This window comes from Protofrankia sp. CiP1_Cm_nod2, assembly GCF_920664355.1.
Lineage (GTDB): Bacteria > Actinomycetota > Actinomycetes > Frankiales > Frankiaceae > Protofrankia.
Window position 1 is genome coordinate 1 of sequence record NZ_CAKKTL010000004.1, and the last position, 41,461, is coordinate 41,461.

The window sequence follows — 41,461 nt, forward strand, 5'->3', positions numbered from 1 at the left end:
TGTCGGCGGCAGCGGGCCGCGCGGCGTCCGCCGGAGCCGGCACGAGCGCCACCGCGGCCGGGGCAGCCTCGGCTGCGGCAGCCGCGGCCGACGGCGCCGGAGCTGGTGCGGGAGCCGACGTCGGGACAGAAGCCGGGACCGGCCTCGGCACGGAGGCCGGGGCCAGGGGCGGGGGTGGGGGCGGAGCCGCGGCGATCTCTGTCCGGCGCGGCTGCTCCGGCAGAGCCGGCGGCGGCGGGGCGGACGGGGCGAAGGCGGCTGGTGCTGGTGCTGGTGCTGGTGCAAGGTAGCCGTTGATCGCCGGGGGACGCTGTCCGCCGCGTTCGATCTCGGCCAGCGACGAGAGGATCTCGTTGGCGCGGATGTGCGCCTGCCCGATCGCCAGGCTCTGGTCCTTCACGCTCTCGACCGCCCGCGCGAGCCAGGCCCCGCCGGCCTCGTCCACGCCGGGCTGCCGCTGGTGCAGGATCTCCACCAGCCCTTCGGCGACCTGCAGCTGGCTTTCCAGATACCGGGAGTGCAGCGCCACATGCTGCGCGACCACGTCGTCGAGGCCGCTGCCGTCCCCGGCATCATCGACACGGCCGCTGCCCACCGCGTCGGCGCTGTGGGAGTGGGCCGCCGCCGGTGGTGCGGCGATAGCGACGGCCGGCGGCCACGCTGCCGCCGGCTGTGGGGCCGCCGACGTGGTCGGCGCTGGCGCGGCCGTCGAGGATGCGGCCGTCGATGATGCGGCGGCATGGCCGGCGGAGAGGACCGACGGGCCGGGTACCGACGGGCCGCCCGGCGCCGCCGCGTCCGCCGGCACCTGGTGGCCGTCCTGACGAGCGGCCCGGTGGGCGTCCGCGACATCCGCGTCGATCCCGTTACCAGCCCCGAGGCCGAGGCCGAGCCCGAAACCGTTGTCGCCGCCTGTCCCGTTGCCGCCTGTCCCGCTGGCGCCGCTGGCGCCGCTGGCGCCGCTGGCGGCCAGAGTGACGACCGACGCCCGGAAACCGTCGTCGAGCGCGGCCCGATAGGCGGCGCGGCGGGACTCCGGCACGTAGTCGGCTCCGTTCAGGGTCACGGCCATGCCCCGGGACTTCGGCGCCACCCACGCGGGGGCGTCGTACCGGTTGATCCCGCTGATCGGCGCGCCGAGAACCGCGAGCTGGACGGCGGCCTGCTTCAACGCGACGTCGCTGTCGCCGAGCGGGCCGGCGTCGGTGGGAACGGCGACGATGCCGGACTCCTCGAGGGTCCGCCTGGCCAGCGCGGTCAGCACCTGCTTGGGGCCGAACTCGACGAACACGTTGCAGCCGTCCGCACGGATAGCCGCCAGGGCCTGGACGAACTCGACCGGCTGGAGCAGCTGCTCGGTCAGCGCGCGCCGGTTCGCCTCGGTGTCCGGCCCGTACCGGACGCCCGCGGTGTTGGCGTAGACCGGCTGCCGCGGCTCGCCGATCCGCGCCGTCGAGACGGCGTGCCCGAACGCCTCGACGGCATGCGCCACATGGGAGGTGTGGAAGGCCGCGGAGACGGGCAGCGGCCGGGCGCCCAGCTGCCGCTGCTTGCATTCCTGGACGACCTCGCCGACCGCCTGGGTCTCCCCGCCGACGACCACCTGGTCCGGCGCGTTGTGATTGCAGATCACCACGCCGGGGAAGGCGCGGAGGATGTCGTCGACCTGCTCCCGGGTGGCCTGGACGGCGGCCATGGTGCCCGGGTCGTGGTCGGGGTCCTCGGCGGGCGGGGCCATCGCCTCGCCGCGGGCGCGGGCGAGGCGGAAGAAGTCCGCGTCGTCGAGGGCGCCCGCGGCCCACAGCGCGGTGAGCTCCCCGAAGCTGTGCCCGAGGAATCCCGCGCAGCGCAGGCCCAGCTCGGCGAGGTAGCGGAACTGGCCGGCCGAGAGCGCCCCGATCGCGGGCTGGGCGTACTCGGTCCGGCGCAGGGTGCTCTCCTGCTTCTGGCGTAGTTCCGCGTCGAAGACGGGCGGCGGGTAGATGATCGCGCCCAGCCGGCGGTCGGCTCCGGCGAACGCCTCGTTCGCGTCGTCGACGGCCCCGGCCACGGCCGGGATGTTGAGCACCGCCTCCAGGCCCATGTCCAGGTACTGGCTGCCCTGCCCGGCGAACAGCGCGCCCACCTTCAGGCCGGCCAGCGCCCGGGCGCGGAAGAACACCCCCGCCGGATGCGTCCACTGCGCCGCGTCCGGGGCGGCGGCGAGCTGCTCGACCGCCAGGGCGAGCAGGCGCTGGGCGGTCTCGTCGTCCACGGCGACGAAGCCGACCCGGGCGTGCTCCGCCGGGATCGGCGTGCTGTCGCCCGGCTCGGCGCCGGAGCGCAGCAGCTCCAGCAGGCTGGCGGTGTCGGCCGCGTGCCAGAGGTGGGCGCGGGCGGTGCGGTGCAGTGTCGTGGTGGCGCGGCGCTCGCCGGTGTGCTCCTCGGAGGCCGTGTGTTCCTCAAGAACGACGTGGAAGTTCGTCCCGCCGAAGCCCATCGCCGAGGCGGCGGCCCGGCGGACCGGCCGGGCCGGGTCGCGGATCCACGGCCGGGTCCGGGTGTTGACGTACAACGGCCCGCCGGTGAAGTCGATCGCGCTGTTGGGATGCTCCACGTTGATCGTCGGCGGCAGCGTCCGGTGGTGCAGGGCGAGCGCGAGCTTTATCAGGCTCGCCGTGCCCGCGGCGCCCTTGGTGTGGCCGATCTGCGACTTCACGCTGCCGACCGCGGCGAAGTGCCGCTCGCCGCCCGCCTCGGCCAGCGCCTCGGTCAGCGCGGACAGCTCGGTCCTGTCCCCCACCGCGGTGCCGGTGGCGTGTGCCTCGAACAGCTCGACGGACGCGGGCGAGCAGTCGGCGTCGGCGTAGGCGCGGGCCAGCGCCAGCCGCTGCCCTTCGGCACGGGGCGCGTAGATGCTCTTGGACCGGCCGTCGCTGGACGAGCCGATGCCGCGGATGACCGCGTAGACACGGTTGCCGTCCCGCTCGGCGTCGGCGAGCCGCTTCAGCGCGATCATGCCGATGCCCTCGCCGATGAGGGTGCCGTCGGCGGCGTCGTCGAACGGCCGGATCCGCCCGCTCTTCGACAGGGCCTGGGTCTTGCTGAAGCACATGTACCCGAAGATCGAGTTCTCGGTGTCGGCGCCACCGGCGATCATCATCTCGGCCCGGCCGTCGACCAGCTCGGCCACGGCCATCCGCAGGGCTGACAGCGACGCCGCGCAGGCCGCGTCCACCGTGCAGTTCATCCCGCCCAGCCCCAGGCGGTTGGCGACCCGGCCGGAGACCACGTTGGCCAGCAGGCCGGGGAAGGAGTTCTCCTCCCACGGCGCGAACGCCTGGACGTACTTGGCGGCGATGGCCTCGGCGTCGGACGCGCTGAGCCCGCAGCTACGGACCACTTCCTTCAGGACGGGGGTCGACAGCCGGGCGGCCAGCGGATGCATCAGCGGGACCGGCCCGGTGACCCCCAGGACCACCCCGGTGCGGGTGGCGTCGTACCAGTCGGAGCCGGTCGCGCCCGCGTCGCGCAGCAGGTCCCGGGCCACGATCAGGCTCAGGGTCTGCATGACGCTGGTGACCTCGAGCTGGTTCGGCGGGATGCCGAACTCCAGCGGGTCGAAGTCGACGTCGGGGATGAAGCCGCCGCGGCGCGAGTAGGTCATGTCCGGGACGGTCGGATCGGGGTCGTAGTAGTCGTCCAGGTTCCACCGGTCCGCCGGGACGTCCTGTGTGCAGTCCGTCGCGTCGACGATGTTCTGCCAGTACTCCCGGTAGTTGTAAGCGTTCGGGAAGAGACCGGCCATACCGACTATCGCGATCGGATTGTCGGCCAGGCGCCGTTGCGCCAGCGTGTCGCCGCTCACCGTTTTCCTCTCCTGAGCTTTCCTTGAGCCTTGTCGCAGCGGATGGTCCCGGCCTTTTCCGTGGCCCGGGCCCGCGTTTTCGGGTGCGGTGCCCGCGAGGCTCCGCGTTTCCGCGCCCCGCTTTCCCGGATACTGCTTTCCCGGAAACTTCTCTCCCGGGTTCCCGTTCCTGGGCCGGCCGCCGGCGGGCGCCTCGGATCCGGCATGTTCCGCCGGCTCGCCCGGTGCCCGCGGGCACACGAAAGAGCCGGGACGGGGAGCCAGCGGCGCTGGTTCCCCACTCGGCCGTGCCGTGCGGCGGCCCGGTGAAGCCGGGCCGGTGGGACCTTCTGGATCGGCGTGCGGACATCCGCGGCCGGCTGCCGGCCGGCGCGAGAAAAACCATGACCGTGCCTGTCCGGCCGTCCTGCCACGCCGGCCGTCCTGGCATTTCAGGTGATCTGGTGTTCCGAGTGATCTGGCATATCGGCTGGTCTGTTGTCTCGGCTGGTCCGATGTTCGGGCTGGTCCGATGTTCGGGCTGGTCTAGTACGACAGTGGTCCGGCACCGACGCCGGCGAACGGGGAGGCCGTGGACAGCGGCACCATTCCGGTGGCCAGGCCGACGAGGTCCGCCATGGCTTCGGCGAAGTGCTGGTGACCGATGGGGCTGGGGTGCAGGCCGTCGGCCGACCACATGGCCGGGTCCGCCCATTCCCGGCTGTCGACGACGTCCAGGCAGAGCGCGCCGGTACGTGCGGAGATCTCCCGCAGGTACTCGTTCGCCTCGGCGAAACGGCCCCGCAGGAGCTCCTGGAAGGACGCCGGCAACGGGAGGTTGCCGGGAATGTCCGCGTAGGTCGCGGTGAACATCACCGTGTCCGGGCCGGACAGCGTCGCGAAGATCGCCTCGAGATTCCGCCGGAAGCGGGCCGCGTCGTAGTCCCGGATCAGGTCATTGACCCCGGCCACGAACCCGATCAGCGGGGCCTTGTTCACCAGCGCGACCCGAAGCTGCCGGTCGATCACATCCTGGGTGGTCGCGTCGAAGGTCCCCAGGTTGAGGCAGCCGCTGCCCGCGATCCCGAACATCTCGGCGAACCGGGGCACCCAGCCGCGGTACGCCCCGTCCGGTGCGGGGTCGCCCCGGCCCTCGACGAAACTGTCACCGACGACCGTCATCCGCGCTTTCGCCATCATGTTCCCCGCTTCGTCCCGAGCTGCCCGCGAAAAGATTCCACAAGTTGGATGCCAGCCCACCCGTCCGTGCGGTCGTCACGCATTGTTCACACCCCTGTCATGTTATCCGGCAGGTCTTGGCACGGGCATTCGCCAGCAAGTTTCCTCTCAATTGTGCGAAGCATCCGAAAGAACGGTCAACGCCAATCCCGGATACCTATTGCCTGATCAGGGCGGGCTATCGACGCTATCCACGGGAAAACAGGATGCCCGCTCCAGAATTCTCGACAAATTTCGGCAGAGTTCACTGTCCCGTGGGGCCCGCCATACATCACCGGCCCGCTGCCACTGTCGCGGGAGGCCGCCGGGCGTGCCCGGACATCGTCACGCACTCTTCGGGAAACTTGTGCGACCGATACATTTTACAGCATTACACAGGTTTTGCACCAGTTCGTCCACAGTGCCGGCGGAACCCGTTCAGCCCGCCGCGATGCTGCAGGCATAGTCGAAGTGGAACTTGGCCAGCAGCACGTCGGCGTCGTCGTAGAGCAGCGCCCTGCCGTCCAGGTCGAACTGCTCCGCGGCCGTGCTGGCCAGGATTCGCCGCGCCTCTCGCTCGTCCACGGTGGCGATCGCGCGGACCCGGCCGACGGCCGGCTTCCGGAAAATCGACCGCGCGTCCCGGACCACCGTGTACTCGACCCGGGCCAGGCGCGGCGCCAGCGCGCCGGCCAGCGCGGCGGCACCGGCGATATCCGCGGCCAGGAAGAGCGCGCCGGCGTGCACCGTCCCCAGATGATTGGTGAGGTTCCTGTCCGCCGGAATCTCGACCACCGCGCGGTCCGGCCCAACCTCGGTGATATCGGCCCCGACGAAACGACCGAAGGGCACGAGCGAGTTCGTGATCTCACGAATCCGTTCGTAGTCGACGACTCCGCCGGTGGCCTCGCTGAATATCGCATACCCGGCCTGGGCGGGCGGAACCCGCGTGTCACTGGTCACGTCTACCATCCCAACACTGTTTTCCTACCGGACCGTGAACAGGTGTCGAACCGGTCACCGGAGGCGGCGGAAAAAGAGGTGAAGCGCCATGCGGGCAGGAGCGCGCGGGGCGGGGGAAAACGGGCACGAAGACGGTCCGCACCGCGGCGGCGCCCAGCGGAGCCCATCAGCGGAGTTCGCCAGCGGAGTTCGCCAGCGGAGTTCGCCGGTGCGCCTCACCGGTGAGCGCGCAGCACCCGGCGGGCGATGGACCAGCGCAGCACCTCGGACGGGCCCTCGTAGATCCGGAAACCCCGCGCCTCGACAAGAAAGCGGGCGACCAGTTCGTCCTCGCACACACCGAGCCCGCCGTAGAGCTGCACCACGCGGTCGAGCACCCGCCAGACCGCCTCCGACACGAAGGTCTTGGTGATCGCGGACGCGTGGCGCGCGGCGCCGCTGAGCGCGCCACGCTCGTCGATCACGGCGGCTGTCGAGTGGACGAGCGCCCGGGCGGCCGCGATGTCGATCTCGTTGTCGGCGACGTGCGCCTGGGCCATCCCGTGGCCGGCGACCGCTGTCCCGAACGCCTCGCGCCCGACGATCCGCGCGGCCGCCATCTCGTGCGCCCGGACGGCCACCCCCAGCCAGCTCATCGAGAACATGATGCGGGAGGGGGCCAGCCGTGCCTGGATCTGCTCGAAGCCCTTCCCGGCCTCGCCGAGCACGGCGTCGTCGGGCACGAAGCAGTCGTCGAACGTCACCTCGCAGTGGCCGCCCGGGGCGCTGTGGTCCAGCGTCGGCATGCGGCGGCCGACGGTGAGCCCCGGGTTGTCCTGGTCCACCACGAAGATGGTCGAGCCACCGGTGGTCGCGGCCATGCAGATGCTGAACGCCGCCCCGTCGGCTCCGGTGACGAAGTGCTTCGCACCGTTGATCTTCCAGCCGCCGGGGGCCTTCTCGGCGGTCGTGCGCAGCATCGCGAGATCCGACCCCGCCCCCGGGGACGGTTCGGACACCGCGAGGGACGAGCGGACCTCACCGCGCGCCAGCGGCTCCAGGTACCGCCGCGCCTGCTCGGCGGTGGCGAGGTGGGCGAGCAGGTGGATGTTGCCGTCGTCCGGGGCGGACGCGTTCACCGCGATCGGGCCGATCAGGCTCGCGCCGGCGGCCTCCAGCACGTGCGCCAGGGCACGGGTGTCGAGGCCGAGCCCGCCGTAGGCCACCGGCGACAGCGGGCCGAAGACCCCCGCCTGGCGTGCCGCCTCCTGCAGCCGCACCCGCAGCGCGTCGTCCATCGGACGCCCGTCGACGATGATCTCCCGCTCGACCGGGAAGACATGTTCCTGGACGAACGCCCTCGTGCGTTCGGCGATCCGCTGCGGGCTGGCGCCCGCGCTGCCCGCGCTGGACGCGCTGGACGCGGTGAGTGCGGTGAGTGCGGTGGGTACGGCGTTCACGGCTGGGCACGCTCCTGGTCTGTGTCGGCGCCGCCGCCGCGCGGGGGCGGCGGGCGGCGCGTCCGTTCCTCCTGCCGCGCCGCCTGGTTCACCGGCTCCCCGCTCCCCTGGCTCCCCGGTACACCAGGGCACCTGATGACCGAGGAGCGGTACAGGCGAGAAGCGATATCGTCCTATACCAGCAGGTATTGTCTGATACAGGCTTATACGGGCAGATGTGGGCGAGAAACGGTCAGGCGGCCGTGAGCAGCCGCTTGTCCCGCGGTGTCCCGACCGCTTCGTAGAGCTTCTCCAGGTGCTCCGGAGCGAAGAACTCCTCACCGTGGATGCCCCCGCCTATCATCGCGTAGAACTTCTTCGTGTATTCCGGGCTCTGGCTCGTGGCGCGCAGCACCGAGTCGAAGAAGGGGGGCAGCGGGAGGAGTTCGGAGATCATGCAGGTGAACTCGAAGGTGCTCTTGCTCCGCTCGTCGCGGAGCCTGGCGTACTCCGCCACCGCGTCGTCGATCGGGCGCTCGCCGGCCAGTCCTTCGTGCAGATGGTTCGCCAGGAGCTCGGCGTACACGAGGGCGTCGGTGATTCCCCAGCCGGTGAACGGGTCCTTGTGGTATCCGGCGTCCCCCACCAGCGCCCAGCCCGGCCCGTTGGAGCGGCGGTAGTAGTTGTCCGGGTAACGCATCACCCGGAAGTTCTCCTCCCGCTTCCCCTTCGCCCGCAGTTCCTCACCGAGCTCGGGGACGACCTCGTCGTACACCGCGTGGAAGTTGTTCTCCACGTCGGTGCGGAACGCGCTGAAGTGCTCCCGCCGGCGCAGCAGGGACAGCAGGTTCAGGCCGTCGTTGGTCGGCCACGTTCCTATCTGCTGCTCGTTGAAGCCGGTCCGGTGGTGGAAACTCCAGTCCAGGCCGCTGAAATACGAGTAGTAGACGAAGCAGCTCGCCGGGACCACCCGGTAGAAGTCGGCCCCGACCTTGTCCGCGACCGTCGAGTTCCGGCCGTCCGCGCCGACGACGAACGAGCCGCGGAACTCCTGCTCCGGCCCGTCGCCGAACTGGCCCCGGATACCGGCCGCACGGCCGTCCTCGAAGATCACGTCCTGGACGGTGAAGCCCTCGAGGATCTCCACTCCGGCCGCGCGCGCCGCGTCGACGAGAATGCCGTCCAGGACGGTGCGCCGCGGGGAGTAGACCTCGGTGATGCCCTCGATCGGGTCGGCGAAGCCCTCGATGTGGATGCCGGTGTAGGACATGATCAGGTTTCTTATCGGCGGGACGCCCGACGCCACGAGGCGGTCGAGCAGGCCCCAGTCCCGCAGCCGGGCAAGGCCGGTCTGGTGAACATAGTGCGTCGAGACGGTGTCACTCGGGAAGGTAGACCGATCGACGACAAGGACCCGGTGGCCTCGCCTGGCGAGCAGCAGCGCCAGTGGTGAACCGGCGCAGCGCGCACCGACAACGATGACGTCGTACATGAGAATGTGCTCCTGTCGTGAACCCGGCGAAGCCCGCGGTGGTATTACACACGGCAGTGGTACGGGTCGATTTTCCACAGCTGCCGGAACGAGAGTCAACAACTACCGCCGAGATACATCGCCCAATTGGGCGGCACAATTGACCCACAACCCGGGAAGGGCCCGGAAGAACACCGGAAAGATATCCGGAGAATTCTCCACAGGTTCACCGGGCGTTGGGAGGAGGGAACCGAAGGAAGAGGAAGGAGAAGGAAGGAGGAGGTTAGCCGTACACCGCGGCGATGTCCGCGGCGAAGTCGGCCTCGATGACGTTACGGCGCAGCTTCATCGAGGGCGTCAGCTGCCCGGCGGCCACGGTGAAATCGGTCACGAGCACCCGGAACGCCCGGATCGACTCGGCGCGCGAGACCAGGCTGTTCGCGTCGTCCACGGCGGTCTGGATCTCCGCGAGCAGCTCGGGGTCATGGCTGAAGGACCCGTCGCCGGCGGCGAGCCCCCGGCTGGCCTGCCAGCCGGCGAGCGCGGCGGGGTCGATCGTCACCAGCGCGCTGACGAAGGGCCGCCCGTCACCCACCACGATGCAGTTGCTCACCAGCGGATGCAGCCGGACCCGGTCCTCCAGCGGGGCGGGTGCGACGTTCTTGCCACCGCTGGTGACCAGGATCTCCTTGCGGCGGCCCGTGATGTGGAGGAAGCCGTCGTCGTCCAGCCGGGCGAGGTCGCCGGTGTGCAGCCACGGGCCCTCACCGCCCTGTGTCGCGTCCCGGTCGGTGGGCTGCGGACTTCCCTGCCAGTACCCCGGCGAGACGTTGAGGCCGCGGATGAGCAGCTCGCCGTCGTCCGCGATCGCCACCGTGGTGCCCGGGATCGGGCGCCCGGTGCTGCCCAGCCGGTTGGTGGCCGGGACGTTCACCGTCACCGCCGTCGCGGCCTCGGTCAGCCCGTAGCAGTTGAGGATCCGTACCCCGATGCCGCCGTAGAAGGCCGCGGTCGAGTCGTCGAGCGACGCGCCGCCGCAGATCACGTCCTGGAAGCGGCCGCCGAAGGAGGCCCGTACCCGGCTGTAGACCTGCTCGTCGAACGCGGCGTGCGCGGCGCGCAGGCCGTCGTCGACCGGCAGCCCGCGCGCGCTGGCGAGCCCGAACTCGATCGCGGCCCGCTCCGCCTCGGCGTCGACCACCCCGGCCCCGCCGGCCGCGGGCACCCGCACCCGCTTGCGGATCTTCTCCAGCGCGTACGGCACAAGCGCGAGGAAGCTCGGCCGGAACACCGGGAACTGCCCGATCAGCTCCGGGATGCCCGCCACCAGCCCGGTCCGGGTGCCCCCGTACAGGCAGGCGATGAGGATGGTCCGGCCGAAGACGTGCGACAGCGGCAGGCCCAGCAGGGTCGCGGCCTGCTCCCCGGCGGCGGTGCGGAAGAGGTCACCGGTGTGTTCGACGGTGTTGGCGGAGGACGCGTACAGGTTGCGGTGGGTGAGCATGCACCCCTTGGGCATGCCGGTGGTACCGCTGGTGTAGACGATCGTCGCGAGGTCGTCGGCGCGTACCTTGGCGCGGCGCTCGTCGAACTCGGCGTCTTCGGGCCCGTCCTGGTCCGCGTCGCGCCAGGCCCAGACCGCCGCCAGCGGCCAGGAGCCGACGCGCAGGGCCGCCCCGCCGATCCGGTCGAGCTGGGCCCGCTGTTCCTCGGTCTCGGTGAAGCACCAGTTCGCCGCGGAGTCGACGAGCAGGTGGCGCACCTGCTGCTCGGACGCCGTCGGGTAGATCGGGACCGTGACCGCGCCGATGCTGAGCACCGCGAAGTCCACCACGGCCCACTCGTAGCTGGTCCGTCCCAGCACGGCCACCCGGTCGCCGTGCGCGACCCCGTGCGCCAGCAGCACCTTGGCGACGGCCCGGACGTGGCCGGCGAACTGCCGGTAGCTGACGTCCCGCCAGCCGGCGGCGTCCTGCCAGCTCAGCACCGGGCGGTCCGGGGCCAGCCGGACACCCTCGTCCAGGATGAGGGACAGCCCCCGATCCGCGGGAAGAACGACACCGTCCCCGGACCTGTACTGCTGCATGTGAACCACCTACTCGCGGCGACGATTTCCGATGTCGGGAAACAGGAGCTCGGCGGCGGCGTCGGGGCCGGTCGAATATGAATACCAAAAGAATTCCCGACGAACAGCCACCACGAAGGCCACCACGAAGAATTCATCCGTTCGCAACACTCCCGTGGACTGGCCGGTGGGATGACGGATTCGGGCACCCGGGACCGGGCGCCGGTGGGCGTCTCATAGTGTGTGAACCTGTCGGGATGGTGTCAACGTGGGTTCGGCGGGCCCAATCGCCCGATCGGCGGGGACGATCGAGAATAACGACGACCGGCAACGGCCGACGACGGCGGATTCTCCCGGCCGACCGCTTCGCCAGCACTCGCCAGGACACCCTGCCAGGACGCCGCTGTGACGTTTACCACCCGACGGTCTCGAGTCGTCCGCGCGTATCCGGATATTACACTGGCGGCACGGATTCACATACGTACGGTCACCCACGAAGAATGCCGGGCCGTACGACGGCCTCCGGATCCCACCGCGGATTCCGCATGCCACACATCATGAGATGACCACCGGCAGAGGGATGTTTCCATGAGACCGGACGAAACGCCCACTTCGACGTCGCGCCGCGCCAGTCCCGCGATCCGGCTCGCGCTCGTCTGCGTGGCGACCTTCCTGGTCTACCTGGACGCCAGCATCACCCCGGTCGCCGTGCCGGCGATCCGCGCCGATCTCCATGCCGACGTCACCGCCGCCCAGTGGCTCCTGGACGCCTACACCCTGGGCTTTGCCTGCCTGCTGCTGACCGCGGGATCACTCGGCGACCGTTTCGGCCGCAAGGCCGCCCTGCTGACCGGCGCCGGCGGTTTCACGGCCTGCTCGGTGGCCTGCGCGCTCGCCCCGGGCGCGGGAGTGCTGATCGCCGCGCGCGGCGGCCAGGGCGTGTTCGCGGCGGCGGTCGTACCGCTGTCACTCGCGGTCACCACCGAGCTGTTCGCAGATCCGAGGCGACGGACCCGTGCCATCGGCGTGTGGGGTGGCGTCGCCGGTACGGCGGTGGCACTCGGACCGATCATCGGCGGGCTGCTCGTCCAGACGGCCGGCTGGGAGAGCATGTTCTGGATCAACCTGCCGATCGGCGCGGTGGCGCTCGCCGGCCTGTCCTGGGCCCTGCCCCCGTCCCCTCCCCGCCGGCCGTCCCGAAACGGCCGGGCCGCCGGCGAGGGCCGCGACGGCATGCCCGACGCGCCCGACGCGCCCGACGCGCCACCGGCCGATGGCCTCCGGGGGAGCCGGGAAGCCGCCGGCCGGCCGGACGTCGTGGGGCAGGCGCTGTTCGTGCTCGGTAGCGGGCCGCTGACGTTCGCGATGATCGAAAGCGGCCGTTTCGGCTGGTCCTCGCCGGTCATCCTCGGGCTCCTGCTCGGCAGCGCCGTCGTCCTGGCGCTCTTCGTGCGCTGGGAGATCCGCTGCCCGCACCCGATGCTCCCGCCGCGCCTGCTGCGCGTTCCCGCGGTCGCTGTGGCCTGCGTCGTGAACTTCCTCGGCCTGTTCGGCATGTACGCGGTGCTGTTCCTGCTGACCGTGTACCTCCAGGAGACCCGGCACCTGTCACCGGTGGGAACCGGGGTGCGTTTCCTCGCGCTCACCGGGTTTCTCGGCGTGGCCTCGATGGGCGCGGCCGCCGTGGTGGCCCGGCTCGGGACCCGCACGACCATGCTCCTGGGCCTGCTCCTCGTGGCGGCCGGGCTCGGCGGGCTCACCCTCGTCGAGGACGCCGGCGGCTATTTCACCTACGGATGGGCCCTGGTGCTGCTCGGTGCCGGCATACCGCTGTCCAGCGGTGTGGTCGCGATCCAGGCGATGATGAGCGCGGTACCAGCCGATCTCGCCGGTACCGCGTCCGGCGCGATGAACACGTTCCGGCAGTTCGGGGCCGTCTTCGGAGTGGCACTCGCGGGCGTCCTCTCCCCGCAGCGGGGCGAGGCCGTCACCTCGATGAACGTCACCTTCATCGTCGCCGCGACCGGCGCCCTGGCCGGTGCCGTCGTGACGGCGGTCGTGCTACGCGCGCGGAACGACCACGCCGGCCGGCCCGTACCCACGGTGGAGCCGCAGCAGCCAAGCGTCGCGTGACCTCGACCGACCCGCCGTCACCGGCCTGCCGTCGGGGATTTCCGTTCCAGCTGTAAGCCACACCTCCTCGGCTCGTACGCCTACCAGGCGCACACTCAGGACATGACGATGATCAAAAGTTCCCGCATCGCTGTACGCCTGCCTGAAGAGCAGGATGCGCTGATCCGCGTGGCAGCCGAGGTCGAAGGCTCGACCGTCACCGAGTTCACCGTGAACGCGGCCGTAGCCAGGGCCAAGGACGTCCTGGCAGAGCAGCGCCTGTTCACGCTGGGGAGCGAGGCATGGACGGAGTTCCTCACCATTCTGGATCGTCCGGTTACTCGTAAACCGCGCCTGGAACGCCTGCTCACCGAGGAGCCGATCTTTGAATGAGTGGCTGCTCCGCTCCCAGGCCGATCGCCGCGGCTGATGACCTGTCGACCTTTGACAGCGGCGAGTCCGCACTGGACGACTGGTCGCGCCGACGGGCGTTAGGTAACCGGACAGCGGGAGCCTCCCGCTGTTTTGTCACGTGCCGTGACGCACGTGTCGTCGGCTACTACGCCCTGGCTACCGGGGCCGTACAGCGGCTGGATACCAGCCGACGCATCGGCCAGGGCATGCCCGATCCCGTCCCGGTCATTCTGCTGGGGCGTCTCGCCGTCGGCGTCAAGGAACAGGGCCGGGGTCTGGGCGCCCATCTGTTACGCGACGCGATCACCCGTACCATCGCGGCAGCGGAGATCGTCGGCGTGCGAGCCCTGCTCGTACACGCGCTGCACGACCAGGCTCGGGAGTCCTACCTGCATTTTGGGTTCGAACCGTCTCCCACCCACCCGCTCCATCTGTTCCTTCTGATGAAGGATGCCCGGGCTCTGACCAGAGGCGACACATCCGGGTAGTGCCGGCCGGATCGGTGGCCGGCACTACCCGGCACAGCCAGGAATGTCCGTCGACCGAACAGCCGTCCACGCCGCTTTCCGGACAGTTCCGTTCTCGGAAATGAAAAGCCGGGAAAATGGAAAAACCGTTCATCCACCGTGGGGTAACAGAACGTTCACCGGCGGTCCACCGTTCCGCGGTCCTGTTCCAGTGGATGTCGGCGTATCGTCCGGTGACGAGCGTCCCGGGTGCGGGACGAGCCGAGGCCGCATGCGGATGACATGCAGAATATCGCGGCCGGCAACGCGGCAGCTGGAGCCGCCGGGAGACAAGAGCGTGGCGAGAGACAAAGGAGGCGAGTCCGTGCAGGTGAACGGAACGCGGGAGGAGTCCGCCGCACAGAGCCGCATCCGGGAACTACAGCAGTTGTTGGAATACGGCCTGCAGGCCGGGATCGGGGTCGGCCACTCGCTGGGTATCACCGTCGAGTCGGTGGACGAGGGCCGGACGGTCTACACGCTGGCGCCCTCACCGGCCACGGCCAACGCGATGTACACCGTGCATGGCGGAGTTCTGGCGACCCTCATGGACACCGCCATGGGGAGCGCGGTCTTCACCAGTCTCCCCGACGGGGTTCTTTACACCACGCTCGAGCTGAAGGTCAATTTCATCCGGTCGGTGAAACTGGACGCGGACCGGCTCACCTGTGAGGGCCTGGCCATCCACGTCGGCAGACGGACCGCGCTCGCGGAAGCGCGTGTCACCGACCCTACCGGCAAGCTGATTGCCCACGGGACGAGCACCTGCCTGCTACAGCCCGTGGACACGACCCGGAGCGCGTAGCCGGCCGTCCTGCCCGTACCCGGCACGGCCGGCCCCGTGGCCACGGCCACTCCGCCACAGCCGTGGCCACGGAAGGGCCGTCTGAGACAGCGGGGCGGTGCCGGATATCGCGTGGGTGGTCTCCGGTCCGTGTGGAATACCCACCGTCACAGCTGCATCAGGTGCTCCAGGGTCTGTTCCGGCGAGCTGTGCAGGATCGTCCGCCAGCCACGGGCCCGCGCGGCGACGCAGTTGACCGGCGTGTCGTCGATGAGCAGGCACTGTCGGGGCGTCGCGCCGAAGGCGTCCTCGGCCAGCTGGTAGATCTCCGGGTCGGGCTTGCGGATCCCGGTCTCGTGGGAGTTGATGGTCACCTCGAACACGCCCGCGTCGGGCATCAGCGCCGCGCGATGCGGCTCCCACTCGGCCACGCTGTTCGTCAGCAGCCCCACCCGCAGCCCCCGGCGCCGGCAGTCGGCCAGACAGCCGAGCAGTGCGCTGTTCATCCGCCGTCCCTCGTACCAGTGGTCGCCGAAGCGGGTCAGGTCGACTCGTGGCGTCCACCGCGGGGCGAGCGCCGCGGTGACCCGCAGTCCCCAGTCGTGCTGCGTCATCAGCCCGCGTTCCAGCGGCTCGAGCATCCGCATGCCGCGCTCGCCGGCGACCGTCTCGATGGCCGACCGCAGGGCCGCGGCCGGCACCCCCGCCGCGGCCACGAACCGGTCGAACGCCTCCGGGATGGGGGAGGTCAGCACGCCGCCGAAGTCACACCACACCACCGAGACCTCCGCCGACGACGGGCGCCGGCCGATGTCCCGGGTGCCGTCAGCCACATCCGCCCCCCGGGACATCGGCCGGTGGGACGGCGGCCGGTGGGACGGCGGCCGGTGGGACGGGCCGGCCCGGGCAGGATCGGCCGCGGGCGGCCCCGGGAGCCGCGTGGGCGATTCCGGGGGTCATCCGGGAAAGCCCCCGGGAATCCACGTGTCGAACTGGGCGGCTGGCGCGGCAATGTGCACCGGGCCGGTGAAGACCTGGCGGGCGTCGGCCTGCCGGGCCGCCAGCCACCGCGGGTCGGCGGAGATGAAATGGGTCAGGACGAGCTGCCCGGCGTCCGCCTCGGCCGCGGCGGTACCGGCGTCGGTGGCGCACAGATGACCGTGCGGCCCGTTGTCGGCGATCTCCAGGGTGGCTTCGGCCAGCAGCAGGTCCACGTCGCGGGCCAGGGGGATCAGCGCGTCTGTCCAGCCGGTGTCGCCGGTGTAGGCGAGGCTGCCCGCCGGGCTGTCCAGCCGGACACCGCAGTTGGGGATGGCGTGACGCAGCGCGTGCATACTGATCGTGCAGTCACCCACCGTGAAACTCTCGCCCGGGACGTACTCCCGTACGTCGAAGGCGAGGTCGAACGCCCTGTCCAGCAACGGGATGGTCGCCACCGGAAAGAGCTCCGCGAGCTTCCGCAGGGTCGCGCGCCCGCCGGCCGGGACATAGAGCGGAATCGGCGTGAGCCGGGTGGTGCCGGCCGCCTCCAAGATCTCCGGCAGGGTGGGGAAGGACGCGCCATACCGCGCGTGCCGGCTCAGGAGAGTTTTTCCGACCGGCAGCAGATCATAGCAGTGATCCAGGTGGAAATGACTGATCACCACCGCGTCCAGCATTTTTGGATGCCCTATCATGCTGAGCGCCAGCGCCACACCGGGACCGCAGTCGAGCAGGATCCTGGTGCTGTCGGTGCTCACGAGATAACCCGAACTGCCCTGGCCACCGGAAGGCATTCCCGAACGGCAGCCGAGGACGGTGAGATGCATCTGCGAAATGTCCGATCTTCTGAAATACCGGAATCCGGGGACTCCGGAGCACTGGTGTGATGTGGTATGCCGAGGCGCCCCGACGGCGTAACGTGTGGATCTTTGTGATGCCGCCGGAGAATTTTGGGTCCTGGGAACCGGGGGTGCACGGTTCCCCCGGTTCCAGCGATGTTGCTAGCAGCTTGTGGCCCTGGCAACGAGCAACTTCCAGCCATACGATTACGAACGCTTATCACCGCTGTTCACTGCCCTCGCCGCCGCTCACCAGGCTGGCCGTGCCGCCGGGATGCCATGCCCGGCCGGCATGACTCCCAGCCGGCATGACTCCCGGCCGGGACGTGCCGGGACGGCCCGGCAGGTCCACCGGCGCTGTCTGTCGGCGGTCGTCCGGGAGCCGGCGCGGCCCGGTACGGCCCGGTACGGCCCGGTACGGCCCAGCGTGGCCCGGCCTTCGTACCGGGTCGGGCCGGCAGCGGCCGGCGACGCCCGGTCAGCGCTCGACGTATTACGCGGAAAAGTGCCCACCGGCCGCTTTCTCCAGTTTTCGCCCAGCCCGTCACGGCCTGGTGGTGAACGAAACGCGAAGCGACGACAAATGATGCGGGAATCCTGCCTGCGACCCACCGGATCCGGCCTCGCTCAATAGCTGTCCAATAGCTTTCCCGAATGGATCTATACGATCGGGAAACAACCGTTGACGGTCCTCGGTGCGCCGCCGGACAATTTTTCCGGTGGCGGCGTTCACGGCGCACCGGGCGCGATTCGCCCATTGGCCGGCCGGTACGGACGCCCCGACCGGTGGTCCCCGGAGACGGCGACACGAAGAAACTACGGCTCGAAGAAACGGCGACACGAAGAAACGGCGGCGCAAAGAAGAGGACGGCGTGAGGAAGGCGACGGCCGGCTCTTCGTGGACAGGGGGAGGCCGCATGGTCACCGGCACGTTGCACGATGCGCTTGACCGGGCTGCAGCCCACGGCCGGGACACCCGGGTCGACTTCCCGTCCGAGCCGGCTTCCATCACCCTCGGTGATCTCGCTGATTCCACCCGGGTGATGGCGCGCTCGCTGGCCGCGGCAGGCGTGGGACCGGGCAGCCTGGTCGGGATCTTCAGCCAGAACGCACCCGAGTTCCTCCAGGCGCTGTTCGCCATCACCAGGACCGGCGCGGCGGCCTGCCCGTTGCCGCTGCCCACGGCGGCCTGGGATCTGGCGGGGCACGCGCACCGGCTGGCGCGGATCGTGTCGGTCGCAGGCATCCGCGACGTGGTTGTCTCCTCCCGCTTCCGGGGGCTGGCCAGCCGTTTCAACGGTGCCGTGGGTGACGTGGCCTTCGTCCGCGCCGCCGATCTGCTGGCGGCCGCGCCTCCGCCCGGGCGACTGCCCCTGGTCGACGCGGCCCAGACGGCCATCGTCCAGTTCACCTCGGGAAGCACCGCCGCCCCCAAGGGGGTCCGGCTCACCCACGCCAACACGCTCGCGGGCATCGAGGCGATCAGCGAGGGGATCGACCTCGGCCGGGACGGCGACGGAGGCGGCAGCTGGCTGCCTCTCTTCCACGACATGGGACTGTTCGCGACCCTGTCCGCGATCATGCGTAACGTCCCCATGACAGTGTGGTCACCCGCCTCCTTCGTCAAGGACCCGGCACGATGGCTGCGCCAGTTCCTGGCGTCCGGGGCGACGATCTCCCCCGCTCCCAACTTCGGCTACGACCAGCTGGTCGCCGCCGTGCCCCCGGGGGAGGTGGCGGAGCTGGACATGCGTCACTGGCGGGTCGCCTTCAATGGTGCCGAGCCCATCGCGCTGGCTTCGGTCGAGCGGTTCCTGGAACACTTCGCGCCGGCCGGTTTCGCCCCTGAGGCGATGTTCCCGGTGTACGGGATGGCCGAGGCGACGCTGGCGGTCACCTTTCCCCCGCTGGGCCGGCCGCCGGTGTCGGTCTGGGTTGACCGGGACCTGCTGGCCAATGCCGGGCGCGTCCAGCGGGTGCCACCCGAGCATCCACGCGCGCGGGCTGTCATCGCCGTGGGCCGCCCGGTGCGCGGGGTCGACCTGCGAATCTCCAGCCCCGACGCCGGCGAGCTGCCTGCCGACGCCCAACGGGTCGGCGAGATCGAGATCCACGGGGATCCGGTGACGTCCGGCTATCTGCTGGCGGAGGGAACCGACGACGACACCTTCACCGCGGACGGTTGGCTCCGTACCGGAGACCTGGGTTTCCATCTGGGTGACGACGTGTTCGTCACGGGACGAACAAAGGAAATGATCATCATTCATGGGACGAACTTCTACCCCGAGGACGTCGAGGGCATCGCCCGTGACGTCCCCGGGGTGTTCAAGCGCCGCTGCGTGGCTGTCGCCGGCCGCGCCCATGACAGCGACCGTGACGACGGCCGCGGCGGGCACGGCTGGGATGCCGGCCCGCACGGGAGCGACGGCACAGAAGTGATCACTCTGCTCGCGGAGACGAGCCTCGACGACCCGGCCGCACGTGACCGGCTCGCCGGTGATCTGCGTGCCCAGATCACCGGAACGCTTGGCCTGTCCGACCTGGCGGTATGCCTGGTGCCCCCGAGCACGCTCCCCCGCACGTCCAGCGGCAAGTTCCAACGCCTGGCCATCCGTGAACGATCATGGAAGCCTCCGCTCTGACACCGCGGGCCCGCCGCCCAGTTCACCGACGCCCGGTTCACCGGCACAACAGAGTTCGACGTCACAGAGCTTGATGTCACAGGGCCCGATGTCACAGGGCCCGACGTAACAGCCCGGCGTGGTCCTGCCACGAAGATCGCGCACTGTGACCCTCGCCCGGGCCGCCCGGGCCGCCCGGACCGGCCCCGAAGCCCGCAGCAGCCCGCACGCGAAGTCCGCGAAGGAAGCCGATGCACAGTTACGATGTCTTCCGCCAGTACGAACGTCATCAGTGGCAACTCGCCGACCTGCCGTTCGACAAGATCGATCGCGACCTGGTCGACCCCGACTACGTCACACTGGCGAAAAGCGCGGTGATGGGCGAGTCGAACTCGATAGCCGCCCAGCACGGCTTTTTCAACGAGTTCGTCGATGACTACGACTTCTCCGCTTTCGTGGCGATCTGGGGCTTTCAGGAACTTCAGCACCACTACGCGTTCCGGGCCTGGCTGGAAGCACTGGGCGTCCACGTCGAGGCGGCTCCCGTCGAAGCGATGCGGGAACCGTACGCGCCCGGCACGACACCGGCCGCAACCCTCGCGACGAACATCATTTCGGAACTGACGGTGAACCACGTCTACCGGGCCGTCTCGGACTGGGTGGCCGAGCCGGTGCTGCGGACAATCATGCGGGACGCCAGCCGGGACGAGGCAGCCCACGCCCGCGAGTTCATCTACTTCGCCCGCAGGCGCCTGGCCGCGCATCCGCGGGAGCTGCCATCCGTCCTCGAAACGCTCTATGTGTACACCTCCGGCACACGGATCAGGCATCCGGTGAGTGTTTTCAAAAGCGAACTGCCGGAACTGCGCGAGCACGAGACGATAGACACCGGCTTCGAGTTCTTCCTTACCAGGGCCGGCGGGGCCTGCGAGCTCGACCGCCTCCAGGTGAAGATCCGCCGGGCCTTCGGTGCCCTGACCGGCCTGGACCTCGCCAGCAACGCGCGTATCCGGCGCGCGCTGGCCGAAGCACTGGTATGACACCCGCCGGATCCGGCCCGAGCGGGTGGACAGCTTCGGCCGGCAATCCGGTGGCCGTCTTTTTCGTATCGTCAGCAGCCCGATGCCGTGAAACACGACACGTTTTGGAGAGAAATTGTCCGCCACCCACGAGCAGATCGTCGCTGTCGTCACCGACATCGTGACCGGCGAGCTCGGCCTCGCCACCGGCAGTGTGACTCCGTCCACCGACCTCCGCTCGATCGAGGGGGCCGACTCGGTCAAGGTACTCCGGATGATCTCCAGAATCGAGCAGCGTTTCGACGTCGAGCTGGAGGACGAAGACGTCTTCGGTGTCTCCTCCGTCCATGACATCGCGCTGGTCGTGGCGAAGGCCCTCATCCCGGACCCGTCATGACGACGATCACGGACCCGAGGACGGACACCGCCGTCGCCGACACCAATCAGCACTACGACCTCGACCCGGAGGTCTTCGGCCTCTTCCTCGATCCGTCGCGCAAGTACAGCTGCGGGCTGTACAGGTCCGAGACGGACACCCTGGCGGACGCGCAGATCAACAAGCTGCGCTTCGTCGCCGAACGCCTGGGCCTGCGAGGCGGCGAGCGCCTGCTCGACGTGGGCTGCGGCTGGGGATCCCTGTTACTGTTCATGGCACGGGAACACGCCTGCCGGGCAACCGGCATCAGCCCGGCGGCCCGCCAGCACGCCTACATAAGCGGCCGGGCCCGTGAACTCGGTGTGGCCGACCGGGTCAGCACCTGGCAGGGGCATTTCGAGGAGATCGACCTGCCCGCCGGCGGCTTCGACGCGGTGACCATGCTCGGATCCATCGTGCACATGCCCGATCTGGCCGCCGTGTTCGCCAGGGCCCGAGCGCTGCTGCGCCGCGGTGGCGCCCTTTACGTGTCGGAAAGCTGCTTTCGCAACGCGTCCGCGCACGAGACGTTCCACCGTCGCGCCGGTACCCGGTTCGTCGGCGAGACAATCTTCGGCTGGGGTGACATGCGCCCGCTGTCCGACCTGGTCCGTGGCGCCGAGGACGCCGGCTTCTCCATCGTCGGCCTGGACGACCTCACCGCGGACTACCGTCGCACGATCGACGACTGGCTGGCGAACGTCCGCTCCGCCACCGGCGCCATCGAGCGGATCCGGCCAGGTCTCGCCGGCGAGCTCGAGCGCTACCTGGAGATCGCCAACGCCGGATGGGGCTACACCACCAAGCACTACGCCCTGACGTGCCGGAAGGCACGATGACCAGCCCACCGCTCCAGGACCCGGCCCTGTTGCCGTTGCTGCGGCCCGGCGGCCGCGTGCCGGAGCGGCAGGCACGGTGAAAAAACGGCAGGAGGACCGATGACCGTCGTGGACGGCAGCCCGGCAGGGGAAACCCTGGCTGCACCACCGTCGGAACAGGATGCGCGCCGGCTCCTGCCGGCCGCCGACATCGAGCATGCGGTCACCTCGTTCATGGCTGCCTCGCCGTCGACACGCCGCTTCGACGTGGAAAGCGACTTCGACTGGAACAGCGCGGACTGCGGGAGGCTGACCGAGGGGCAACGGTCCGCGGTCCGTTTCATCACCCTGATCGAGGATCACCTTCCCGGCTACTTCGCTCTCTACAACCGGTTCTTCCCCCTCGATGGCGATGTCGGCCCGGCGGACTTCGTCCGTAACCGGGAGCTGTACCACTTCACGGTCCGCTGGGCGCAGGAGGAGGACACCCATGCCCGCGCTCTCTTCCGCTATCAGGTGGCCTCCGGGCTCGCCGAGCCCGAACGGCTGCGCCTCGAGCTCGCCGAGGAGGGCCGGCGGAGGTTCACCCTGCCCTTCGACAGCCCGGTCTCGCTGTTCACCTACACCCTCGTGCAGGAGAAAGCGACGCAGCTCTACTATCAGCAGCTTCGCGCCGTGATCGACGAGCCGGTTCTCGCGGAGATCCTGAACCGGCTCAGCCGGGACGAGGCCCGTCACTTCTCGTTCATGGCGGACATGGTGGAGCGATACCTGATCCGGTACGGCGACACCGTCGTGGAACCGATCCGGGACGTGATAGCGAACTTCCGGATGCCGCTGGCGGACACCATCAAGGGCTACTGGCGATGGGCGCTGCGGATCGCGGACACCGCGCGATACGACCATACCGACTCCTACGAACATCTGATCCGGGTCATCAGGCGCGCTGTCGACGCGCCGTCGGACCGGGTGGAGGCGTTGACCCAGTTCATCTCCGCCTGCCGCACCCCCGGGTAGATTTGTCGGCGTGAGCCTGCCAGCGCGGGCCCGTTTCACACCAGTCGTGCCTGTTGATCACCGACACGACTGGTCCACCGGATTTTTCACGCCACCCACCGGACACTGCGAACCAGCGGCGGAAGGTGGAAACGGACGGCGCCGACGGCGTAGTCGCCCCAGCCGCGTTCCGCCGCATAACCGTCGGCAGCGGCAACGCTTTCAAAAAGAATCACCACCTCTGTGACAGCGGACCGGTCGTTCCCGTCGAAGAGGACCACCGCGTACAGCGACGGCGTCGATTCCGCCGCGGGCCCACGGGGCAGTCGCCGCGCCGGCTGCCGCGGCGGCGGTACGGCTGTCATGTCGGCTCCTTCCGGCCAGGGTGCGGCGTCTGCGGTATCCACCGTGTCCGCAGCGTCCACAGCGCGGATGGGCCTGCCCCGCCGCCGCGAGCACCCGGATCTGGCATCGTCACGGTTTGTCATCGCCAGCCCTTCAGATCGCTGCCTGAGATCACTTCCTGGGACCGTTTCCCGTTCGAGGCGGCTGCCATGACGAGCGATGCCCAGCTCGACAGCACCACTCGACGGTGTCACCGGTGACATCCGCTGGGGCGGGATTCGCCCGTCACCGAACAGTGAACATCAGCGCCGTGGCAGAATGCAGCGCCTGCGTCTGGCGGATCCCAAGCCGATCGTCTGGGCGGAAACCGACACGAGAATGGCATCAAACTGGTAGCCGGGAGACCGGCGCAGTCCTTCCGAACTCCTGCCGCGTGGCGAGCTGGTACAGAAAACTGGTGGGTGCCAGACCAGCCACGCGGAAAGGAACGACAAAATCACACGATGGAAACATCAACAGCACAACAAATTCACAACCAGCTCATCCGGATGCTCCGTCGCGGCGGCCGTCCCACCGAGCTGATCACGTACACCCCGGAATTCGTCGACCTGGTCTGGCCCGCCGAGGCGGGCATGCCCCGGCAGGCCATCCACGACCGGGCGCTGCGCGCCCACCGGATGCTCACCGCCGCCGTCGCCGCCATGGAACAGCCGCACAGCGAAGCAATCGGAATCATGCTGTGCCTGTGGCCGGGCACCCTCGGCCTGACCCTCGACCAGAGACGGGAACGGGCCGCCCGCCTTTTCGGCATCCAGTCCGACACGTTCCGCCGCTCGGCCCACGAGGGGCGCCTCGTGCTCAGCCTCTCCCTGGAGATCTACCAGCGGGTCCGGGACCGCCACGACCGGCGGCGGACCCTGCCCACCGCGGATCACGGCGGTACTCCGTGATCCAGCACACTCCGTGATCCGGCGCACTCCGTGGACCGGCGCACTCCGTGGACCGGCAGCGGCCGAGAAGGCGCCCCGGGCCGTCCCGGTCATCGGCCCGGCTGCTGGAACGGTGGTGACCGGACCATACGCGGTCCGGTGAAGAGCACCGCTACCGACGGATACCGATGAATTCCAGTGGTTCACGGCAACCAGCAGCCATGGAATCTTCGCTGCATACCGCTGTCGCCATATCGCCTGGCCTGCTGCCACGATCCGGGGCACCGTCGGCACGAAAAATCCCGGATCCGGGAATGTCACGGCCGTTCCGCCGGGAGGCGCGCTCGGGCCGCCGGCGGACGGGACCGTCGTTACCATGGGGCAATGACCGTGCCCGTGCAGTCGACCAACAGTCCGCCATCCGTGGGACGCCGGCGGCCCCCGGCCGCCAACGAGGATTCAGGCCTGCCCGAGAACGACGAGAACAGCCGTATCGACCCGGCATTCGTGACCGCGCTGCGAACGTCGATAACCAGGCTTGCGCGCGCGCAGCGGGCCGAACGACAACGAGATCCGCAGGCGCTGCCGGTCAGCCTGATATCGGCCCTGTCCGCACTGCAGCGGCTGGGCCCGCTGACCCCAACGCAGCTCGCGCATCTGGAAGGCGTGCGCAAACCATCGATGACCCGGGCGCTGGCGGCCCTTACCGAACGCGGCCTGGTGATCAGGGAACACGACGAGTACGACGGCCGGCAGTTCATCGTGCGGATCTCCGCCGAAGGCCTCACCGCGGTCGCCCGTTCACGCGACATCGTCGACGGCTGGTATTTCCGGCGGCTGCGACAACTGGATCAGCAGGACCTGGCGGACCTCATGCGCGCCGGTGGAGCGCTCGTGCGACTGGCCAACGAGACGGCCTGACCCGGTCAACCGGTTCAGTGCTGCCAGCCGGACACATACCATGGCCAGGCGCCCTGGGCGCTCCTCAGGACGGCTGGTCATGATTGTCGGCGGACCGCTGGCGGGTGCTGGTCGGCGCCGGCTCCACGGAGCGCTCCGGATGCGGGCGCAGCAGAACGAACGAAAACAGGTAGATTGCCAGATAGCTCAGGACCGCGGCGAACGCAAGCAGGTCCAGCGACTCGGCAAAAGCAAGGACAACGAGCAGCAGAACACCGCTGCCCAGGCCGACGAGAAGAAGCGGCGGCACATCTGCGGTAAACCGGCGGGGGCGTTCCGTCATATCTCACGTTGTTCCCGGAAAAAGGCCGTTCCCGGGCGTCCCGCCCGCCCGGCCGAGGGCCGGGCGGGCGCCGGGGCCGAAGAGCTCGTGAAACCCGTGAGGCCCGCCATCGGCGGCTGCCCCGCCGGCCGCCGCGGGACCGGCGGCCCGGGCCGTCGGCATGTCGCGGACATTCCCGTCCGGCTCGCCCAGGCAGCTGCCGTCGACGTGCTCCAAGAAAATCTGTGCCCCTCTGCCGGATGCGGCGACGGATGCGGCAGCCCGGCCGCGAGCCGCAGCATACCGCGTGCCGACGCCGGCACGGCATATCCGGGCTGTCTGCCCGACCGGTCGGGGTATCGGCCTGGTCCGGTCGTCGTCACATCGCTTTTGTTTACGATTTTACTTCGCCAGAAAATCTGGACGATATCGAACGGCCCCGGCCGCCGGCCGCCGGGAATGATTCCGGACCGGCGGGAACAGCCCCGGACCGTCAGAACATGTCACCGGCCGGCCGCCGGAGGGGCCGACGTCGGTGCCGCGGGCGACGGCACCGGGCGGGGCGCCATGGTGGTGCTGGCCGGCTCGGGCGCGGTGGTCGCCGGGCCCGGCGTCGGCTGCCGCCTCGCGGGAACGGGCGTCGGGGACTCCGAGGCGGGCCCCGGCGCCTCTGGGCCACCGGTCGAACGGCTGCCAACGGCAGCGGCAATGCCCTGGTCCGCGGGCTGGCCATCGGGCGGTGCGCCCGAGCCCGGCGTACTGGCGGCCGACGGGGCCGGGACGGCCGGGGCGGCCGGCGCGCTGTTCGGGGACGCACCGGCGACCGGGACGACGCCTCCGCCGGCAGGGGCTGCCGGCACCCGCGCCGTCGTGCTTGGCGGTGATTCAGGGGCGGCATCGAGGGCGATGTCATTCGAATTGCCGTTCTGAACGCTTTCCGTGGTCAGATAGCTGGCTGTCCCGCCGAGAACAGCCCCGACGACGAGCATCAGCAGAAAGACCGTCGCAAGCTGCCGCCCGGATCCGCCAGCCGTGAGGGTGGACCGGGTCGTCATGATCCCTCCTCGTATGACCGGAAGGCCGGGCCTCCCGAATCCCTGGGCGCGGAGGAACGTGATCCGTTCGCCGCCGGCCTTTTCGGTGCTTCGGCCACCAACCATACCGGGCGGCCACAAACACCCGTGACCGGTGTCCGGTAGAACACACCGGACCACCTTGTGGGGCATCGGATCCGGAGCCGGTACGAATCCCGTCCGCCGAACGGCCAACGGCCGGGCCACGGCCGTGACACGATCACGGCCGAACAGGCCGGAAGCCCGCCAGCGGAATCTTCGGGACAGCATCGGAGACAAATCGCACAACTGATATGAATAGTTTGCCCATATCTGGACGGGTAGCAGCACCCGGTACCGAAAAACGGCCGCTGCCCACCGGCGTGGGCGATGGCGACGAATCGACGGTGAGGTCCGCACCGACGTCACGCCGATGTTTTGCCCTACCATCGGCGCGAGCACTCAGCAGAAACCAATGGTCGGGGAAAATCCTGGTGAACGAAGTCGCGATCGTCGAGCTTGCCTCCTGTTTTCCGGAAGCGGCCGGCAGAGATCTTTTCCGCTGCCCGCCGCGAAAGCCGGGAGAGCGGTCCGACGACACCGTGCGGAGCCGTTCCCCGCTCGGGAGCCGGCACCACCGGAACAGCCGGAAGCACCCGCGTGACGCCGGTACCGGCCGGATTCCCCACCCCGGCGACATCGTGCCGGGCAGGACGCCGGGCAGTGCGCCGGGCAGGACGCCGAACAGTGCGCCGGGCGGCCTGGCGGGCGGCACGGCCGCGGCCGGCCGGGACGAGGACACGCTCCGCCCTGGCCGGAAGGACGGTTCGCCGCGATGAAGACATCGCCACCGCCGGAGTCCCGGCTCCACCGGCCTCACGCCACCGGACGGCACCGGCCCCGTGTCCCCATGCCCCGCGGCGTGGGGCACGGCCCCGCCGTCCACCCGCGGGTACGCCCACGGATACGCAGCCGGCTGCTGCGCGTCATCGTGACCCGTCCCCGCATGGTCCTGCTCGTCACGACGGCGCTCACGGTCCTCGCCGCCATCGTCGGCGTCGGGGCGGTCAGCCAGCTCAAGACCGGCGGCTTCGACGATCCGGGCTCGGACTCGGTCCGCGGCACGCAGGTCCTCCTGGACAGGTTCGGCTCGGCCGACCCGAACCTGGTCGTCCTGATCGGCTCCAGCGCCGGTGTCGAGACGCCGGCGGTCCGGGCGAAGGGACAGGACGTCACCGCCATGCTGCGGCGCGAGCCGGGCCTGCTGGTGGTCGCCTCCTACTGGGAGACGCCCGTGGCCGAACTGCGCGGCCGCTCCGGTGACGCCGGCCTGATCGTCGCCCACGTCGACGGTGACCAGGACGAAAGCGCCGAGCACACCGGACGGCTGCACGACCTGCTCACCCGGGCGGATGGCCACGCCGCCGGCGTCACCGTCTCCCTCGGCGGGCTCACCCAGATCAACAACGACATCAACACACAGGTCACCAAGGATCTGGCCAGAGCCGAGTCCATCGCCGTCCCGGTCACCCTCGCCCTGCTGCTGGTGGTTTTCGGCACCGTGGTCGCGGCGGGCATCCCACTGGTCATCGGCATTCTGTCGATCATCGGGACGCTCGGCGCGCTCGCGGTCCTGGCCACCCTCACCGAGGTCTCGGTGTTCGCGGTCAACCTCACCACCGCGCTCGGGCTCGGGCTCGCCATCGACTACTGTCTGCTGTTCATCTCCCGCTACCGCGAGGAACGCAGACGCAGCTACGGCACCGTCGCCGCCCTGGACGCGACCATGCGCACCGCCGGCCGGACGATCGTGTTCAGCGCCGCCACCGTCGCCGCGGCCCTGTGCTGCCTGCTGGTCTTCCCGCAGTACTTCCTGCGGTCGTTCGCCTTCGCCGGCGTCGCGGTCGTGGCGATCACCCTGGTCGGGGCGCTGATCGTCCTACCGGCTCTGCTGTTCCTGCTGCGGGGCCGGATCGAACGCTGGCCGCTGCCCCGGCGGCGCCGCCCGAGGCGGGCGAGGCGGGCGAGGGGCCTGAGCGCGGTCGGCCGGGTCGCCGCCGTGGCCTGGCGGTACCCCGCCCGCACCGCCATCCCCACCCTCGCCGTCCTGCTCCTGCTCGGCGCGCCCTTCCTGCACGTCGCCTTCGGCGTCCCCGATGACCGCGTGCTGCCCACCAGCGCCGAAAGCCGCCAGACCGCGGACCGGCTGCGTACCGACTTCGCCGCTCCCGCCACCGGCGCTCTCGCCGTCGTCTCCACCAGCTGGAGCACCGGCGCCGCCGCCGTCACCGACGCCGCCGGCTACGCCGGCCGGCTGTCCGCCATCCCGGGTGTCGACCGCGTCGACAGCGTCGCCGGCTCCTACACCGCCGGCACCCTGAGCACCCCGGCCACCCCGGCCACCGCCGCCCGCTTCACGGACGGCACCGCCACCTGGTTCTCCGTCCTCAGCCGCACCGAGCCCTACTCCCCCGCCGGTGCCCGGCTCGCCCACGCCGTGCGCGCCACCCCCGTCCCCCAGCACCACCGGGTTCTCGTCACCGGCCAGGCGGCCCAGCTCCTCGACATCACCGGCTCCATCGGCCGCCATCTCCCGCTGGCCCTCGTCCTCATCGCCGTCATCACCTTCACCGTGCTGTTCCTGCTCACCGGCAGCGTCGTCCTCCCGCTCAAAGCCCTCGTGTTCAACCTGCTCAGCCTGAGCGCCGTCTTCGGCAGCATGGTCTGGATCTTCCAGGACGGCCATCTCGCCGGCCCGCTCGGCATCACCCCCGCCCCCCTCCCGGTCGCCATCCCCGTCCTGCTGTTCTGCATCACCTACGGGCTGTCCATGGACTACGCCGTCTTCGTCCTGGCCCGTATCCGTGAACAGCACGACAACGGCACCACGCTGCGGCAGGCCGTCATCATCGGCCTGTCCCGCAGTGGACGGATCATCAGCGCCGCCGCGTTCATCCTCGCCGTGTCCTTCTTCTCGACCCTGGTCTCGGGGGTGTCGTTCATCAAGTTCTTCGGCCTCGGCACCGGGCTCGCCATCCTCCTCGACGCCCTGATCGTCCGCCCCGTCCTCGTCCCGGCGTTCATGCGCCTTGCCGGCGACTGGAACTGGTGGGCGCCCCGCCCCCTGCGCGCCCTGCACGACCGCGTCGGCATCCGCGAGCGGTGACCTGCCGGTGATCCACGGCCGGCGGGACGCCGGCCAGCCGTGAGCATGCCCACATGACCGTGATCGCCGCCGGCGGTAATCCGGCGAGATAATGGACTGTTCTGTCCTATCGGGCAACGAGGCACGATGCCTCGTGGTTGACTTGTCGAGCCGGGCCGATGCCTACCCGTAAGACCCCACGGACCAGTCGCGATCCATCAGCTCCCCCCACCTGAGCTGCCGCCGCCGGTCATTCAGGGTGTGTCCCGGGCCAGCGACGCCGGCAGACGGGAACGCCGACAGCCAGTGGGGAGCGTGACGTGGGATCGGGTGGTGACGACAGACCCCGGCTTCACCGACATGCGAACGGTCTGCCGGCACACGCGCTGCTCGCGCTGGACAGGGCCGGCGTGGGCATCTGGGAGTGGGACGTCGCTGCCGACCGGCTGCGCTGGGATCAGCGCGCTGCCAACCTGCACGGTGTCGAGCTGGGATCCTTCACCGGGCCGGTCGAGGCCTTCTTCTCCTGTGTGCACCCGAGCGACGTGCCGCTCCTGCGGACCCGGATGGACGAGGTGCTGGCGACCGGCGAGCCCTTTCTCGAGGAGTTCCGGGTCGTGCGCCCCGACGGTGCGCCCGTCTGGCTCCAGGTCCGTGGCGGGATAGTCGGCGACGACGCCGGCAGGGTGGTGCGCGTGGCCGGGATCTGTACCGGCGCCACCGCGCTGCGCGTCGGCCGCGAGCAGGCTGGACGTGCTCTGCAACAGGTCAGTGACGGCGTAGTGGTGTTCGATGACGACAGCCGGTTCGTGTTCGTCAACACGGTCATGAGCCGACTGCTCGGTTGTGATACCTGCGAGCTGGTGGGCGAACAGTTGTGGAATCTTGCGCCGTCGCTCATGGGGCCAGCGTTCGAGAAGCTGTACCTGCAGGCGCTGGACACCCAGCTGCCGGTGGAGTCCGAGGCCGACTACGCGGCCTTCGGCGGGCATTTCGAGGTCCGGCTGTTCCCCTCCCCGGAGGGGATAACCGCCTATTTCCGCAACGTCGACGAGCGCCACCGCGCGGAGGCGCACCGCGCGGCACTGATCACGTCGTTGTCGTCGGCACTCAGCCGCGCCCGCCAGCTGTTCGACGTGACCGCCGCGCTCGGCCAGGCCCTGACCGTCCCGGACGTCGCGGACGTGATCGTCCGATCGGCCTGGGACGACCTCGGCGCGGACTGCGCCATCATCATGATGGTCGGCGACGAGGGACGGGTACGGGTGGTCACCCCGACCGTCCAGTCCCAGCGGGTCAGCCGGCTCCTGGAACTGATCTCCGGGCGGGGAACCGCGGCCACCCCGGACGTCCTGCGCACGGCCCGGGCCCGCTTCGACTCCCGGGCGGAGCACCTGGCCGACTATCCGCACGCCAGGCCCCTGCTCGAGGCGGCCGCCGCCGCGTGGATAGCCCACATCCCGCTGATCGTCTCCGGGCGGCCGATCGGGGTGATCGTGCTGCTCTGGGAGAGCGAACGGCTCTTCGACCCCGACGAGCGGGCCTTCCTGACCACGCTCGCCGGGCACTGCGCGCACGCCCTCGAACGGGTACGCCTGTACGAGAAACAACTGTCGGTATCAGAAGCGTTCCAACGGGCGATCCTCCCCCAGCGCCTGCCGGAGCTGGCCGGCGTGGAACTGGCCGCCCGCTACCTGCCCGCCGGCCGGGACGTCGACGTCGGCGGTGACTGGTACGACGCGCTGGTGCTCCCGACCGGCGAGCTCACCCTGATCGTGGGGGACGTCGGCGGCCACGGGCTGCGGGCGGCCACGGTCATGGCCGAACTGCGGCACGCGGCGCGCGCCTACGCGCTGCTCAGCCATCCCCCCGCCAGGATCACCAGCCAGCTGTCGTCCAACCTCGCCGCCAGCGACTCGGCGGTCTATGCCACCGCGGTGGTCGCCTGCCTCGACATGGCCGGGAAAACGCTGACCTGGTCGTGCGCGGGCCACCCGCCGCCGCTGCTCCTCGACGGTGGCCGCCCGGCCTTCCTGGAGGTCGTCCACGGCCCGATCCTCGGTGCCGTGGACAACCTCGCCTACCGGCAGGACACCGTCACGCTGCCGGTCCGGGCCCGGCTGCTGCTCTACAGCGACGGTCTGGTGGAGCGCCGGGACGTCTCCATCACCGACCGGCTCGCCGTCCTGTCAGCGGTCGCGGCACAGTCCGACGCTCTCCGCCTGGACGCGTTCTGCGACCGGCTGCTGACAGAGGTCGCCGGCCCCAGCGGCCGGGAGGATGACCTGTGCCTGCTCGCCGCCGACGTCCGCAGCCCTGGCGATGCGCACGGCCCCGCGAGCCGCGCCCGGACGCCGGCCGGCTGACACCCGTCCACGACCGGCTCCCGCTCGACCGGCTGGCGCCCCACCGCCTGGCCGACCGCTCCCCGCGGCGCGGCGGGGAGACGTGCCGTCAGCGTGCGACAGGCCATGATGGACACGTGCCGCGCCGTCGACCAGTGCCGTACCGATGCGATGTGTTACATCGATACGGCGGGCCACCTCGACATGACAGGACGCGTCAGCATGGTGACACGACGGCCGGTAACACGACGGCCGGTGGGATGGAGCGCGCGGGGGACGGGCCGGCCGCGCCGACGTCGCCGGCGCGGCCCGGCTGCCGGCGTCGCCCGACCGCCGGCGAGACGGGTGGCGAAACGAGTACGGCGTTGGCGGAGCGTGCGTGTTGACGGCTTTCACAGGTACGCCCCGACAGCCGGCCCGGCCGGCGGCGACGCACGGCACCAGCGGCCGGGCCGGCGCGCCTGCCGCCAGCGCCCTCGGTGCCGCTCCCGCCACCATCGGTGGCGCCGTCGGTGGTGCCGCCAGTGGCGCCGTCGGTGGCGGGCGCGCCCGGCCGTGGCCGGCCCTGATCCGGGCAGCGCCACTCGCCGTGCTGGTCGCGGTGCTGTGGACGGTCTACATCGCCCCGCTCCCCCACTATGACGTCGACGTGTTCCTGCGCGCGGGCGCGGCCGTCGGGGGCGGGCGCGGCCCCTACCCGTCTCCCGGAACCCCCGAGGTCTACTCGGGCTTCGCCTATGTGTATCCCTACCTCGTCGCCTTCGCCTTCGTCCCGCTGTCGTGGCTGGGCGAAAACGGCGCGACCGTTTTCATCGCGCTGTCGGTGGGCGCGCTGTTCCTCGGCGCCCGGCTGCTCGGCGTCCGCGGCCGGCGTGCGTACGCGCTGGTGCTGATGTCCTCCTGTGCTCTCACCGGCCTGCAGATGGGCACGCTCAACGCCGTCCTGTTCCTCGGCCTCGCCGCGCTGTGGCGCTTTCGCGACCGTCCGGTCACCGCCGGTGTGCTTGCGGCCGGTGTCATCTACGCCAAGCTGTTCCTGGCACCGGTGTGGCTGTGGCTGGTGCTGGCCCGCCGGACGAAGGCGGGCGCGGTGGCGGCTGTCTGCCTCGGGGCGCTGCTGGCCGTCACGGAGCTGACCAGCCCGGTGGACACCCGCACCTACCTGGGGATGCTGGGGGTGCTCGCCCGCGAGGAGGCGCCGCTGGGGCTCAGCCTCACCGGCCTGCTGGTCAACACCGGTCTCGGCATGGGCGTGGCCACCTGGTGCGCACGCGTGGCCGCCGTGGCCGCCGTGGCCGCCGTGGCCGTGCTGGCCGGCGGCTGGCCGCGTCCACGACACGGCGGGAACGAGCGGATACTCTTCGCTGGCACGCTCGCCGCCGCGCTCGTGGCCTCGCCCATCGTATGGAGCCATTACCTGCTGCTTCTGCTCGCGCCGATCCTGGTCAGCGCACCGAGGCCACGGATATCCCTGATCGTCTTCACCGCCGGGAGCTGGTTCGTCGTCACCCCCCATCGGACGGGCCCGGTCGGCCTCCTCACCGGCATCACGATCATCGGCGTGCTTGCCGCGCCCGCGGCCGGGCATGCCCTGAAGGCCCTCACCCGCCGCGGCCGCGTCGCGCCGGGCCCCGGATCGAGCCCGCTGCCGCCTCCCGTGCCGAGGGCGGCCGTCGTCGCTGTCATCGCTGTCGCCGTCGTCGCGGCTGTCGTCGGCGCCGGCTTCGGGGTAGAACTGCTCGCGACCGCTTACGGGAACCCGCGGCGGGTGATCGGTGCCTACTGTGCCCTGCTGGGCGTCCTCGCCGTTCTGGGCTGGTCGCTGCGGCGACGGCCGGGGCCGCCGGCCGCGCTGTGGGCAGGTGGTCACGATCACCAGCCCCGGCCGCCCCGACAGCCCGGAACCGCGCGGTCATGACCGGGATCATTCGACCAACGCCGGTTCCCATCGGCGCGACACACCTCTGGGTGGAGGACGATGCCCACGACGCCACCCCCGGCGCAGCCGGACAACACAGCACAGCCGGACAACACAGCACAGCCTGAGGACGCGCCACCCGGGCAACATCCCGGCCGGCCTCGCGCCGCCGCCGGCCGCGGCGGTGGTGGGCCCGGCCGCGACGGCCAGGTCAGCGACACGGAGCTGCAGCGGGGGCTGCGCCGGATGCGGACGATCGCGACCGGCCTGCTGGTCTTCGTGGTGGTCGTCTATGTCGTGTTCTGGCGCTGGGAGTCCGGTGGTGGGCCGGGCTGGGCGGGCTATGTCCGGGCCGCGGCGGAGGCGGGCGCGGTGGGAGCGCTCGCCGACTGGTTCGCGGTGACCGCGCTGTTCCGCCGGCCGCTGGGCCTGCCCATCCCCCACACGGCGATCATCCCCAACCGCAAGGACGACCTCGGCCGCAGCCTGGAGCGGTTCGTCTCCGAGAACTTCCTGGCCGACGCGGTGATCCGGGAGAAGGTCGCGAGCATGGGCGCGGCCGTCCAGATCGGCACCTGGCTCAGCGAGCGCGGCAACGCCGAGAGGATCACCGCGGAGGCGTCCAGCCGGCTGGTCGAGGCGGTCTCGAACATCCGGGACGAGGTGACGCTGGAGGTGATGGAGAAAACCATCCTCGCCAGGGTGATGGACCGTCCCTGGGCGCCGGCCGCGGGCACGGCGCTCGGCCGGATCGCCGCCGGCGGCCTGCACCACCGGCTCGTCGACGTGATCGCCGTCCAGGCGGAGACCTGGCTGCGCAACAACCCCGACACGGTGATGCGGATCGTCGCCGACCAGGCGCCGTCGTGGTCGCCGAGGTTCCTGGACGATGTGATCGCCGCCCGCGCGTACGAGGAGGCGCTGCGGTTCGCCGCCGAGGTCCGCGCCAATCCCGAGCACCTGCTGCGCAGGGCCCTGGACGACTTCCTCGCCCGGTTCGGCGAGCAGCTGCGCACCGACCCGGACACCGCCGAACGGGTGGAGAAGCTCAAGGAGCGCGTCCGCGACCATCCCGAGATCCACCAGGCGGCCGCGGCGATGTGGAACGCCACCCGGTCCATCCTGACCGACGTCGCCGGCGATCCCGACAGCGCGCTGCGGACCAGGATCACCGACGAGCTGCAGGCGCTCGGCGGGCGGCTGGTCACCGACCCCCACCTGCGGGCGGGTGTCGACACCGCCGCCACCGAGGCCGTCGCGTGGCTCGTCCGGCGGTACCGCTCCGACATCTCCACGGTGATCTCCGATACGGTCGCGAACTGGGAGCCGACCGAGACCGCGGTCAAGGTCGAGCTGCACGTGGGCCGTGACCTGCAGTACATCCGCATCAACGGCACGGTGGTGGGGGCGCTCGCCGGCCTGGTCATCCACCTGCTGACCGAGCTGCTGCTTTGACGTCCCCCGCGGTGGCCCTCGTCGCCCTCCCGCCCTCCCTCCCACCTCCCGGCTGCCCTTCCCGCGGCCCCTCCACCAGCCCGCTACCAGCGACTCCCTGTGACCGGCCACGGCAGCCGGCCCGCGCCTGCCCGCTGCCGCTGCCGGCCCACGGTGACCGTGACGCACGGCGCCGTCCCCCCGCCACACCGGGGTGCGCGACGTCTCACCCCTGGTGGGCGCGCCGCCCTTAGCACCGGCGGTCGTGATCGGTGTACCCTGAGACCGCTGGCGGCTACGAGCCGTCCATGACATGTGGTTATCCAGCCACACGTCAGAGGTCCGTGTGACAGCAGGTCGGCGTGCACCCTGGTAGCGGGTGCACCCGCTCATGCTCTGGTGACGCGGCCCGAAGCGGACACACGACTGCTGCCACACGATCGCCGTGGTTCCCCCGGCGACCTCGACAACGACGGACGGAAGAACCCTGTCTCAGCACGGTGACACTCAGCCCTCCCCTGCCCGCCGCCGCCCCCGGCCCGCTCGAGGCGCCGCCCATCGCGGCCGCGGCGGCCCCCGCTCAGGTGGCAAGCAGAACGGACCGAACCGGTTCGCCGCACCCGCGCGGCCACCGCTGCCGACCCGCGAGCCGCGGCCACCGGCCAGTTCCTTCGCGGACGCGGGCCTGCCCGCCGCCCTTGTCTCCGCTCTCGCCCGGCAGGGGATCACCGCCCCGTTCCCGGTGCAGGCCGCGACCCTGCCTGACGTCCTCGCCGGGGAGAACATGCTCGGCCGGGCGAGCACCGGCTCCGGCAAGACCCTCGGGTTCGGCCTGCCGATGCTCGCCGAGCTGGCGAAGAACCGCGCGGTCGCCCCGGGCCGCCCCCGCGGGCTGATCCTCGTCCCCACCAGGGAGCTCGCCCAGCAGGTCCACGACGCCCTCGACCCGCTGTCCCGGCCGCTGGGCCTGCGCCTGCGCGCGGTGTACGGCGGGACGTCGATCTCCCGGCAGATCAGTTCGCTGCGGCGCGGCGTGCATATCGTCATCGCCACCCCCGGCCGCCTCACCGACCTGATCGAACGCGGCGCCTGCTCCCTCGAAGAGATCGCGATCACCGTGTTGGACGAGGCCGACTACATGTGCGACCTCGGCTTCCTGCCGGCTGTGCGGGCGCTGCTGGACGCCACCCCCGCCGGCGGCCAGCGGCTGCTGTTCTCCGCGACCCTCGACCGTGAGGTGGAGGTGCTCGTCCGCCAGTACCTGCCCGAGCCGGTGCTCGTCGCCATCGACTCGGAGACCGCGCAGGTCTCCACCCTGTCCCGGCACGCGCTTGAGGCCGCCGACCCCGCCGCCCACACCCGGCTGGTGACCGCCCTGGCCGGCGGCTCCGGGCGGACCCTGGTGTTCGCCCGCACCCAGCGCGGCGCCGACCGGCTCGCCGAACAGCTCACCCGCTCCGGGGTGCCGGCCCAGCCGCTGCACGGCGGCATGGCGCAGAACGCCCGCAGCCGCGCGCTCGCCGGGTTCTCCGAAGGCACGCACCGTGTTCTCGTCGCCACGGACGTGGCCGCCCGCGGCATCCACGTCGACGGGGTCGACATCGTCGTGCACGCGGGGCTGCCGAGCGACCCCAAGACCTACCAGCACCGTGGCGGCCGTACCGCGCGGGCGGGGGCTCATGGCGCCGACGTGCTTGTCTCGCTCCCCGAGGAGCGCGGGCTGGTGCGCGCGCTCCTGCGCGCCGCCGGCAGCGACGCCCAGCCCGAACCGGCGGACGCCGACGACGAGGTGGTGGCGCGCCTCGCCGGGCCGCCCGCCCCCCGGATCCCCCCGCAGCCGCGCAGCACGCCACCGCACTCGGCCGCTGCCCGGCAGCCGTCCGGGATCCGGGTGCCGGCACAGGCGCGCTCGTCAGGCTCCGGCCCACGCCGGGGCGCGGACAGGCAGCAGTGGGGTGCGCCCGCCACCCGCGGCAACTCGCCCCATCGCGGCGCCGACCAGCCCCGCCGGGCAGGACGCCGGCCCGCCGGGCCGCAGGGCCCGACATCCACCGAATAACGACATCTACTGCCCGGACAACGGCGCGGGCCGTGGCACCGAACAGGTCGGTGCCACGGCCCGCGCCATGTCGTACAGCCTGACGTGTCGTACGACTGCCTGCCTTCGTACCTGGCTGCCTGGTACGACCCTGTCTGGTACGACCTGCGTAGAACTATCTGGTCCTGCGTGATGACGGGCCGGTCGTCCCGCGGCGGACAGGCCCGGGCCAGATCAGACGACAGGACCAGAGCAACCCGCCGGAACCAGACGATCCGCCGGACACGCACCTCCCGCGCCGTCAGGCGTCAGGAGTCACCGCGGGCTCAGGCGCCGCTGGAGACGCTGACCGCGTCCGACTGCCGCGGTACTCCGAGCCGCAGGCGAGTGGGGTTCGCGACCGAACGGGGGATCAGCCACGGCTCGGCCGCGGCGTCCGGGCCGTCATTGACGTCCTCTTCGGGCGCCCGCTGGCTCGGCCACGGCGACTCCGACTGAACCACTTCATCGTGCTCGGCCATTGGCAGTGCTCCCCTCCCGGGCCGTGACCAACATGTGGAACCGGCCGACCATGGTGACGCGACAGACATAGTGACACAACAGACATGTCGACATCCCGCCGACAGTGGGTTACAAAAGACATCGAACCAGTATCCAGGATGATACATGGGCCTTGAGTGAGAATAATCATGCACGGGGGTGCCGCGTGAGCGATACACGTTCTTCACACACTGTGAACTCGCCATAGATGACCGAACCCGCCACGGGTAGAGTCGAATCACCGGAACGGATGGGAGGACGCACCGATGAGCGAGCCGCTGATCGCGATTCCTCCGGGTGGCTGGACCACCGACGACCTCGACGAGCTGCCGGTCAGCAACCATCGGTACGAACTGACCGACGGAGCTCTCAGCGTGTCGCCTTCCCCCTCCAACCTGCACCAGGCGCTGGGCGCCCGGCTCTTCGCCGCGCTCGAGGACATCACGCCGGAGCCGTTCGCGCTGGCGATGGCCGTGGACATCCGGTTCGGCCGGCAGCTCACCCGCGTCCCCGACCTGATGGTGATACGCAGCGACGAGCCCGCCCGGCACTGGTTCTCCCCCGCCGAGGTCGTTGTCGCGATCGAGATCGAGTCACCCGGCAACCATGTCGAGGACCGCACCACCAAACCCGCGCTCTACGCCCAGTTCGGCATCCCGCACTACTGGCGGATCGAGCCGGTACCACCCCGTGTGACGACCTACCGGCCCGGCCCCGCCGGCGCCTACGTGGCGACCGGCAGCGGGCAGCGGCTCACCGTCACCGAACCGTTCCCGGTCGACCTCGACCTCACCGTGCTGCTCCCCCGCTGGGCACGCTGACCGCACGGACCAGCGCCTCGCCGCCCACGCCGCCGGCCGCCCACGCCGTCGGCCGGCCGGCTGGTGGGAGGCTGCGCGGACGGAGGGCAGGCCGACCGACGGCTTAACCGGGCGGCAGACGGAAGGTGAGGTCGGCGGCGGGGACGGCGGTGTCCAGCTGGGCCTTCTGCAGGTGGCCGGAATAGTCCCAGTTGACCGCCTGCCAACGGGTGACCTGGTCGAGCACCCAGCGGCCGGACTGGCGGGAGCCGTTGCCGGAGCGGCCGTTGCCCCCGAAGGGCAGGTGCGCCTCGGCGCCGGACGTCGAGTTGTTCACGCTGACCATGCCGGCACCGATCCCCCGGCGGAACCGGAAGACCGTCCGCGGGTCGTTCGTGTAGATCGACGAGGACAGGCCGTAGCCGGGAGCGTTCGCGAGCCGCACCGCCTCGTCGAGGTCCCGGTAGGTCGTCACCCCGATGACCGGGCCGAACGTCTCCTCCCGGAACACCTCGTCGTCGGGCCGGACACCGTCGAGGATCACCGGGTGGTAGTACAGCCCGTCACCGGGGTCGCCCACGAAGCCGCGGCGCGGCCGGGCCGCGTCCACCCGCCCGACCGCCGAGGAGCCCGCGACCCGGTGATGGTCACGGATCAGGCCGAGGGTGTGCTCGAAACCGGCGGCGAACCGCAGGTCGAGCAGGGGCCCGTACAGGACGTCGGTGACCGGGTCGCCGATGCGCGCGTCCTCGACCGCGGCCACCAGCCGGCGCAGGAACTCCCCGTGCACGGACTCGTGCACGATCGCCGTCCCCAGCGAGGTGCACCGCTGCCCGGCGGTGGCGAACCCGGAGAACACCGCGCCGGCGGCCGCCGCGTCGAGGTCGGCGTCGGGCGCGACGACCATCGGGTTCTTCCCGCCCAGCTCCAGGCAGGGGGTCTGCAGGTGCCGGCCGCACAGTTCGCCGATCATCCGCCCGACCTCGGTCGACCCGGTGAAGCCGACCTTGTCGACGAGCCCGGCGTCCAGGGCGCGCTCCAGGCCGGTGAACGTCTCCACGCCCTCGGCCGGCACGAGCCCGACCGCGCCGTGGGGCACCCCGGCACGCAGGATCAGCTCGGTGAACGCCTGCGCGCACGCGGCCGCGTAGACCGCCGGCTTCCACACGACGGTGTTGCCGCACAGCAGCGCCGGCACGATGTACCAGGACGGCACCGCCACCGGGAAGTTCCCGGCGGTGATCACCACCATGACGCCGACCGGTTCCCGGAAGGTGAACAGCTGTTTGTCCGGCATCTCCGACGGCACGGTCTCGCCGTAGAGGCGCCGGCCCTCCCCGAGGAAGAAACGGCAGGTGTCGACGACCTCCTGCACCTCGCCGCGGGCCTCGGCCAGCGGCTTGCCGACCTCGCGCGTCACCAGCCGGGCCAGCGCCTCGGCGTTGGCCTCGACGAGGTGCCCAAGGTTCGCGATGACGCTGCCGCGGACCGGCGCGGGCACGTCCGCCCAGCCCGGTGCCGCCGCCCGCGCGGCGGCGCAGGCGTCCAGCAGGTCGGCGGGGCCGGCGAGGCTCACCTCGGCGACCACCTCGTCGAGGTGAGCCGGATTCGTCGAACGGGTCACGGCCCGGGCCGCCGCCGGCCGCCGGCCGGTGGGCCCGGCTCCGTCACCGATCAGTAGCTCCACCCGGCGCGGCGGGACGGCCGGGCGGGGCGGCGCCTGATGGATCTTCATGTCGACGACCTCACCATCCAGTCGATCATCTGACGGACCATGCAGTCGATCATCCGGAGCGGCCCGGGCCACCCAGCCCCGAATCCGGTCATCCGGTTATCCGGTCATCCGGTCGGGATCCGATCATAGAGTCGGGACGCGGGCGAGGACCCGGCCCAGGGCGGCCACGCCGAGCTCCAGCTCGGCCGCGGAGACGGTCAGCGCCGGCCGGAACCGCAGCGCGCGGACACCCGCGGGCAGCACCAGCACGCTCTCCTCGGCCCGCAGCCGGCGGACCACGTCGTCCCGGCACCGCGCCGAGGGGAGGTCGATCGCGCACAGCAGCCCGCGCCCACGCGGGTTCGACACCAGCGACGGATACTTCCCGGCGAGCCCGCCGAGGGCGGCGAGCAGGTCGCGGCCGAGATCGCCGGCGCGGGCGAACAGCCCGTCGGCCGCCATCACCTCGAGCATGCGCCGCGACCGGACCATGTCGACCAGGCCGCCGCCCCAGGTCGAGTTGATCCGCCCCGGCACCCGGAAGACGTTGTCGGCCACCTCGTCCACCCGCCGGCCGGCCATCACCCCGCCGAGCTGCACCTTCTTGCCGAACGCGACGACGTCCGGACGCAGGCCCAGCTGCTGGTAGGCCCAGGCCGAACCGGTCATCCCCACCCCGGTCTGCACCTCGTCGAGGACGAACAACGCGTCGTGGGCGCGGCAGAGGCGTTCCATCGCCGAGAGGAACTCGGCCCGCAGGTGGTTGTCGCCGCCCTCGCACTGGATCGGCTCGGCCAGGAAGCAGGCGATGTCATGAGGATGGCGGGCGAACGCGGCCTCGGCCTGGGCCAGCGCGGCCGCCTCGGCCTCGGCGAGGCGGGCCAGGCCGCGCGCGTCCAGCGGGAACCTGACCGCCGGCGGGTCGATGCGGGGCCAGTCGAAGACGGGGAACCGGTCGGTCTTGACCGGGTCGGTGTTGGTCACCGACAGGGTGTATCCGCTGCGGCCGTGGAAGGCATGCCGCAGGTGCAGCACCCGCCGGCCCAGCGAGGCGGGCCGGCCGGCCTGGGCGTTGTGCCGACTCTTCCAGTCGAAGGCGCACTTCAGCGCGTTCTCGACGGCGAGCGCCCCGCCTTCGACGAAGAAGAGGTGCGGCAGCTCCGGGTCACCGAGGACGCGGGTGAACGTCTCGACGAACCCGGCGTAGGCGGCGGTGGCGATGTCGGAGTTGGCCGGCTTGTTCACCGCCGCGGCGGTGAGCTCGGCGAGGAAGGCGGGGTCGCCGGTCAGCTCCGGCGGGTTGATCCCCAGCGGCGCGGACGCGAAGAAGCTGTAGAGGTCCAGGTAGCGCCGGCCGTCCCGGGCGTCCACGAGCCAGCTCCCGCGGCTGCGCTCAAGATCGAGGACGATACCGAAGCCGTCCGCGATGACGTGGCGGCCGAGCACGTCGAGAACGTCGCGCGGCGCTACCACCGCGCCCGTCGTGCCCGCCGCGCCCACCGCGCCCACCGCG

At 70.9% G+C, this 41,461-nt stretch carries 31 protein-coding genes; 17 read left to right on the forward strand and 14 right to left on the reverse strand.

All coding sequences use genetic code 11. From position 1 onward, the window contains the following. The 6 genes from NBW84_RS00775 to NBW84_RS00800 form a co-directional block, all read right to left on the reverse strand. On the reverse strand, positions 1-3,847 hold a 3,847-nt coding region (locus tag NBW84_RS00775; protein ID WP_250280731.1), incomplete at its 3' end, for a type I polyketide synthase. A gap of 525 nt (positions 3,848-4,372) precedes the next feature. Further along, a complete protein-coding gene (locus tag NBW84_RS00780; protein WP_250291732.1) occupies positions 4,373-5,023 on the reverse strand; it encodes an SGNH/GDSL hydrolase family protein in 651 nt (216 codons plus the stop codon). A gap of 459 nt (positions 5,024-5,482) precedes the next feature. Further along, on the reverse strand, positions 5,483-6,016 hold the full coding sequence (locus tag NBW84_RS00785) for a YiiD C-terminal domain-containing protein (protein WP_250280735.1): 534 nt from the start codon (positions 6,014-6,016) through the stop codon (positions 5,483-5,485). A 206-nt stretch (positions 6,017-6,222) separates the two neighbouring features. Next, on the reverse strand, positions 6,223-7,446 hold the full coding sequence (locus NBW84_RS00790; protein ID WP_445548433.1) for an acyl-CoA dehydrogenase family protein: 1,224 nt from the start codon (positions 7,444-7,446) through the stop codon (positions 6,223-6,225). A 232-nt stretch (positions 7,447-7,678) separates the two neighbouring features. Next, entirely contained in the window at positions 7,679-8,917 is a 1,239-nt protein-coding gene (locus NBW84_RS00795) for an NAD(P)/FAD-dependent oxidoreductase (RefSeq protein ID WP_250280736.1), read from the reverse strand. A gap of 262 nt (positions 8,918-9,179) precedes the next feature. Continuing rightward, entirely contained in the window at positions 9,180-10,982 is a 1,803-nt protein-coding gene (locus NBW84_RS00800; RefSeq protein WP_250280737.1) for an AMP-dependent synthetase/ligase, read from the reverse strand. Between the two features lie 567 nt (positions 10,983-11,549). Here NBW84_RS00800 and NBW84_RS00805 point away from each other — a divergent pair. From NBW84_RS00805 to NBW84_RS00820, 4 genes are all read left to right on the forward strand, one after another. Next, positions 11,550-13,094: an MFS transporter gene (locus tag NBW84_RS00805; protein WP_250280738.1), complete on the forward strand. Its 1,545-nt coding sequence runs from the start codon at positions 11,550-11,552 to the stop codon at positions 13,092-13,094. Positions 13,095-13,202: 108 nt separating this feature from the next. Then, on the forward strand, positions 13,203-13,466 hold the full coding sequence (locus tag NBW84_RS00810) for a type II toxin-antitoxin system TacA family antitoxin (RefSeq protein ID WP_250280740.1): 264 nt from the start codon (positions 13,203-13,205) through the stop codon (positions 13,464-13,466). Next, a complete protein-coding gene (locus NBW84_RS00815; RefSeq protein ID WP_250280742.1) occupies positions 13,463-13,975 on the forward strand; it encodes a GNAT family N-acetyltransferase in 513 nt (170 codons plus the stop codon). The genes NBW84_RS00810 and NBW84_RS00815 overlap by 4 nt, the downstream gene beginning before the upstream one ends. A 343-nt stretch (positions 13,976-14,318) precedes the next feature. Continuing rightward, the gene (locus tag NBW84_RS00820) at positions 14,319-14,798 is read left to right on the forward strand and encodes a PaaI family thioesterase (protein WP_250280744.1); all 480 of its coding nucleotides are present in this window, start codon (positions 14,319-14,321) and stop codon (positions 14,796-14,798) included. Positions 14,799-14,944: 146 nt separating this feature from the next. Here the strand turns inward: NBW84_RS00820 and NBW84_RS00825 are convergent, their stop codons facing one another. Together NBW84_RS00825 and NBW84_RS00830 are read right to left on the reverse strand one after the other, a co-directional pair. Then, positions 14,945-15,610, reverse strand: a complete 666-nt coding sequence (locus NBW84_RS00825; protein WP_250280746.1) for an HAD family hydrolase — start codon at positions 15,608-15,610, stop codon at positions 14,945-14,947. 123 nt (positions 15,611-15,733) lie between these two features. Next, on the reverse strand, positions 15,734-16,585 hold the full coding sequence (locus tag NBW84_RS00830) for an MBL fold metallo-hydrolase (RefSeq protein WP_250280748.1): 852 nt from the start codon (positions 16,583-16,585) through the stop codon (positions 15,734-15,736). Positions 16,586-17,514: 929 nt separating this feature from the next. On the opposite strand from NBW84_RS00830, the gene NBW84_RS00835 reads away from it, so the two are divergent. The 5 genes from NBW84_RS00835 (at position 17,515) to NBW84_RS00855 (ending at position 22,487) form a co-directional block, all read left to right on the forward strand. After that, the gene (locus NBW84_RS00835; RefSeq protein ID WP_250280750.1) at positions 17,515-19,239 is read left to right on the forward strand and encodes an AMP-binding protein; all 1,725 of its coding nucleotides are present in this window, start codon (positions 17,515-17,517) and stop codon (positions 19,237-19,239) included. Positions 19,240-19,469: 230 nt separating this feature from the next. Then, positions 19,470-20,258 (forward strand): ferritin-like domain-containing protein, encoded by a 789-nt coding sequence (locus NBW84_RS00840; RefSeq protein WP_250280752.1) that lies wholly within the window; start codon positions 19,470-19,472, stop codon positions 20,256-20,258. Positions 20,259-20,373: 115 nt separating this feature from the next. Beyond that, entirely contained in the window at positions 20,374-20,634 is a 261-nt protein-coding gene (locus NBW84_RS00845; protein WP_250280754.1) for an acyl carrier protein, read from the forward strand. Next, positions 20,631-21,491 carry a class I SAM-dependent methyltransferase gene (locus NBW84_RS00850; RefSeq protein ID WP_250280757.1) on the forward strand — a complete coding sequence of 287 codons (861 nt, stop codon included), beginning with the start codon at positions 20,631-20,633 and terminating at the stop codon, positions 21,489-21,491. The genes NBW84_RS00845 and NBW84_RS00850 overlap by 4 nt, the downstream gene beginning before the upstream one ends. Before the next feature lie 99 nt (positions 21,492-21,590). Then, positions 21,591-22,487, forward strand: a complete 897-nt coding sequence (locus NBW84_RS00855; RefSeq protein ID WP_250280759.1) for an acyl-ACP desaturase — start codon at positions 21,591-21,593, stop codon at positions 22,485-22,487. 86 nt (positions 22,488-22,573) lie between these two features. On the opposite strand, the gene NBW84_RS00860 is transcribed toward NBW84_RS00855, so the two are convergent. Next, the gene (locus NBW84_RS00860) at positions 22,574-22,831 is read right to left on the reverse strand and encodes a hypothetical protein (protein ID WP_250280761.1); all 258 of its coding nucleotides are present in this window, start codon (positions 22,829-22,831) and stop codon (positions 22,574-22,576) included. Positions 22,832-23,314: 483 nt separating this feature from the next. On the opposite strand from NBW84_RS00860, the gene NBW84_RS00865 reads away from it, so the two are divergent. Together NBW84_RS00865 and NBW84_RS00870 are read left to right on the forward strand one after the other, a co-directional pair. Beyond that, positions 23,315-23,761, forward strand: a complete 447-nt coding sequence (locus NBW84_RS00865; protein WP_250280763.1) for a hypothetical protein — start codon at positions 23,315-23,317, stop codon at positions 23,759-23,761. Positions 23,762-24,130: 369 nt separating this feature from the next. Further along, a complete protein-coding gene (locus NBW84_RS00870) occupies positions 24,131-24,661 on the forward strand; it encodes a MarR family transcriptional regulator (protein ID WP_250280765.1) in 531 nt (176 codons plus the stop codon). 64 nt (positions 24,662-24,725) lie between these two features. Here the strand turns inward: NBW84_RS00870 and NBW84_RS00875 are convergent, their stop codons facing one another. Together NBW84_RS00875 and NBW84_RS00880 are read right to left on the reverse strand one after the other, a co-directional pair. Next, complete coding sequence (locus tag NBW84_RS00875) at positions 24,726-24,950, reverse strand: hypothetical protein (protein ID WP_250280768.1); 225 nt, start codon at positions 24,948-24,950, stop codon at positions 24,726-24,728. Between the two features lie 515 nt (positions 24,951-25,465). Continuing rightward, complete coding sequence (locus NBW84_RS00880; protein WP_250280770.1) at positions 25,466-26,017, reverse strand: hypothetical protein; 552 nt, start codon at positions 26,015-26,017, stop codon at positions 25,466-25,468. A 907-nt stretch (positions 26,018-26,924) separates the two neighbouring features. On the opposite strand from NBW84_RS00880, the gene NBW84_RS00885 reads away from it, so the two are divergent. The 5 genes from NBW84_RS00885 to NBW84_RS00905 all read left to right on the forward strand — a co-directional run bounded on the left by NBW84_RS00885 (position 26,925) and on the right by NBW84_RS00905 (position 36,915). Next, positions 26,925-29,180, forward strand: coding sequence for an MMPL family transporter (locus NBW84_RS00885; RefSeq protein WP_250280772.1), 2,256 nt, complete (start codon positions 26,925-26,927; stop codon positions 29,178-29,180). 299 nt (positions 29,181-29,479) lie between these two features. After that, positions 29,480-31,525 (forward strand): SpoIIE family protein phosphatase, encoded by a 2,046-nt coding sequence (locus NBW84_RS00890; protein WP_250280775.1) that lies wholly within the window; start codon positions 29,480-29,482, stop codon positions 31,523-31,525. Positions 31,526-31,883: 358 nt separating this feature from the next. Continuing rightward, the gene (locus tag NBW84_RS00895) at positions 31,884-33,422 is read left to right on the forward strand and encodes a glycosyltransferase family 87 protein (RefSeq protein ID WP_250280777.1); all 1,539 of its coding nucleotides are present in this window, start codon (positions 31,884-31,886) and stop codon (positions 33,420-33,422) included. A 246-nt stretch (positions 33,423-33,668) separates the two neighbouring features. After that, the gene (locus NBW84_RS00900; RefSeq protein WP_445548435.1) at positions 33,669-34,877 is read left to right on the forward strand and encodes a DUF445 domain-containing protein; all 1,209 of its coding nucleotides are present in this window, start codon (positions 33,669-33,671) and stop codon (positions 34,875-34,877) included. A gap of 736 nt (positions 34,878-35,613) precedes the next feature. Continuing rightward, positions 35,614-36,915, forward strand: coding sequence for a DEAD/DEAH box helicase (locus tag NBW84_RS00905; protein ID WP_445548602.1), 1,302 nt, complete (start codon positions 35,614-35,616; stop codon positions 36,913-36,915). Between the two features lie 305 nt (positions 36,916-37,220). Here NBW84_RS00905 and NBW84_RS00910 read toward each other — a convergent pair whose 3' ends face one another. Next, on the reverse strand, positions 37,221-37,415 hold the full coding sequence (locus tag NBW84_RS00910) for a hypothetical protein (RefSeq protein ID WP_250280784.1): 195 nt from the start codon (positions 37,413-37,415) through the stop codon (positions 37,221-37,223). A gap of 285 nt (positions 37,416-37,700) precedes the next feature. On the opposite strand from NBW84_RS00910, the gene NBW84_RS00915 reads away from it, so the two are divergent. Then, positions 37,701-38,255, forward strand: a complete 555-nt coding sequence (locus NBW84_RS00915) for a Uma2 family endonuclease (protein ID WP_250280786.1) — start codon at positions 37,701-37,703, stop codon at positions 38,253-38,255. A 103-nt stretch (positions 38,256-38,358) separates the two neighbouring features. Here NBW84_RS00915 and NBW84_RS00920 read toward each other — a convergent pair whose 3' ends face one another. After that, positions 38,359-39,969, reverse strand: coding sequence for an aldehyde dehydrogenase family protein (locus NBW84_RS00920; RefSeq protein WP_250280787.1), 1,611 nt, complete (start codon positions 39,967-39,969; stop codon positions 38,359-38,361). A gap of 123 nt (positions 39,970-40,092) precedes the next feature. After that, on the reverse strand, positions 40,093-41,457 hold the full coding sequence (gene lat, locus NBW84_RS00925) for an L-lysine 6-transaminase (protein WP_250280820.1): 1,365 nt from the start codon (positions 41,455-41,457) through the stop codon (positions 40,093-40,095). Positions 41,458-41,461 lie beyond the last annotated feature (4 nt).

What these genes read in the sequence shown, in the direction of transcription:
- NBW84_RS00900 (WP_445548435.1), top strand. Translation starts at nt 33,669, where the DNA reads ATGCGGACGATCGCGACCGGCCTGCTGGTCTTCGTGGTGGTCGTCTAT.
- NBW84_RS00910 (WP_250280784.1), bottom strand. Translation starts at nt 37,415, where the DNA reads ATGGCCGAGCACGATGAAGTGGTTCAGTCGGAGTCGCCGTGGCCGAGC.
- NBW84_RS00805 (WP_250280738.1), top strand. Translation starts at nt 11,550, where the DNA reads ATGAGACCGGACGAAACGCCCACTTCGACGTCGCGCCGCGCCAGTCCC.
- NBW84_RS00865 (WP_250280763.1), top strand. Translation starts at nt 23,315, where the DNA reads ATGGAAACATCAACAGCACAACAAATTCACAACCAGCTCATCCGGATG.
- NBW84_RS00780 (WP_250291732.1), bottom strand. Translation starts at nt 5,023, where the DNA reads ATGGCGAAAGCGCGGATGACGGTCGTCGGTGACAGTTTCGTCGAGGGC.
- NBW84_RS00810 (WP_250280740.1), top strand. Translation starts at nt 13,203, where the DNA reads ATGATCAAAAGTTCCCGCATCGCTGTACGCCTGCCTGAAGAGCAGGAT.
- NBW84_RS00785 (WP_250280735.1), bottom strand. Translation starts at nt 6,016, where the DNA reads ATGGTAGACGTGACCAGTGACACGCGGGTTCCGCCCGCCCAGGCCGGG.
- NBW84_RS00835 (WP_250280750.1), top strand. Translation starts at nt 17,515, where the DNA reads ATGGTCACCGGCACGTTGCACGATGCGCTTGACCGGGCTGCAGCCCAC.
- NBW84_RS00795 (WP_250280736.1), bottom strand. Translation starts at nt 8,917, where the DNA reads ATGTACGACGTCATCGTTGTCGGTGCGCGCTGCGCCGGTTCACCACTG.
- NBW84_RS00880 (WP_250280770.1), bottom strand. Translation starts at nt 26,017, where the DNA reads ATGACGACCCGGTCCACCCTCACGGCTGGCGGATCCGGGCGGCAGCTT.
- NBW84_RS00815 (WP_250280742.1), top strand. Translation starts at nt 13,463, where the DNA reads ATGAGTGGCTGCTCCGCTCCCAGGCCGATCGCCGCGGCTGATGACCTG.
- NBW84_RS00920 (WP_250280787.1), bottom strand. Translation starts at nt 39,969, where the DNA reads ATGAAGATCCATCAGGCGCCGCCCCGCCCGGCCGTCCCGCCGCGCCGG.
- NBW84_RS00800 (WP_250280737.1), bottom strand. Translation starts at nt 10,982, where the DNA reads ATGCAGCAGTACAGGTCCGGGGACGGTGTCGTTCTTCCCGCGGATCGG.
- NBW84_RS00840 (WP_250280752.1), top strand. Translation starts at nt 19,470, where the DNA reads ATGCACAGTTACGATGTCTTCCGCCAGTACGAACGTCATCAGTGGCAA.
- NBW84_RS00885 (WP_250280772.1), top strand. Translation starts at nt 26,925, where the DNA reads ATGCCCCGCGGCGTGGGGCACGGCCCCGCCGTCCACCCGCGGGTACGC.
- NBW84_RS00860 (WP_250280761.1), bottom strand. Translation starts at nt 22,831, where the DNA reads ATGACAGCCGTACCGCCGCCGCGGCAGCCGGCGCGGCGACTGCCCCGT.
- NBW84_RS00915 (WP_250280786.1), top strand. Translation starts at nt 37,701, where the DNA reads ATGAGCGAGCCGCTGATCGCGATTCCTCCGGGTGGCTGGACCACCGAC.
- NBW84_RS00850 (WP_250280757.1), top strand. Translation starts at nt 20,631, where the DNA reads ATGACGACGATCACGGACCCGAGGACGGACACCGCCGTCGCCGACACC.
- NBW84_RS00855 (WP_250280759.1), top strand. Translation starts at nt 21,591, where the DNA reads ATGACCGTCGTGGACGGCAGCCCGGCAGGGGAAACCCTGGCTGCACCA.
- NBW84_RS00830 (WP_250280748.1), bottom strand. Translation starts at nt 16,585, where the DNA reads ATGCATCTCACCGTCCTCGGCTGCCGTTCGGGAATGCCTTCCGGTGGC.